General features: G+C 69.1%; 40 protein-coding genes, 2 tRNA genes and 1 pseudogene. 29 read left to right on the top strand and 14 right to left on the bottom strand.

The annotated features are described in order from the left end of the window. Positions 1 to 393: 393 nt before the first annotated feature. Positions 394 to 1,518: an aromatic ring-hydroxylating dioxygenase subunit alpha gene (locus tag HCC78_RS22705; protein ID WP_172331075.1), complete on the bottom strand. Its 1,125-nt coding sequence runs from the start codon at positions 1,516 to 1,518 to the stop codon at positions 394 to 396. Positions 1,519 to 1,676: 158 nt separating this feature from the next. Here HCC78_RS22705 and HCC78_RS22710 point away from each other — a divergent pair, with 158 nt between their 5' ends. The 4 genes from HCC78_RS22710 to HCC78_RS22725 all read left to right on the top strand — a co-directional run bounded on the left by HCC78_RS22710 (position 1,677) and on the right by HCC78_RS22725 (position 4,927). Then, a complete protein-coding gene (locus tag HCC78_RS22710) occupies positions 1,677 to 2,828 on the top strand; it encodes a peptidoglycan-binding protein (RefSeq protein WP_172331076.1) in 1,152 nt (383 codons plus the stop codon). A 2-nt stretch (positions 2,829 to 2,830) separates the two neighbouring features. Then, positions 2,831 to 3,043 carry a hypothetical protein gene (locus HCC78_RS22715; RefSeq protein WP_172331077.1) on the top strand — a complete coding sequence of 71 codons (213 nt, stop codon included), beginning with the start codon at positions 2,831 to 2,833 and terminating at the stop codon, positions 3,041 to 3,043. A 60-nt stretch (positions 3,044 to 3,103) separates the two neighbouring features. Next, positions 3,104 to 4,465: a 30S ribosomal protein S12 methylthiotransferase RimO gene (gene rimO, locus HCC78_RS22720; RefSeq protein ID WP_172331078.1), complete on the top strand. Its 1,362-nt coding sequence runs from the start codon at positions 3,104 to 3,106 to the stop codon at positions 4,463 to 4,465. A 156-nt stretch (positions 4,466 to 4,621) separates the two neighbouring features. After that, on the top strand, positions 4,622 to 4,927 hold the full coding sequence (locus tag HCC78_RS22725) for a hypothetical protein (RefSeq protein ID WP_172331079.1): 306 nt from the start codon (positions 4,622 to 4,624) through the stop codon (positions 4,925 to 4,927). On the opposite strand, the gene HCC78_RS22730 is transcribed toward HCC78_RS22725, so the two are convergent. After that, positions 4,881 to 5,624 (bottom strand): M48 family metallopeptidase, encoded by a 744-nt coding sequence (locus HCC78_RS22730; RefSeq protein WP_172331080.1) that lies wholly within the window; start codon positions 5,622 to 5,624, stop codon positions 4,881 to 4,883. The genes HCC78_RS22725 and HCC78_RS22730 overlap by 47 nt on opposite strands. 108 nt (positions 5,625 to 5,732) lie before the next feature. On the opposite strand from HCC78_RS22730, the gene HCC78_RS22735 reads away from it, so the two are divergent. Together HCC78_RS22735 and HCC78_RS22740 are read left to right on the top strand one after the other, a co-directional pair. Next, positions 5,733 to 6,128: a thiol-disulfide oxidoreductase DCC family protein gene (locus HCC78_RS22735; protein WP_172331081.1), complete on the top strand. Its 396-nt coding sequence runs from the start codon at positions 5,733 to 5,735 to the stop codon at positions 6,126 to 6,128. Positions 6,129 to 6,157: 29 nt separating this feature from the next. Continuing rightward, entirely contained in the window at positions 6,158 to 6,397 is a 240-nt protein-coding gene (locus HCC78_RS22740; protein WP_172331082.1) for a hypothetical protein, read from the top strand. 2 nt (positions 6,398 to 6,399) lie between these two features. On the opposite strand, the gene HCC78_RS22745 is transcribed toward HCC78_RS22740, so the two are convergent. After that, positions 6,400 to 6,630: a DUF167 domain-containing protein gene (locus HCC78_RS22745; protein WP_172331083.1), complete on the bottom strand. Its 231-nt coding sequence runs from the start codon at positions 6,628 to 6,630 to the stop codon at positions 6,400 to 6,402. Between the two features lie 103 nt (positions 6,631 to 6,733). Between HCC78_RS22745 and HCC78_RS22750 the strand changes: the two genes are divergently transcribed. From HCC78_RS22750 to HCC78_RS22760, 3 genes are all read left to right on the top strand, one after another. After that, positions 6,734 to 7,312 (top strand): nitroreductase, encoded by a 579-nt coding sequence (locus HCC78_RS22750; protein ID WP_371743912.1) that lies wholly within the window; start codon positions 6,734 to 6,736, stop codon positions 7,310 to 7,312. Continuing rightward, entirely contained in the window at positions 7,309 to 7,995 is a 687-nt protein-coding gene (locus tag HCC78_RS22755) for an EI24 domain-containing protein (RefSeq protein ID WP_172331084.1), read from the top strand. Before HCC78_RS22750 ends, HCC78_RS22755 begins: the two co-directional genes overlap by 4 nt. 93 nt (positions 7,996 to 8,088) lie before the next feature. Beyond that, complete coding sequence (locus tag HCC78_RS22760; RefSeq protein WP_172331085.1) at positions 8,089 to 9,078, top strand: glutathione S-transferase family protein; 990 nt, start codon at positions 8,089 to 8,091, stop codon at positions 9,076 to 9,078. Here HCC78_RS22760 and HCC78_RS22765 read toward each other — a convergent pair. From HCC78_RS22765 to gph, 3 genes are all read right to left on the bottom strand, one after another. Beyond that, positions 9,038 to 11,158, bottom strand: a complete 2,121-nt coding sequence (locus tag HCC78_RS22765) for a TRAP transporter fused permease subunit (protein ID WP_172331086.1) — start codon at positions 11,156 to 11,158, stop codon at positions 9,038 to 9,040. The two genes, HCC78_RS22760 and HCC78_RS22765, sit on opposite strands and share 41 nt — an antisense overlap. Positions 11,159 to 11,216: 58 nt before the next feature. After that, positions 11,217 to 12,221: a TAXI family TRAP transporter solute-binding subunit gene (locus tag HCC78_RS22770; protein WP_172331087.1), complete on the bottom strand. Its 1,005-nt coding sequence runs from the start codon at positions 12,219 to 12,221 to the stop codon at positions 11,217 to 11,219. A gap of 103 nt (positions 12,222 to 12,324) precedes the next feature. Beyond that, a complete protein-coding gene (gph, locus tag HCC78_RS22775) occupies positions 12,325 to 12,996 on the bottom strand; it encodes a phosphoglycolate phosphatase (protein ID WP_172331088.1) in 672 nt (223 codons plus the stop codon). A 144-nt stretch (positions 12,997 to 13,140) separates the two neighbouring features. On the opposite strand from gph, the gene HCC78_RS22780 reads away from it, so the two are divergent. The 4 genes from HCC78_RS22780 (at position 13,141) to upp (ending at position 17,980) form a co-directional block, all read left to right on the top strand. After that, positions 13,141 to 14,529, top strand: a complete 1,389-nt coding sequence (locus HCC78_RS22780; protein ID WP_172331089.1) for an FAD-linked oxidase C-terminal domain-containing protein — start codon at positions 13,141 to 13,143, stop codon at positions 14,527 to 14,529. A 319-nt stretch (positions 14,530 to 14,848) separates the two neighbouring features. Beyond that, entirely contained in the window at positions 14,849 to 16,096 is a 1,248-nt protein-coding gene (locus tag HCC78_RS22785) for a GTP cyclohydrolase II (protein ID WP_172331090.1), read from the top strand. After that, a complete protein-coding gene (locus HCC78_RS22790) occupies positions 16,083 to 17,315 on the top strand; it encodes a DUF1688 family protein (RefSeq protein WP_216671264.1) in 1,233 nt (410 codons plus the stop codon). The genes HCC78_RS22785 and HCC78_RS22790 overlap by 14 nt, the downstream gene beginning before the upstream one ends. A gap of 32 nt (positions 17,316 to 17,347) precedes the next feature. Further along, positions 17,348 to 17,980 (top strand): uracil phosphoribosyltransferase, encoded by a 633-nt coding sequence (gene upp / locus HCC78_RS22795; RefSeq protein WP_172331091.1) that lies wholly within the window; start codon positions 17,348 to 17,350, stop codon positions 17,978 to 17,980. 57 nt (positions 17,981 to 18,037) lie between these two features. On the opposite strand, the gene HCC78_RS22800 is transcribed toward upp, so the two are convergent. Beyond that, positions 18,038 to 18,322 carry a hypothetical protein gene (locus tag HCC78_RS22800; RefSeq protein ID WP_172331092.1) on the bottom strand — a complete coding sequence of 95 codons (285 nt, stop codon included), beginning with the start codon at positions 18,320 to 18,322 and terminating at the stop codon, positions 18,038 to 18,040. Positions 18,323 to 18,429: 107 nt separating this feature from the next. On the opposite strand from HCC78_RS22800, the gene recF reads away from it, so the two are divergent. The 4 genes from recF to gyrB all read left to right on the top strand — a co-directional run bounded on the left by recF (position 18,430) and on the right by gyrB (position 23,087). Beyond that, a complete protein-coding gene (recF, locus tag HCC78_RS22805; protein WP_172331093.1) occupies positions 18,430 to 19,536 on the top strand; it encodes a DNA replication/repair protein RecF in 1,107 nt (368 codons plus the stop codon). After that, positions 19,533 to 19,958, top strand: a complete 426-nt coding sequence (locus HCC78_RS22810) for a VOC family protein (protein WP_172331094.1) — start codon at positions 19,533 to 19,535, stop codon at positions 19,956 to 19,958. The genes recF and HCC78_RS22810 overlap by 4 nt, the downstream gene beginning before the upstream one ends. After that, a complete protein-coding gene (locus HCC78_RS22815) occupies positions 19,955 to 20,575 on the top strand; it encodes a LysE family translocator (RefSeq protein ID WP_172331095.1) in 621 nt (206 codons plus the stop codon). The genes HCC78_RS22810 and HCC78_RS22815 overlap by 4 nt, the downstream gene beginning before the upstream one ends. A gap of 94 nt (positions 20,576 to 20,669) precedes the next feature. Continuing rightward, a complete protein-coding gene (gene gyrB / locus HCC78_RS22820) occupies positions 20,670 to 23,087 on the top strand; it encodes a DNA topoisomerase (ATP-hydrolyzing) subunit B (RefSeq protein ID WP_172331096.1) in 2,418 nt (805 codons plus the stop codon). Between the two features lie 696 nt (positions 23,088 to 23,783). Here the strand turns inward: gyrB and HCC78_RS22825 are convergent. Then, positions 23,784 to 25,868 (bottom strand): PAS domain-containing methyl-accepting chemotaxis protein, encoded by a 2,085-nt coding sequence (locus tag HCC78_RS22825; RefSeq protein WP_172331097.1) that lies wholly within the window; start codon positions 25,866 to 25,868, stop codon positions 23,784 to 23,786. Between the two features lie 150 nt (positions 25,869 to 26,018). Here HCC78_RS22825 and HCC78_RS22830 point away from each other — a divergent pair, with 150 nt between their 5' ends. The 3 genes from HCC78_RS22830 to HCC78_RS22840 all read left to right on the top strand — a co-directional run bounded on the left by HCC78_RS22830 (position 26,019) and on the right by HCC78_RS22840 (position 27,471). Continuing rightward, on the top strand, positions 26,019 to 27,179 hold the full coding sequence (locus tag HCC78_RS22830) for an MFS transporter (RefSeq protein WP_172331098.1): 1,161 nt from the start codon (positions 26,019 to 26,021) through the stop codon (positions 27,177 to 27,179). Between the two features lie 122 nt (positions 27,180 to 27,301). Next, positions 27,302 to 27,376: transfer RNA gene (locus HCC78_RS22835), tRNA-Gly, on the top strand. A 20-nt stretch (positions 27,377 to 27,396) separates the two neighbouring features. Next, a tRNA-Gly gene (locus tag HCC78_RS22840) sits at positions 27,397 to 27,471 on the top strand. Positions 27,472 to 27,529: 58 nt separating this feature from the next. Here the strand turns inward: HCC78_RS22840 and HCC78_RS22845 are convergent. Further along, positions 27,530 to 28,123, bottom strand: coding sequence for a TetR/AcrR family transcriptional regulator (locus tag HCC78_RS22845; RefSeq protein ID WP_172331099.1), 594 nt, complete (start codon positions 28,121 to 28,123; stop codon positions 27,530 to 27,532). A 141-nt stretch (positions 28,124 to 28,264) separates the two neighbouring features. Here HCC78_RS22845 and HCC78_RS22850 point away from each other — a divergent pair, with 141 nt between their 5' ends. From HCC78_RS22850 to trpA, 4 genes are all read left to right on the top strand, one after another. Next, positions 28,265 to 29,407, top strand: coding sequence for an efflux RND transporter periplasmic adaptor subunit (locus HCC78_RS22850; protein WP_172331100.1), 1,143 nt, complete (start codon positions 28,265 to 28,267; stop codon positions 29,405 to 29,407). A 3-nt stretch (positions 29,408 to 29,410) separates the two neighbouring features. After that, positions 29,411 to 32,524, top strand: coding sequence for an efflux RND transporter permease subunit (locus HCC78_RS22855; RefSeq protein ID WP_172331101.1), 3,114 nt, complete (start codon positions 29,411 to 29,413; stop codon positions 32,522 to 32,524). A 54-nt stretch (positions 32,525 to 32,578) separates the two neighbouring features. Further along, positions 32,579 to 33,547, top strand: coding sequence for a siroheme synthase (locus HCC78_RS22860; protein ID WP_172331102.1), 969 nt, complete (start codon positions 32,579 to 32,581; stop codon positions 33,545 to 33,547). 74 nt (positions 33,548 to 33,621) lie between these two features. Beyond that, complete coding sequence (gene trpA, locus HCC78_RS22865; RefSeq protein ID WP_172331103.1) at positions 33,622 to 34,413, top strand: tryptophan synthase subunit alpha; 792 nt, start codon at positions 33,622 to 33,624, stop codon at positions 34,411 to 34,413. 57 nt (positions 34,414 to 34,470) lie between these two features. Here trpA and HCC78_RS22870 read toward each other — a convergent pair whose 3' ends face one another. After that, positions 34,471 to 35,418, bottom strand: coding sequence for a zinc ABC transporter substrate-binding protein (locus tag HCC78_RS22870; RefSeq protein ID WP_371743913.1), 948 nt, complete (start codon positions 35,416 to 35,418; stop codon positions 34,471 to 34,473). 102 nt (positions 35,419 to 35,520) lie between these two features. On the opposite strand from HCC78_RS22870, the gene HCC78_RS22875 reads away from it, so the two are divergent. Genes HCC78_RS22875 through HCC78_RS22885 form a run of 3 tightly spaced genes read left to right on the top strand, consistent with a single transcriptional unit; the run spans position 35,521 to position 37,585 of the window. After that, positions 35,521 to 36,000, top strand: a complete 480-nt coding sequence (locus HCC78_RS22875; protein WP_172331105.1) for a Fur family transcriptional regulator — start codon at positions 35,521 to 35,523, stop codon at positions 35,998 to 36,000. Next, on the top strand, positions 35,997 to 36,761 hold the full coding sequence (locus tag HCC78_RS22880; protein WP_172331106.1) for a metal ABC transporter ATP-binding protein: 765 nt from the start codon (positions 35,997 to 35,999) through the stop codon (positions 36,759 to 36,761). The genes HCC78_RS22875 and HCC78_RS22880 overlap by 4 nt, the downstream gene beginning before the upstream one ends. Next, positions 36,758 to 37,585 carry a metal ABC transporter permease gene (locus HCC78_RS22885; protein WP_172331107.1) on the top strand — a complete coding sequence of 276 codons (828 nt, stop codon included), beginning with the start codon at positions 36,758 to 36,760 and terminating at the stop codon, positions 37,583 to 37,585. The genes HCC78_RS22880 and HCC78_RS22885 overlap by 4 nt, the downstream gene beginning before the upstream one ends. 93 nt (positions 37,586 to 37,678) lie before the next feature. On the opposite strand, the gene HCC78_RS22890 is transcribed toward HCC78_RS22885, so the two are convergent. Then, on the bottom strand, positions 37,679 to 37,990 hold the full coding sequence (locus HCC78_RS22890) for an antibiotic biosynthesis monooxygenase (RefSeq protein ID WP_172331108.1): 312 nt from the start codon (positions 37,988 to 37,990) through the stop codon (positions 37,679 to 37,681). A 72-nt stretch (positions 37,991 to 38,062) separates the two neighbouring features. Between HCC78_RS22890 and pth the strand changes: the two genes are divergently transcribed. Then, positions 38,063 to 38,761, top strand: a complete 699-nt coding sequence (gene pth, locus HCC78_RS22895; protein WP_172331109.1) for an aminoacyl-tRNA hydrolase — start codon at positions 38,063 to 38,065, stop codon at positions 38,759 to 38,761. Between the two features lie 4 nt (positions 38,762 to 38,765). On the opposite strand, the gene HCC78_RS22900 is transcribed toward pth, so the two are convergent. Genes HCC78_RS22900 through deoC form a run of 3 tightly spaced genes read right to left on the bottom strand, consistent with a single transcriptional unit; the run spans position 38,766 to position 42,335 of the window. Continuing rightward, entirely contained in the window at positions 38,766 to 41,087 is a 2,322-nt protein-coding gene (locus tag HCC78_RS22900) for an aldehyde dehydrogenase family protein (protein ID WP_172331110.1), read from the bottom strand. Continuing rightward, positions 41,084 to 41,338, bottom strand: a complete 255-nt coding sequence (locus HCC78_RS22905; RefSeq protein ID WP_172331111.1) for a DUF1272 domain-containing protein — start codon at positions 41,336 to 41,338, stop codon at positions 41,084 to 41,086. Before HCC78_RS22905 ends, HCC78_RS22900 begins: the two co-directional genes overlap by 4 nt. A gap of 4 nt (positions 41,339 to 41,342) precedes the next feature. Beyond that, positions 41,343 to 42,335 carry a deoxyribose-phosphate aldolase gene (deoC, locus tag HCC78_RS22910; RefSeq protein ID WP_172331112.1) on the bottom strand — a complete coding sequence of 331 codons (993 nt, stop codon included), beginning with the start codon at positions 42,333 to 42,335 and terminating at the stop codon, positions 41,343 to 41,345. Positions 42,336 to 42,495: 160 nt separating this feature from the next. Here deoC and HCC78_RS22915 point away from each other — a divergent pair. After that, a pseudogene (locus tag HCC78_RS22915) lies at positions 42,496 to 42,855 on the top strand (DUF2237 family protein); the annotation flags it as partial. Positions 42,856 to 42,938: the final 83 nt, after the last annotated feature.

Genomic DNA, 42,938 nt, shown 5'->3' on the forward strand with positions numbered 1-42,938 from the left:
ATCTCGCTTATCCTCCTGAACTTACGTCAGAAAGATAGGTGCCCCGAATGCGCGGCCTGCATCAAAATTGAGTCAGAGCCCCCTTTCAGAGCCGACTGACACGCATCGCGCAGCTCGAAGAGCGCGATGCCGGGGTCTTGGGCGATCAGCACCTCAAGGAAAGCCTGATGCGGGGCCAACCTTCCCCCGCCGCACGGCGGTCCCTGAGGAGCGGGTTCCGCCTGGCCCCTTTTCCTCACCTGACGCGCCCAACGCGCGCCCGTCGCAGGCGACACTTTCAGACGCAACCCCGGCGCGGGCCCGCTCAACCCTTCTTCAATCTGCTGCCGAAAACGCGTCCGGCGGGCAGATGGCAAAGGTGCCTGACGTGATTCAGGTTCAAGCCGAAACGCTCTAGCCGGGGATCCGCTCCGAGATCCAGCGGGCGAATTCGTAGTTCGGCCGCTCCAGATGGGACAGCGCGCCCGGGCGGGCGAACCGGCTCTGCAGCCCCTTCCAGACCCGCTCGGTGCAGCCGCGGTCCTCGTCGTTCACCTCGTCGAGCAGCGTCTTCAGCGCCGCGAAATGCGCCTCGGCCTCCGGATCGGCCATGAAATCCGGCGACAGCCCGCCGCCGAACAGGATCTTCACGTGGTCCGGCCCGTCGGGCATCAGCGACAGGTACCAGAAATAGCCGGGCGTCAGCGTGATCAGCAGCGACGGGTAGAGCGCCAGCAGCCAGGTCCGCCGCCGGTCATCGCCCTCGAGCACCGCGTTTGACGGGTGCGCCAGCGCCAGCGGCACGCGCCCGTCCTTCAGGATGTGGTGGTAGTTGAAGCCCGGGAACCCCTCGGGGCAGACCATTTCGGACAGTTTCGAGGCGCCGCCGATCGTGCCGGAATGGCACATCGGCAGGTGGTAGCTCTCCATGAAGTTCTCGGCGAGGATCTTCCAGTTGGTGTTCCAGCGGTGCTCCTCGCGGAAGGTCTCGGTGTAATTCTCCATGCCGAGATAGCCGACCAGCCCGTCGAGCCCGCCCAGAACCTCTTCCGGCGGCGGCAGGCCGGGGTCGAGCGCCAGCAGGATCCAGCCCTTCCATTCCTCTGCCCGGATTTCCGGCAGCCGCGTGTCCGACTTGCAGAAGCTGCCATTGCGCTCCATTGCGGGCGCGCCGCGCAGCGAACCGTCCAGATTGTAGGTCCAGGCGTGGTAGGGGCAGGTGATCGTCCGCACGTTGCCGCGGCCTTCCAGCAGCAGCGACATGCGGTGGCGGCAGACATTCGACATCGCCCGCAGCCGGCCGTCCCCGTCGCGCAGGACGATCAGCGGCTCGCCCGCGATCTCCAGCGTCAGGTAGTCGCCCTGCGCCGCCAGGGCATCGCCGCGTCCCGCGCAGATCCAGCTCTTGGCGAAGATCTCGGACTGCTCCCGCGCGAGGAAATCGGGCGAGGTATAGACTGACACCGGCATGGCTTCGGCCCGCTCGAAGGGCGTGGCGACGTTGCGGGCAAGCTCGGCGGCGGCGGGAATGCTGGTCATGCGGCGCTCCTTGGCAGACAGGGCAGCGATGCTGACCCTGCGTCCGGCTCACCGCAGCGGCAAGACGGTTTTTCCTCGGCAGCGCTTAGGAGTGTCCGAACTTGCCGCTAGGGAATTTCAGCCTTGATATTGCCGGCACTTGCGGCACACTCGGACCCATGAGCTACGCGACGTCACGCACGCGCCGGAAGCTGCAGCGCCACCGCGCCCTCCTGGGGCTCGTTCTCCCGCTGTTGCTCTGCATCCAGCCGGGACAGGCGCAGAGCGGCGCAGGCGCGTCCGGCGCACCGATCGATGCTGCCGCCCCCGTCCCCCGGCCCGTGGCCCCGCAGGCCCTGCCGGTGCGGCTGCAGGCCGAATTGCGGCGGCTCGGATGCTACGGCGGCAAGCTCGACGGGATCTGGGGGCCCAAGAGCCGCAAGGCGCTGGACGAGTTCCTGCGCCGCACCGGCGCGCCCGAAGCCGAGGGCGCGCTGACCGAAAGCCTCTACGAACAGCTGCAGGCCTCCGCCGCGCCTGCCTGCGGGCCCGATGCCCCGGCAACGCAGGCCTCCTCCGGCGGGACGCCGCAGATGTCCTGGCAGGGCGGCATCCCGCCGGGCACCGCCGCCACGATCCCCGAGCTCGGCATCCGCCTGCCGGAATGGTCGGCGCCCCGCTCGGTCAGCCCCTGCGCGCCCTACGGATCGGGCTGCGGCAGGCTGCTGCCCACCCGCTCCTTCCTCGGCCCGCACGAGACCCCGCCCGAGGGGTACGGCGGCTACGGCGTGCTGGCCTTCAAGTCGCTGGCGACGGAATTCGACATCGACCGGCTGCGGATGATCTGCCAGGCGTTCTTCGCCTCGCTGCCCGATGCCGGCAGCACACGGCTGCCGCCGTCGCGCCAGTTCCTGACGGTCTGGCCGGTCGAAAGCACCGAGGTCAGCCAGATGCTCAATGGCAGCCCGGACATGAGCATCGACGAGAAATGCACCCAGGGGTTGCTGCATTACGACCTGATCGGCAGCGCGCTGGCCATCGACGCCGCGCAGAGGGCCGGGTTCCGCGACAGCGGGATCGGCCCCTACCTGATCGCCTGGTCGCCCTCCGACACCTTCGGGCGCAACGACGTCATCGTGCTGCGGCTCGACCTGTCGCGCGTCACCACCTACGACCAGGCCCGCGCCATCATGGAGGACTGGAAGCACAAGGTCGAACAGGACCCCGCCACGCTGTCCGGAGGCTTCAAGCTGGAGCGGGTCCGCACCCTGCTGCGCCAATGGGCGGATTCCTACGGGCCGGGCTTCCTCGTCGCGATCGGATTGGAATAGCCATGGCAGGCCTGTTCAAGCTCGGCTTCGGCGGCGTCCTCGGGATAATCTGCGGGATCCTGCTGACCACCTGGGTCGGCCCGACCACCGCCGGGGGCCAGACCTTCCTGACGGTGGTCACCGCGCTGCTGGTCTGGCTGGTGGTGGCCGCGGTACAGAACATCGCCGCCCGCCTGCGCAAGCCCGGCGCCGGACCCGACGGCGGCGACAGCTAGGGCGGCGGCAGATGCGCAGCCGTCTTTCCTTGGCGCCCTGCGTCGGCTAGACGCAGCATCATGTCCCAGAATCCTCCGAATCTCCGCCCGGATCTCGCGCCGAAAGGCCGGTTCGACGAGCCCGCCCGCCCCGGCCAGCCGACCATCGGCATGGTCTCCCTCGGCTGCCCCAAGGCGCTGGTCGACAGCGAACGCATCCTGACGCGCCTGCGCGCCGAAGGCTACGCGATCTCGCCCGACTACCAGGGCGCGGAGGCGGTGATCGTCAACACCTGCGGCTTCCTCGACAGCGCCAAGGCGGAAAGCCTGGAAGCGATCGGCGAAGCGCTGCGCGAGAACGGCAAGGTAATCGTCACCGGCTGCCTCGGCGCGGAACCCGAATACATCACCGGCGTGCATCCCAAGGTGCTGGCCGTGACCGGGCCGCATCAGTACGAGCAGGTGCTGGACGCCGTGCACGGCGCGGTGCCGCCCGCGCCAGATCCCTTCATCGACCTGCTGCCCGCCAGCGGGGTCAGCCTGACGCCGCGGCATTACAGCTACCTGAAGATTTCCGAGGGCTGCAACCACAAGTGCAAGTTCTGCATCATTCCCGACATGCGGGGGCGGCTAGCGTCGCGGCCGCACAAGGCGGTGATGCGCGAGGCCGAGAAGCTGGTCGAGGCAGGCGTGCGCGAGCTGCTGGTGATCAGCCAGGACACCTCGGCCTACGGCACCGACTGGGCCGACCGGCCGTCCAAGGCGCCGATCCTCGATCTGGCGCGCGACCTGGGCACGCTCGGGGCATGGGTGCGGATGCATTACGTCTATCCCTATCCGCATGTCCGCGAGCTGGTGCCGATGATGGCCGAAGGCGGCATCCTGCCCTATCTGGACATCCCGTTCCAGCACGCCCACCCGGACACGCTGAAGCGCATGGCACGGCCCGCCGCGGCCTCGAAGACGCTCGAGGAAATTGCCGCCTGGCGCGCCGCCTGCCCCGACCTGGTTCTGCGCTCCACCTTCATCGTCGGCTATCCGGGCGAGACCGAGGACGAATTCCAGCACCTGCTGGACTGGATGGACGAGGCGCAGCTCGATCGCGTGGGCTGCTTCCAGTACGAGAACGTCAAGGGCGCCCGCGCCAACGACCTGCCGGACCACGTGCCGGACGAGGTCAAGCAGGAGCGCTGGGACCGCTTCATGGAGAAGGCGCAGGCGATCTCCGAGGCGAAGCTGGAGGCCAAGGTCGGCAAGGTCCTCCAGGTCATCGTCGACGAGGTGGACAGCGAGGCCGCGACCTGCCGCACCATGGCCGACGCGCCGGAGATCGACGGAAACCTGTTCATCGACGAGGGCTTCGAGGACCTGAAGCCCGGCGACATCGTCGCGGTCGAGGTGGACGAGGCCGGGGAATACGACCTCTGGGGCCGCCTCGCCTGATCCCGGCCCGGCCCGGCGCGCCCGGGTCGGGTATTCCGCAGTCTGTGCGAATTGGCACGGAATCCAGACTTTCCCCTAGGTAACGTTCCGCCCAGCATCGGCGCATGCGTGGGGCGTCCCGCCATGCCGGCCACAAGAGGGGGGGACCGGATGGACATGCTGGAACGTGCAGGAGCGGCGGAGCTTCTGGGGGTCGCGGGCTTCGCGCTCTACGCGCTGGCCTATGTCTGGATCAGCATCGGCCGGGTCACCGGCGACAGCCCCCTGTTCTACGCGCTCAACGGACTCGCCGCGCTGGCCGTGCTGGCCAGCCTGACGATGGATTTCAACCTCGGCTCGGTGATGATCCAGATCTTCTACCTGGCCGTCAGCCTCGCCGGGCTGTGGTCCCGGCTGAGGCAGCGGCGCGGCCGGCCTACTGCTGCCGCTCCAGCCGCGCCATCGTATCTTTCACCTCCTTGATCCGCTCGGCATTCGGCGGATGTGTGCCCAGGAACTGGTCGCCCGGGTCGCGGGCGCGGGTAAAATAGCCGATCCCCACCACCGGGTCGTAGCCCGCATAATAGGCGATCTGGGCGCCGAGGCTGTCGGCCTCCAGCTCGTAATCCTTGGAATAGGCGCGCGACCCGGCAAAGGCGCCGATCTGCTGCGCATTGGCGATCACCGCCGAATTCCCGCCCAGCGCCGCCGCGGCAAGACCGGCCGCGATGGCCGCCGCCTCGGTGCTGCTCTGCTGGCGCGGGATGTGGTCCTCGATGTGGTGCGCCGCCTCGTGCGAGATCACGAAGGCGATCTCGTCGGCATTCTTCAGGTCGTCGATCAGCGTCTGGTTCACCACCAGCATCGGCTGGCCGCTGTCCAGCAGCGTCTGGTAGGCGTTGGCGGGCTTCGAGGGATCGCGGTCCAGCACGATGCGGTAGTCGCAGTTGCGCGTGCCCGGCGTCGAGCGGCAGACCTGCTCGGCCACCGGCTCCACCCGGGCGACGATCGTGGCGAAATTCTTGGTGGCAGGCGCCGGGGCCGGTGTCCCCGATTCCGTCTTGGCCTGCGGCACCCGCGTGCTGCCGGACGACTGCGGCGCGACCGCGACGGTGCAGCCCTGGACGGCCACCACCGCGCCGAGCAGCATTGACAGGACCGCCGATCTTCCCAGGCTCATGCATGTCTCCTCAACCAGCCATCGCAATATCTAGCGGCGCGCCCGCGCCCAGACAAGCCGCGCTCCGCTCATGGTTGATCCATCGGCGGGAATGTCTAGTCTGGCGCCATGTCCGGGCATTCCGACCCCGCAACCGTGATCTACAACGGCGATTGCCCGGCCTGCGCCGCCGGGATCGGACTGCATGCCCGCGCCGCCCGCACCGGGGCCCTCCCCATCCGCTTCGAGGACCTCAATGCCTGCGACCTGGCCCGGCTGGGGCTGGACGAGGACCGCGCCGCGCGGCAGATCCACGTGCTGAAGGACGGCGTGCTGCTGGAGGGCGTGCCCGCGCTGGCCGCGCTCTGGTCCCAGCTGCCCGGCTGGCGCTGGCTCGGCCGGGCCGTGCTGCGGCCGGCGCTGCGGCAGGCGGCGGAGCTGCTCTATGGCCGCGTCATCGCGCCCACCGTCTACCGCCGCCACCTGCGCCGCAAGCGGCTGGCCAGCGGGACCGGCGCGCGCTAGCCTGAACGGGTCAAACCGGAGGCTTTCCCATGTTCACCATCGAGCACGATTTCGACGCCACCGTGGTCACCCTCGTCGACGAGGGCCAGACGCACCTGCAGGAAGACGTCATCGTCAGCGCGCTCGACGATTGCGTGACCATTTCCCAGTACGATCCGGTGCGCCGGCAGGAGAACCTGATCACGCTGTCCATGGCGCAGATCTCCGATCTGCGGGCCGCGCTCGACCTGCCCGAGGGCATGTACCGCATCGTCGAGAAGAAGAAATAGCCTCAGACCCGCTGGAAGGTCTTCTCGCGGCTCTTCTCGCCCCGGATCAGCTTCAGCGCGGTCTTGGGCAGGCCCAGATGCTTGGCCAGGGCCTTCTGGACCTCGGCATTGGCCCTGCCGTTCTCGGGCGCGACGGTGACATAGACATGCAGCCCCCCTTCCGCGCCTTCGGCGATCCGGGCGCGGGAGGCCTTGGGCGTGACCTTGACGGTGATCGTGTCGCCTGTCTCCATGGCTCCCTCCTGCCCTGCCGCACCTCGCCGCGCAAGCCCCGCCCGCCCTTGACCCCGGCGGGCAAAGCGCCGACCTAGTGCGCAAAGATCAAGGAGACCCGATGTGAATGCCGCACGCCCCGACGTTCTCGACTTCCTGCTGACCCGGCGTTCGCGCCCGTCGAAGACCCTGACCCTTCCGGTCCCGACCCCCGACGAGCTGGGTCCGATGCTGACCGCCGCGTCGCGCGTGCCGGACCACGGCGCGCTGGAGCCGTTCCGCTTCATCGTCCTCGAGCGGCCCGCGCTGGAGCGCATCTCCGGGCTGATCGAGGCCACCGGCGCGCGCATGGGCAAGACGCCCGAGGAGATCGCCAAGCAGAAGCTGGTCTATGACGCCGGGAATTTCGCCGTCGCGGTGATCTTCGTGCCGAAGGAAAGCCCGAAGATCCCGCTGGTCGAGCAGCAATACACCGCGGGCGCGGTCTGCCTCGGCCTGCTGAACGCGGCGCTGGCGATCGGCTGGGGGGCGAACTGGCTGTCGGGCTGGTCGAGCCATGACGCACAGTTCCGCAAGGAGGCCTATGACCTGGCCGAGGACGAGCGGATCGCCGGGATCGTGCATATCGGCACCGAGACCGCCACGCCGCCCGACCGCCATCGCCCGGACGTGAATGCCATCACCACATGGGTGAAGGCATGATCCGCGACATTTCCCGCGCGCTCGGCCAGATCGGCGATCCGCGCTTCCGCAAGGTGCTGTTCCTCGGCCTCGGCATCACCGTCGGGCTGCTGTTCCTGTTCTACGTCGCCACCGCCTGGATCGTCGCCTGGGCGGTGCCGGACACGGTGACCCTCCCCTGGATCGGCCAGATCGGCTGGATCAACGACATCGCCTCGGGCGCCTCGGTGCTGGGCGCGATGTTCCTGTCGAGCTTCCTGATGATGCCGGTCGCCTCGGCCTTCACCGGCATGTTCCTCGACCAGGTCGCGGATGCGGTGGAGCTGAAGCACTATCCCCACCTGCCCGATGTCCGCCCCACCCCGTTCCTGGACACGCTGGGCGACACGTTCAGCTTCCTCGGCGTGATGATCCTGGCCAACATCGCGGCCTTCATTCTATACCTGTTCTTCATCCCCTTCGCGCCGTTCATCTTCTGGGCGCTGAACGGCTTCCTCCTGGGCCGGGAATATTTCCAGCTGGTCGCGATGCGGCGGCTGGGGGCGGCCGGGGCGAAGCAGATGCGCAGGAAATACGCGGGCCAGATCTGGATCCTCGGCGGGCTGATGGCGATTCCGCTGACCGTGCCGCTGCTGAACCTGATCGTGCCGATCATCGGCGCGGCCGCCTTCACCCATTTCTACCACCGCCTGGCCAAGGACTGAGCAGCACGCACAGGCCCTGTGCACGGGCAGAGGTGGAACCATCGCGCAGAACCGCCATTTTCCACTCATGGGAGAATCGGAAAGGACAGCGCAATGGGACTGCTCGTGGACGGGGTCTGGAAGGACCAATGGTACGACACCGGAAAGACCGGCGGGAAGTTCGAACGCTCGGAAGCTCAGTTCCGCAACTGGATCACGCCCGACGGCGCGGCCGGCCCGTCCGGCAAGCCAGGCTTCGAGGCGGAGCCGGGCCGCTACCATCTCTATGTTGCCTATGCCTGCCCCTGGGCCCACCGCACGCTGATCTTCCGCGCGCTGAAGGGGCTGGAGGACATGATCTCCGTCTCCTACGTGAACTGGTTCATGGGCGACCACGGCTGGACCTTCGATGATCCGGGCGACGGCATCCCCGGGGACGGCCTCTTCGGCTTCGACTATGCCTACCAGATCTACCTTAAGGCCGACCCGCAGTATTCCGGCCGGGTGACCGTGCCGATCCTCTGGGACAAGAAGCGGAACACCATCGTCTCGAACGAGAGCGCCGAGATCATCCGGATGTTCAACTCCGCCTTCGACGGGGCGGGCGCGGCAAGGGGCGACTACTACCCCTCCTGCCTCGCCGAGCAGATCGACGCGCTGAACGCGCGCATCTACGACACGGTCAACAACGGCGTCTACAAATGCGGCTTCGCCACCACGCAGGAGGCCTATGACGCAGCGGTCGACCCGCTCTTCGAGACGCTCGACTGGCTGGAGGAGCGGCTGTCGACCCGCCGCTACCTGACGGGATCGAAGGTGACCGAGGCCGACTGGCGGCTGTTCACCACGCTGCTGCGCTTCGACCCCGTCTATCACGGCCATTTCAAATGCGACCGCCGCCGGATCGCCGACTACCCCAACCTATGGGGCTACACGCGCGAGCTCTACCAGTGGCCGGGCATCGCGGAGACGGTCAACATGGACCACACGCGGCGGCACTACTACATCAGCCACGAGACGGTGAACCCGCACCGCATCCTCTCGACCGGCCCCGAGATCGACTTCAATGCGCCCCATGGCCGGGAGCAGGTGAAGGCGGCGTGAGCCCGCCCCGCCGCGTCCAGACCGTCAGGGCGACCACCCCGGCCGCCCCGGCAGCATGCCACAGGATCGGCAGCGGCCAGAGGCAGAGCAGCCCCAGCGCCCCGGAGACGATCCTGAGCGGCCAGCGGATCGGGCTTTCCAGCCCGCCCTGCAGGAAGCCGACCAGCCCGTAGAGGCCGAAGACCGCGAAGACCGCCACCCGGACCATCTCGCCCCAGTCGCCGGACAGCAGCGGCGTGTAGGCGAAGAGCACCGGCACGATATAGAGCCCCTTGGCCAGCTTCCAGCTGGCGAAGCCCGTGCCCATCGCGGGCGCCTTGGCGATGGCCGCGGCGGTGAAGGCCGCCAGCGCCACCGGCGGGGTGACGTTGCTGTCCTGGCTGAGCCAGAAGATGATCATGTGCGCCGAGAGAAGTCCGGCCAGGGCCACCTCGGGCGGCACCACCATGTCGCGCAGGGGGGCTGCGATCTCCAGCGGCAGCGAATGCACCAGATCGGCCGCCTCGGCGCGGGTGAGGCCTTGGGCGAGCTGCATCATCGCCTCGGGATTGGCGAGCATCAGGATCGGCTTGGCCGCCTCGGGCAGCGCGCCGCTGGCGATGGCGTCGATCACGAAGCGGTCGGAGATCATTCCGGCCAGTGCCGGCGCCGAGAGCGTCGCCAGCACGATATAGGCCGCCGTCACCGGCAGCCCCATGCCGAGCACGAGGCTCGCCAGCCCGATCAGGATGATGGCGACGATGATGTTGCCGCCCGCCCAGCCCGCGATCATCAGGCTGAAGGTATTGCCGACGCCTGCAGTGGTGATGACGTTGACCACCAGCCCGACCGAACACAGCAGCACGGCGGTCATCACCATGCCGCGGGTGCCCTGGACCAGCGCCTCCCACACGGCCTTCGGACCCATCGGCGTGCGGGTGAGCCAGCTCGAGGCGACCACCGCGATGATGCCGAAGACGGCGGCGTAGGTTGGCGTGAAGCCCGCGACCAGCATGCCGATCAGCAGCGCAATCGGGATCACGAAGCTGGCGCCGCCCTGGCGGAAGGCCGAGCCCAGCGTCTGTCCGTCCGAGGGCAGCGGCGGCAGGTTCAGGCGCCGCGCCTCCACCCGGATGAACAGCGCGACCGACAGGAAATAGAGCAGTGCCGGCAGCGCGGCGACTGCCACGATGTGCTCGTAGGGGATCTGGGTGAAGCTTGCCATCACGAAGGCTCCCGCCCCCATGATCGGCGGCATCAGCTGCCCACCGGTGGAGGCCGCGGCCTCCACGCCGCCCGCGAATTTCGGCTCGAAGCCCGCGCGCTTCATCAGCGGAATCGTGATCACGCCGGTAGAGGCGGTGTTGGCGATGGCGGACCCGCTGATCGTGCCGGTCAGGCCGGAGGCAATCACCGCGACGATGCCCGGACCGCCGGTCATCTTGCCCGCCACCGCGCGGGCGAGGTTGATGACGAATTCGCCCGCCCCCGAGCGTATCAGGAAGGCGCCGAACAGGATGAAGAGGAAGACATAGGTCGAGGAAATCCGCGCGATCGAGCCGAACATCGCGTCATCGCCGAAGACCGACCTGAAGGCGACGGTTTCCAGGCTGAGCCCGGGAAAGGAGAAGACCCCGCCTATCCACTGCCCCCAGGCCAGCACGTAGCTGAGCGAGAGCACGATCAGGGTCGGGATGATCAGGCCGGTGAGCCGCCGGGTCAGCTCCACCGCCGCGTAGACGCAGATCGCGATGGACAGCCAGTCGAGCAGCTCCAGCTTGACGCCGCGGGCATAGATCGCGTCCTCGGCCAGGACGAGATGCACCGCCGCCGCTGCCGTCGCGAGGCCGAAGAGGAAATCGACGATCCGCCAGAACCGCGGCTTGCCCAGCGGCGCCACCGCGGGCTTCAGCACCGCGGCAAGGAAGGCGAAGCCCGCGAAGTGATAGGCGTTGCGCGCGAATTCGGAGATGACCGGATCGAAGGCCACGTAGATATGGCCCAGGGCGATCAGGACGCAGAGGATGGACAGCGCCGCCTCGACCGGCGCGGAGAACCGCCGCCAGCTCGGATCGGGGCCGCCCGCTTCGGGATCGGACATGGGACTGCTTCCGGCTAGGGCTGGGGACGGCCCGCCCTTGCCGGACGGGCCGCCGGGATCACTTGGCGATCAGGCGGTCGGGAATGTTCACGCCGACTTCCTGGTAGTATTTCGCCGCGCCCGGATGCAGCGGCAGCGGCAGGCCCGCGATCGCCTGTTCCAGCGCCATCGCCTTGGTCGCCGGGTGGATCGCCTGCAGGAAGGGCAGGTTCTCGTAGATCGCCTTGGTGATGAGATAGACGTTTTCCTCGGGCAGCTCGGCCGTGGTCGCCAGGAAGTTCGGCTGCGCGATGGTGGTCACGTCATGGTCGAGCCCGGGATAGGTGCCCGCCTTAACGGTGAAGGGCGTCCACAGCTCCTTGCCGCCATCGGCCGCCTTCAGCTCGTCCGGGGTGAATTCCAGCAGCGTGACCTTGTCGCCCATCGAGGCGAAGAGCTGGCTGATCGCGCCGGTCGGGACGCCGGCCGGGGTGCTGATCCCCTTGACCTGGCCGTTCTGCAGCGCCTCGGCCGCCGGGCCGTAGCCACCGTAGACCAGATTGTACTCGCTGTCGATGTCGACGCCGAGACCGGCCAGCAGCGTGCGGTTCGAGCCGATCGTGCCCGAGTTCTGCGCGCCCAGCGCGACGGACTCGCCCTTGAGCGCCGCGAAATCCGCCATCGTGCCTGTTGCGGCGACGTCGGAGGCGACGACGAACTGCTCCACGTTCTGCCACAGCATCGACACCGAGCGCAGGTTCGCCTGCGGGCCGATTTCCTCCATGGGGCCGGTGCCCGAGGCGGCGTAATAGCCGTAGAGGCCCTGCAGGATGGCGAATTCCGCCTCGCCCTCGCGCAGCAGCCGCACGTTCTCGGCGGAGCCGGCCGAGCTGATCGCCGACATGCCGATCTTCTCGGCCGGCTCCAGCTTCACCTTGATCAGCGTCGAAAGCGCCACCCCCACCGGATAGTAGGTGCCGCCCGTGGAGGCCGTGGCAAGGATGTAGCTGGCCTCCTCCGCGGCTGCGGGGACAGCGGCAAAGGCCGCGGCGGCCGCGAAAGCGGCGCTGCGCAGAAACGTCATGGTTGATCTCCCTCTCCCGGCCCTCTCCTCAGGGGCCCTTGCAGGGGAGCCTAGAGCGCAAGTCGGCAGGGCTCAACGGTTAATCCCGCGCCCTGCCCCAGGGTCAGACCAGCCGGGTCGACGAGACCAGCGGTTCCACCAGCGCGGGCAGGCTGTCGAAGCGGTCGAACATCACCTGGTGCGGGATCTGGAAGACCGGCGACTTGCGGTAGCCTTCCGTGAACAGGATGAAGGGCAGGTCCGCGCGCCCGGCTGTCTCGCTGTCGACCTCGCTGTCGCCGACGAAGACGGTGGCGGAGGCCTTCAGCGCATCCATCGCCGAGAGCACCCCGGTCGGGTCGGGCTTCTTCTCGGGGAAGCTGTCGCCGCCGATCACCACCGGGAAGAAGTGCGACAGGCCGAGATCGGAAAGGATCTCGCGCGCCGGAACCTCGGGCTTGTTGGTCACGACGCCCAGCCCGTAGCCCATGGTCTGGAACCGCGCCAGCGCGTCTGCCACCCCCGGATAGGGCCGGGTCAGGTCGGTGGAATGGGCGTTGTAATGCGCCATGAAGGCCTCGGTCAGGCGCGGATGGTCCGCCATGTTCAGGCCGGTCACGCCGATGATGCGCTCCACCAGCTTCGGCACGCCGTTGCCGATGAAGCTGCGGATGATCTCGAAGGCAAGCGCTTCGCGGCCCTCGTCCGCAAGCATCCGGTTGGCGGCGGCATGGAGGTCGGGCGCGCTGTCGATGAGGGTTCCGTCGAGATCGAACAGGACGGCGGCACTGGTCATGGGACTCTCCCTTTGCGTTGGGGTGCAAATGGCGCTTCCGCGCGCCCGGCGCAAGGTGAGGACCGGTCGCAGGCGGCGGGGCACTGGCAGAAAGTCAGGCTTTCCCGTATGTCCGCGCGGGTGACGGCAGGAAAGGATCTGGCCATGTTCATGACTCGCAACGAAGACGGCATCACCGCGGCCGTCGGGGCCCTGCAGGCGCTTCTGGGCAAGCGGCTGGCGACCGGGCTGTCCCACCGCGAGCAGCATGGCCACACCACCACCTGGCTGGAGAACCAGATCCCCGATGCGGTCGCCTTCGCGCAGAGCACCGCGGAAGTTCAAGAGATCGTGAGGATCTGCGCCGCGCACCGTGTCCCGGTCATCCCCTTCGGCACCGGCACCTCCCTGGAAGGCCATGTCAACGCGCCGATGGGCGGCATCTCGGTCGATGTCTCGGGCATGGACAAGGTTCTGTCGCTGCGCCCGGAGGACATGGATGTCACCGTCCAGCCCGGCGTCACCCGCGAACAGCTCAACACCGAGCTGCGCGCCACCGGCCTGTTCTTCCCGGTGGACCCGGGCGCGAATGCCTCGCTCGGCGGCATGGCCTCGACGCGTGCCTCCGGCACCACGGCCGTGCGCTACGGCACGATGCGCGACCGGGTGCTGTCGCTGGAGGCGGTGCTGCCCTCGGGCGAGGTCGTCCGCACCGCGTCGCGGGCGCGGAAATCTTCGGCCGGCTACGACCTGACCCGGCTGATGGTCGGCGCCGAAGGCACGCTGGGCATCATCACCGAGCTGACCCTGCGCCTCGCGCCGCAGCCCGAGGCCGTCTCGGGCGCGATTGCCAGCTTCCCCGGCATCGATGCCGCCTGCCAGACCGCGCAGGAAGTGATCCAGCTCGCCCTGCCGGTCGCGCGGATGGAGTTCCTCGACGAGGCTGCGGTGGGCTACGTCAACCGCAGCCACGATGTCGGCCTGCCCGACGCGCCGCTGCTGCTGCTGGAATTCCACGGCTCACCGGGCAGCCTGGCCGAGCAGACCGAGGCCTTCGCCGAGCTTGCCCGCGACAACGGCGCGACCGAAGTCGCCTGGAGCACCGACCCCGAGGAGCGCAGCCGCCTATGGCGCGCCCGCCACGATTTCTACCTGGCCGCCCTGGGGCTCTTCCCCGGGCGCGTCGGCTTCTCGACGGATGTCTGCGTGCCGGTCTCGCATCTCGCCGAATGCGTGACGGCATCGCGGGCCAGGCTGGACGAGCTGGGGCTGATCGGCACCAATATCGGCCATGTCGGCGACGGCAACTTCCACACGCTGGTCTTCGTCGATCCGCAGGATCCGGAGAACCGCGCCCGCGCCGAGGAGTATGTCGGCTGGCTCAACGACCTTGCCATCGCCCATGACGGCACCTGCACCGGCGAGCACGGCATCGGCCAGGGCAAGATGAAGTACCTCGGCAAGGAACTGGGCGACGGCGCGCTCGCCATGATGCGCGCGGTCAAGCAGGGGATCGACCCGCTGAACATCATGAACCCGGGCAAGATCTTCTGAACGGTGCACGGCAGGCAGGCGAGCCCATTTTTTGACCACATGGTAAAATTTTTCCGGAAGCGCCGCCGCGGCGCCCCCGGCACCCCGCCGGCCATGGCCATGTCGGGCGGAAAGATGGCGCCATATTGTTGAAAACCATAGGTTAACGTCGTCCCTCCGGCCCCGGGACCGCACCGGCCACGGCATCCCGGAGCCCCGGAACGGGCGGCATTTCCGGCCGCAGGCGCAGCTTGGCACAGGCTGCGCACATGCGCCGTCCTTGACCGGGGGCCGGTGCAGGGTCTTACATCGGGGTCTGAATTTCGTATTGGAGTGCCCAATGTCCGATCCCAGGCATATCACGCTGACGTCCCACCCGCCGACGGGGACGCGCAAGCCGCCGGAAATCCATTGGGGCGCCCCGGGCGCGCAGGCGCGCGGCCCGGTGATCGGCGGCATGTCCGGCGGACAGCGCAACGTGATCGGCACCCATTCCGGCGCCTACGGCGTCTACCGCGCGCTGGCCATCGCCACCGGCCAGCTGAAATCGGTGCACCGCCCCGACCTCACCCATACCCGGCCCTCGGTCGATATAGGCCCCTTCCCGCAATGGGAGGGCGAGGACCGGATCGTCTCGATGGACCCCTACGGCCATATCGTGGCGGATGCCTTCGGCGCCGAGATCGCGGCCGGCCGGCCGATCCAGCCGACCATCGCCATCACCAAGGCGCGGATTATGCTGCCCGAGTTCAAGGAGGCGATCGCCTCCGGACGGCTGGTGCCCGACGGTGAGATACTGACCAGGACCGGCGAAGCCAGCGTCACCAAGATCGCCATCGAGCCGGTCTGGTACCTGCCCGGCCTCGCGCGCCGCCTGAAGGTGACCGAAGTCAGCCTGCGCCGCGCGCTCTTCGAATACACGGGGGGCATGTTCCCCGAACTGGTGACGCGCTCGGACCTGAAGGTCTTCCTGCCGCCGATCGGCTCGATCACGCTCTACATCTTCGGCGAGCCTTCGGCGATGTGGGACCCGAAGAAGCGGCTGGCCTGCCGGGTGCATGACGAGTGCAACGGCTCGGACGTGTTCGGATCGGACATCTGCACCTGCCGCCCCTACCTGACCCACGGCATCGAGGAATGCGTGAAGGAGGCCCAGGAGGGCGGCGCCGGGCTGATCGTCTACAACCGCAAGGAAGGCCGCGCGCTCGGCGAGGTGACCAAGTTCCTCGTCTACAACGCCCGCAAGCGCAACCCCGACGGCGACACCGCCGCCGCCTATTTCGAGAAGACCGAATGCGTCGCGGGCGTGCAGGACATGCGGTTCCAGAGCCTGATGCCCGACGTGTTCCACTGGCTCGGCATCAGCCATATCGACCGTTTCGTGTCGATGTCGGACATGAAGTACGACGCGCTGGCCGAGGCCGGCATCACCGTGGGCGAGCGCATCCCGATCCCCGACGAGCTGATCCCGGGTGACGCACAGGTGGAGATGGACGCCAAGAAGGCCGCCGGTTACTACACGGACGACACGGTTTCCAAACCGTCGGATCTGACATTGACCAAGGGGCGCGGGCTTGACGACTACTGACCTTGCCGAAGCGGATGCTGCGAAGGCAGCGGACTGGCTGATGGGTGCGGAGGCGATCCGCGTGCAATGCGGGGCGCTCTACGAGCTGGGGCTGGCCGGCAAGCTGAAGCACTTCACGCTGCATCCGGACAAGCTGGAGAAGGCCGCCGACGAAGTGGTGGCGACGATCCGCGAGACCTATCCCGATCTCGCGGTGCCGCCGCATTCGCGCTGGCGGCATTTCGTGCTCGACCGGCGCGACCGCTGGGAAGAGCATGCCGCCAAGCTCGGCGTCTCCGCGCAGGAGCGGGCCCGGCTGGAATGCGAGCTGGCGATCGTTTCGGTGCTGCTCGATGCCGGGGCGGGTCCGCTCTGGACCTACAAGGACCCCGACAGCGGCGCGGAATTCGCCCGCTCCGAAGGGCTGGCGCTGGCCTCGCTCGACATGTTCATGGCGGGCGCCTTCAGCGGCGGCAAGGGGCCGGGCACCGATGCCGCGGCGCTGGCCGCCTTCTCGGCGGAGGCGCTGGCCGGGGGCTTCCAGGTGACCGAGGACAACCCGCTGGAAGGCCTCGAGGGCCGCGCCTCGCTGATCGCCGCGCTCGGCAAGGCAGTGGCGGCGCAGCCCGCCGTCTTCGGCGACGCACCGCGGCTGGGCCACATTGCCGACCACCTGGCGGGGCTCGCGGGCGAGGACGGGCTTGAGGCGGAGACCATCCTCGGGGTGATCCTGGAGACGCTCTCGCCGATCTGGGGGGAGGACCGGCCGAAGCTCGACGGCATCTCGCTGGGCGATTGCTGGGCGCATCCGCAGGCCCCCGCCCCGGGGCTGGTGCCGTTCCACAAGCTCAGCCAGTGGCTGAGCTATTCGCTGATCGAGCCGATGCAGCGCGCAGGCGTTCCGGTCACCGGGCTCGACCGGCTGACCGGCCTGGCGGAGTACCGCAACGGCGGGCTGTTCCTCGATGCCGGCGTGATCGCGCTGCGCCATCCCAAGGAGGCCGCCGTGCCGCATGCGCCCGAGAGCCCGCTGATCGTCGAATGGCGCGCGCTGACCGTCGTGCTGCTCGACAAGGTGGCCGATCTGGTGCGCAAGCGGCTGAAGCTCTCGGCGGAGGAGCTGCCGCTGGCCGCCGTCCTGGAGGGCGGCACCTGGGCCACCGGCCGCCGCCTGGCCCGCCAGAAGCGCCCGGGCGGCACGCCGCCCATCGCCATCCTGTCCACCGGCACCGTATTCTGAGATCGTTGAAGACCCCCCGAAAGGCCATCCGCATGACCGATCATGTCACCGTCGTCGACCACCCGCTGGTGCAGCACAAGCTGACCCAGATGCGGATGAAGGAGACCCCGACCGCCGATTTCCGCCGCAACCTGCGCGAGATCGCCCATCTGCTGGCCTACGAGGTCATGCGCGACCTGCCGCTGGAAAAGACCGCCATCGAGACCCCGATGGAGCCGATGATGGCGCCGCAGATCGAGGGCAAGAAGCTGGTGCTGGTCTCGATCCTGCGCGCGGGCAACGGCCTGCTCGAAGGCGTGCTCGATCTGGTGCCGCAGGCCCGCGTCGGCCATATCGGCCTCTACCGCGATCCCGAGACGCTGGTGGCGGTCGAGTACTACCTGAAAGTGCCCTCCGACATCGAGGACCGGCCGGTCATTGTCGTCGACCCGATGCTGGCCACCGCGAACTCGGCCTCCGCGGCCCTGACGCGGCTGAAGGAAGTCGGCGCGAAGAACATGAAGTTCCTCTGCCTTCTGGCCGCGCCGGAAGGGATCGAGACCCTGACCCGCGATCATCCGGACGTGCCGATCTACACCGCCGCAATCGACGAGCGGCTGGACGACCACGGCTATATCCGTCCCGGCCTGGGCGATGCCGGCGACCGGATGTTCGGCACGAAATAAGGGGCGGATGCCCCCTCACCCCGGCCCTCTCCCCGCGGGGGAGAGGGAGGGCGCGGGTCACAGGCGGCGGAGCTTCAGCCGGCCGAGACCGGCGAATTCCATGCTCAGGCCGGGACCGCCCGGGCCGAAGCGCAGCGTTCGGCCGATCTTGGCCGCCATGCGGGTGGTCTCTTCGTCGCGGCGCATGGTGACGCCCTCGTCCATGTTGTCGAGGATGTCCTCGACCCGCTGGTCGCGCGGCACCGGATCGGCCCGGCGCGCCGCGGCGGCGGCCAGCCCGGCGATCAGCGCATAGCGGAAGATCGTCCAGAAGATCGGGGAAAGCGGCAGGGCCAAGGGCATGTGTCGGTCTCCAATGTTTCCCTTGAGATAGGCATGCCGCGCCGCCATTTCCATATCCGCCCGCGTCAGGGTTTCCCTTGGGCGGAGAAACGCGCTAGGCCCCGCCCATGCCCCTTCGCGTGACCTCGCTGACCCTCTCGCATTTCCGTTCCCACCGCCGCGCGCGCCTGGCGCATGACGGGCGGCCGGTCGCGCTGTTCGGGCCGAACGGGGCGGGCAAGACCAACCTGATCGAGGCGGTCTCGCTGCTCTCGCCCGGCCGCGGGCTGCGCCGCGCCACAGCGGAGGAGCTGATCCGGCGGCCCGAAGCCCTGGGCTGGAAGATCCGCGCCGAGGTCGAAAGCCCGTCGGGGACGCACGAGATCGAGACCTGGGCGGAACCCGGGCAGAGCCGGCAGGTCCGGATCGACGGCAAGGCGGCGACGCAGACCGCCCTGGGACGGATCGTGCGGCTGGTCTGGCTGATCCCGGCGATGGACCGGCTCTGGATCGAGGCGGCGGAGGGGCGGCGGCGCTTCCTCGACCGGATGGTGCTGAGCTTCGAGCCCGGCCATGCCGAGGCGGTGCTGGCCTACGAGAAGGCGATGCGCGACCGCAACCGGCTGCTGAAGGACGAGATCCGCGACCCGCACTGGCACGAGGCGCTGGAGGCGCAGATGGCCGAGGCCGGCGCCGCGATCATCGCCGCGCGCGCCGCGGTCGTGGCGCGGCTGGAGGCGGCCCAGGCGGAAGGCGACGCCACCTTCCCCAAGGCCGCGCTGGCCATCGCCGATCCGGAGGACGCGCCCTGCCCGGCCGCTGCCGCCGAGCTGCGCCTTGCCCTGCGCGACAGCCGCCCGCGCGACCTGCGCGCCGGGCGGACGCTGGTCGGGCCGCACCGCGCCGACCTGCAGGCGGTCTATGCCGCCAAGGGGGTTGCCGCCGCGCAGAGCTCGACCGGCGAGCAGAAGGCGCTGCTGCTGTCGCTGATCCTCGCCAATGCCCGCGCGCTGGCGGCGGAAACCGGGGCGCCGCCGCTCTTGATGCTCGACGAGGTCTCGGCGCATCTGGACAAGGGCCGCCGCGCGGCGCTTTATGCGGAACTGCAGCTGCTCGGCGCGCAGGCCTGGATGACCGGCACCGGAGCGGAGCTGTTCGACCCGGGCGAGATCGACGCCCAGCGGTTCGAGGTGAAGGAAGTGGACGGAACCAGCTTGGTGGAGGCCTTGCCATGACCCCGCAACGCGTGACGCTGATCACTCTCGGGGTCGATGACCTCGGCCGCGCCAAGGCCTTCTACGCCGCGCTTGGCTGGGTGCCCGCGCAGGAGCAGGAAGGCGTCGCCTTCTACCAGATGAACGGCGCGGCCCTGGGGTTGTTCGGCCGGTCGGACCTGGCCGCGGACCAGGGGCGCCCCGGAGCGGAGCTGGGCACCGGCGCGATGACGCTGGCACAGAACTTCGCCACCGAAGCCGAGGTGGATGCCGCCTATGCGCTGGCGCTGGAGGCGGGCGCGACGGCGCTGAAAGCCCCCGAGAAGGTATTCTGGGGCGGCTATTCGGGCTATTACGCCGATCCCGACGGGCATGTCTGGGAACTGGCGATGAACCCGTTCTGGCCGCTGGGCGACGACGGATCGCTGACCCTGCCCGCATGACCGTCTCCATCGCCGATCTGGCGCTCTATGCCGGGGCGCTTTTCATCCTGTTCATGACGCCCGGCCCGGTCTGGGTGGCGCTCTTGGCGCGCGCCCTGTCGGGCGGCTTCGCCTCGGCCTGGCCCCTGGCCCTGGGCGTCGTCATGGGCGACGTGCTCTGGCCGCTGCTGGCGATCCTCGGCGTCTCCTGGATCGTCTCCGCCTATGGCGACTTCATGTCGGTGCTGCGCTGGGTGGCGGCGGTGATCTTCTGGATCATGGGGGTCGGCCTGATCCGCCATGCCGGGCGCCGCATCGGACAGGACAGCCGCCTGACCCGGCCCGGCATGTGGGCGGGCTTCGCCGCGGGCGTGGCGGTGATCCTCGGCAACCCGAAGGCGATCCTGTTCTACATGGGCGTGCTGCCTGGCTTCTTCGACCTGACCGCCGTGACGCCGTGGGACATCGCGGCGATCACCGCGCTTTCGGCGGCGGTGCCGCTGGTCGGCAACCTGATCCTCGCCGCCTTCGTCCACCGCATGCGCGCGCTCCTGAGTTCGGGCACCGCCCTGACCCGGATGAACCGCATCGCCGGCGGGCTGCTGATCCTCGTCGGCTGCGTGATTCCCTTCACCTGAAAGGCCACAGGCCCACAGGAAAAAATGCCCCGGATGCGTGACATTTGCGCGCCCGCTTCGTATAAGATGGCAGGATTGAGAAGGACCCGCGTGAATGGCTGAAGACGTGCAGACCCCCTCCGAATACGGTGCGGAATCGATCAAGGTTCTCAAGGGGTTGGAAGCCGTGCGGAAACGGCCCGGGATGTATATCGGTGATACCGATGACGGCTCGGGCCTGCATCACATGGTCTATGAGGTGGTCGATAACGGCATCGACGAGGCACTGGCCGGCCATGCCGACCGCGTGACGGTGACGATCCATGCCGACAACAGCGTGTCGGTGCGCGACAACGGCCGCGGCATCCCGGTGGACATCCACCAGGAAGAGGGCGTTTCCGCCGCCGAGGTGATCATGACCCAGCTCCATGCGGGCGGGAAATTCGACCAGAACAGCTACAAGGTTTCGGGCGGCCTGCACGGCGTCGGCGTCTCGGTGGTCAACGCGCTCAGCGACTGGCTGGAGCTGCGGATCTGGCGCGACGGCAAGGAGCACTACGCCAAGTTCGCGATCGGCGAGACGGTCGAACACCTGCGCGTGGTGGGCGACGCCCCCGGCGAGAAGGGGACCGAGGTCCGCTTCCTGGCCTCGACCTCGACCTTCTCCAACCTGGACTACAGCTTCAAGACGCTGGAGAACCGCCTGCGCGAGCTGGCCTTCCTGAATTCCGGCGTCCGCATCGTGCTGCGCGACGAACGCCCGGCCGAGCCGCTGGAAAGCGAGCTGCATTACGAAGGCGGCGTTCAGGAATTCGTCCGCTATCTCGACCGCTCGAAATCGCCGCTGATCGCCGAACCGATCTTCATCACCGGCGAGCGCGACGGCATCACCGTCGAGGTGGCGATGTGGTGGAATGACGGCTATCACGAGGCCGTCCTGCCCTTCACCAACAACATCCCGCAGCGCGACGGCGGCACCCACATGGCGGGCTTCCGCGGCGCGCTGACCCGGACGCTGAACCTCTACGCGAACAGCTCGGGCCTGGCGAAGAAGGAGAAGGTCACCTTCTCCGGCGACGATGCGCGCGAGGGCCTGACCTGCGTTCTGTCGGTGAAGGTGCCGGACCCGAAATTCTCCAGCCAGACCAAGGACAAGCTGGTCAGCTCCGAAGTCCGCCCCGCGGTCGAGGGGCTGATGAACGAGCGCCTGACCCAATGGTTCGACGAGCACCCGGCAGAGGCGCGCACCATCGTCGGCAAGATCGTCGAGGCGGCGCTGGCGCGCGAGGCGGCCCGCCGGGCGCGCGAGCTGACCCGCAAGAAGTCGGCGCTGGACGTGGCCTCGCTGCCCGGCAAGCTCGCCGACTGCCAGGCGCGCGACCCGCATGCGCGCGAAATTTTCCTGGTCGAGGGCGACTCCGCCGGCGGCTCGGCCAAGCAGGGCCGCGCCCGGGCCAACCAGGCAGTTCTGCCCCTGCGCGGCAAGATCCTGAACGTGGAGCGCGCGCGCTTCGACCGGATGCTGGGCAGCCAGGAAATCGGCACGCTGATCACCGCGCTCGGCACCGGCATCGGCCGCGACGAGTTCGACATCGACAAGCTGCGCTACCACAAGATCATCATCATGACGGACGCGGATGTCGACGGCGCGCATATCCGCACGCTGCTCCTGACCTTCTTTTTCCGGCAGATGCCCGAGATCATCGACGGCGGCTATCTCTACATCGCCCAGCCGCCGCTCTACAAAGTGGCCCGCGGCAAGTCCGAGGTCTACCTGAAGGACCAGGCCGCGCTCGACGACTACCTGATCGAGCAGGGCATCGACGGCGCCGCGCTGCGCCTCGGCTCCGGCGAGGAAATCACCGGTGCGGATCTGGCCCGCGTGGTCGAGGAGGCCCGCCAGGTGCGCCGCATCCTGCAGGCCTTCCCGACGCATTACCCGGCCCATATCCTCGAGCAGGCGGCCATCGCCGGCGCCTTCCTGCCAGGCATGGCCGATGGCGACCTGCAGGCGCTGGCCGACTCGGTCGCGGCCCGGCTCGACCTGATCGCGCTGGAATACGAGAAGGGCTGGCAGGGCCGTCCGACCCAGGATCACGGCATCCGCCTGGCGCGGCTGCTGCGCGGGGTCGAGGAGGTCCGGACCCTCGACGGTCCGGTGCTGCGCTCGGGCGAAGCCCGGCGGCTCGGCAGCTTCACCGGAGCGCTGCAGGAGAACTACGCGACGGCCGCGACGCTGCTGCGCCGCGACAAGGGCATCCCGATCCACGGGCCGCTTGACTTGCTGAATGCCATCCTCGCCGAAGGCGAGCGCGGCCTGACGCTGCAGCGCTACAAGGGCCTGGGCGAAATGAACCCCGACCAGCTCTGGGAAACCACGCTCGATCCCGAGGCGCGGACGCTGCTGCAGGTGCGTGTCGAAGACCTGGCCGAGGCGGACGATCTCTTCACCAAGCTGATGGGCGACGTGGTCGAGCCGCGCCGGGAATTCATCCAGTCGAACGCGCTGAGCGTCGAGAACCTCGACTTCTGATACGCCGATGCCCGGGCCGGAGTCCTCTCTCCGGGTCCGGGCATCAGCGCGGGCCATCCCGCTTCGCTTTTCGGCCCAAGCGGCCTGAGGCGGTACCTTTGGGGCATTCTCTTCGCCCTCCGTGGGAGGTTCGCTCCCACCCCGGAGCAATCTCTGCGACGGCAGCCCCACACAGGCGAACTTGTACTGACGTTCCGAAAGACGGCTGCGCAGACCATGTGTCGGCTGCCAACTTCGGGACCGGCCAGCAGGCAAGGCGGCGACGAGTTCGCTGTCGAGCCAAGGTCGCCGGAGCACGTTTGGCAAACGGGCCGTGGCATGCCCCGAGACTTTCCGGGCAAACTATTGCCATGAGCGTGTTTCCGGCCTGCACGGTGGTTTTCAAACATTTGAGACGGCGGCCTCCATACATGCAGGCAGGTCGCACCTGCGTCCCGGCCCCGATGTTCCGGGTAGAGTCTCCGGCACCAGGAGGTTATGCCGAAGCAGGGACTGGCGCTGTCCAAAAGGGGTGCTGCCCACCGCCGTGGTTGCCAACCCGGCAATCCGCCGGATGGCGATATCAGCTCGGCAGACCGCCACCTACTTTCCATGCAGCGCGCGGCGCATCCGCATCCAAGCTTCGCCGATGTCGCTCCCGTCGCTCCGGTTCGGAAGCCCCTTCCCTCGCAAGCGCCGGACCGCGCGCCCTGCCGTTCAGCCCGCCATTCTCCGGGACGGAGCCGCGCCGAAGCCGCTTTCGGCGGAGGAGGACGTCTTGAAGTAGTGCGCTTCCTGCTGCATCGTCTCCACCTTGGTGCCGAGGCTGTGAACCGCAGCATTGGTTTCCTCGGCCATCGCCGCATTCTGCTGGGTGACGCGATCCAGATCCGCGATGGCGCGGTTCATCTCGTTCAGCCCGCCGGCCTGCTCCTCCGCCGCGGAGGCGATCGCCAGGCTGAGGTCCAGGATTTCGCTCACCCTGCCGTCGATCTCGCGCAGGGCCGTTCCGGCCTGGCCGACCAGCTCCACGCCCTGCCGGACCTGCAGGCCGGATTCCGAGATCAGCTGCGCGATTTCCTGCGCGGCGTCCGAGGAGCGCTGTGCCAGCGCCCGCACTTCGGAGGCCACGACCGCGAAGCCGCGGCCTGCCTCGCCGGCCCGCGCGGCCTCGATCCCGGCATTCAGCGCCAGCAGGTTGGTCTGGAAGGAAATGTCATCGATCACATTGGTGATCTTGGAGATCTTCTCCGACGAATTCGCGATCCTTTCCATCGCCTCCATCGCGTCCTGGACAACAGCCGCCGATCGCTGCGTGTCGTCCTTGGCCAGCCGCGCCCGGTCGCGGGCTTCCTGGCTCTGCTGCGAGGTGCCGTGGACCGAGTTGTTGAGCTCTTCCAGCGCCGCCGCGCTTTGCTCCAGCGTTGCCGCCTGGCGCTCGGTCCGGCGCGAGAGATCGTCGCTGGCGCCGCGGATCGCGGCCGTATCCGCCACAAGTTCCAGCGACTGGCCCAGGACATCGGCGATGACCAGATCGATCTTGCCGATCGCCCCGTTGAATTTTTCGCGGATCTCGTCGAGGTTTCCCAGGTTCCGCTCGATCCGCGTCTGAAGGTCGCCTTCGGCGAGCCGCGCCAGCGCGTCGCCGGTCTCGCGCAGCGTGACCTGGAAGTTGGTCGTGTCGACCGCGTATTTGACGACCTTGACGATGTTCCCCTCGGCGTCGGGAATCGGGTTGTAGCTGGCCTCGATGAAGACCTCGCGCCCGCCCTCGCCGATGCGACGGTACCGCCCGCTCATGCCCTCGCCGCTGCGCAGCTTGTCCCAGAACTCCTTGTATTCGGAACTGTTTGCATAGGTCGGCTCGACGAACATCGAGTGGTGCTTGCCGCGGATCTGGTCCAGCCCGTAGCCCATCACGTTGCAGAACTTATCGTTGGCCGCGAGGATGCGGCCCTGGCTGTCGAATTCGATCACCGCCTGGACCCGCTGGATCGCGTCCAGCTGGGCAGAGACCTCCGCCTCGCGGTTCTTGGCCCGGGTGATGTCGAACGCGTATTTGACCACCTTGAACGGGCGGCCCTCGGGATCGACCAGCGTCTCGTAGGTCGCCTCGAGCCAGAGCGTGTGGCCGGCCTTGTCGACCCGGCGGACTTGGCCGCTTTCCGAGGCGCCGGCCCCCAGCCGCTTCCAGAAGGCCTTGTATTCCGGCTTCTCCGCTTCGCCCGGCGGCATGAAGATGCGGTGATGCTTGCCGCGGATTTCCTCCAGGCCGTAGCCGGTGGCATCGAGGAAATGCCGGTTGGCATTGGCGATGGTGCCGTCGAGCTCGAACTCGATCACCGCCATGGTGCGGGAAATCGCGTCCACCTTGCTGCGGTTGTCGCGGCGGCGCAGGTGGAATTCGGTGATGTCCTGGGCGATGAAGACGATCTCGTCGACGTTTCCTTCGGCGTCGAGCAGGGGCGCATAGGTCTTTTTCAGCCATATCTCGTCGCCGGATTTCGCCCGCAGCGGACCGATGAAGGTCAGCGCCTTGCCGCGGCGCAGATCGTCCCATTGCGCCTGGGTCTTCGGGCTCTCGCGGTCCTTGCCGCGCATCAGGAAGCCGAAATTCTGTCCCAGCGCCTCCTCCGCGGAATATCCGGTGACATCCCTGAAATTCGCGTTGATGAAATGGATCACCCCATCCGGATCCATGCGCGCGATCATGAACATGTCGCACATCGCGTCCACGACCCGTTTCGCCTTGGCCTCCGTCTCCGGAGCTGCACGCCTTTTCCCGAATAGTCCGAACATCATCCGCAAACCTGGCCAGAACATTCCCGGTCCCTTCATCACACGCAGAGTCATAACATTCGGTTCCCAGGAGCCGCCCCCTGCGAAGCCGCGTGACCGGCGCCTCCGGCTGGTGCAGAAGGGAGGCGGAATCGGGATTGAGGGAGACACGGGATGGCTGAGATCCGCACGCCCTGGCGGGGCGTGACCGCTGCTTTCGCGCTGAACGGGCTGCTGCTGGGCAGCTGGGCGGCAAGGGTGCCTGCCATCCGCGACCGTCACGGTCTGGGCGAGGCCGAGCTGGGGCTGGCGCTGCTCTGCCTCGGGCTGGGCGCGCTGGCCTCCTTTGCCGCCGCGGGACGGCTGTCGGACCGGGTGGGCGCCGTCCGGGTCACCCGCGGCCTGGCGCTGGCCTATCTGGCCGCGCTGCCGCTGCTGGCCCTGGCCCCCGGACCCGTCACGCTCGGCCTGGCCCTGTTCTTCTTCGGGATGGCCCACGGGGCGATGGACGTGTCGATGAACAGCTGGGCGGCGGAGGTCGAGCGCGGGCTCGGCCGCCCGGTGATGTCGGGCTTCCACGCGATGTGGAGCTTCGGCGCGGGTGCGGGCGCCGCGGCGGGATTCGCGGCGACGGCGCTCGGCCTGCCGGTTGCGGCGCATTTCGCCCTGGCCTCGCTGGCCGGGCTCCTGCTGCTCGGCCCGTTCCTGACCGTGCCCTGGACCTCGGAGATCCGCCGGGGCGGCGGCACCGCCCCGGTCTTCGCCCTGCCTCGCGGCGCACTGCTGCCGGTCGGGCTGATCGCGCTCGCCTCGGGCCTGGGCGAAGGCGCCATGGCCGACTGGAGCGCGGTCTTCCTGCGGGAATCGGCGGGCGCGGGCGACTCGCTGGCCACGCTCGGCTATGCCGCCTTTTCGGGCGCGATGGTGGCGATGCGGCTCTGCACCGACCGGCTGGTGGCGCGGCTGGGCGCGGCCGCGGTGGCACGGGCGGGCGGGCTCGCGGCGGCCTGCGGCATCGTCCTGGCGACGGGACCGGCGGCCTGGCCCGCGGCGCTGGCCGGATTCGCGCTGCTTGGGCTGGGATTCGCCCCGCTCTATCCGCTGGCCTTCAGCCGCGCTGCCGCCGATCCCGATGTCCCGCCCGGCCAGGCCATCGCCGCGGTGGCGACCCTGGGCTACGGCTCCATCCTGATTGGCCCGCCGCTGATCGGATTCGCCGCCGAACTGCTGTCGCTGCGCACTGCCTTCCTCCTCATTGCCGCCGCCGCGCTGATGGCCGCCGCGCTGGCGCCGGTCCTCTCCCGCCCTGCCGCCGTGCCCGCGGAGGCTGCATGACGGGCACCCGAGGAGCGTCCGCAGCAACCTTCCCCCACGTTCTCCGCGGGAAGGAAAAAAAACGGAATTTTCCGCTTGCAGCCGTCAGCGCCACTGGATAGAAGCCCCTCACTTCTTAGGACGCGGGTGTAGCTCAGGGGTAGAGCACAACCTTGCCAAGGTTGGGGTCGAGGGTTCGAATCCCTTCGCCCGCTCCAAAGAAGCGATGTCGCCGGATGCGGGTGTAGCTCAGGGGTAGAGCACAACCTTGCCAAGGTTGGGGTCGAGGGTTCGAATCCCTTCGCCCGCTCCAGCGACAATCCTCTCCCAGGAAAATCTCCCGAAGACCGCGGCGCAGCACCGCAGATCCTTCAGGGCGCGCCGGGCAGAAGCCGTTCCACCGCGTTGCGCAGGATCGGTTCCAGCGCCACCGGCATGCAATCCTCCCCGAACTTTCCGTCGAGCTTCAGGAAGGCGATTCCGTGGACCATCGTCCAGAGCGGGAGCCCTGCCGCGAAGACCTCTTCATCCACCTCGGCACGGCCCATCCGGGCCGCCACATGGCATAGGAGATGCATGTGGCAGGCCTCGCCCGCATCGCAGGTCCCGTCGGATTTCTGCTGCAATTCCGCGAACATCAGCCGGAACACCGCCGGGTCCCCGACCGCGAAGTCGATATAGGCCAGGCCGATCCGCAGAATCGCCTCGACGGAGCCCAGCTCCAGCCCCCCGGTCACCAGGCGGAACCGCTCCGCCAGCCGCTCCAGCCCGTCGCGGGCGACCGCATCGAGCATCTCCTCGCGGTCCCTGAAATGCCGGTAGGGCGCTGCCGTGGACACGCCCGCCTGGCGCGCCGCCTGCGCGACCGAAAACTGCGCCGCGCCCTTCTCCGACACCAGCGCGCGCGACGCCTCGACCAGCACCCGCTTCAGGTCGCCGTGGTGATAGGGTTTGCGCTCCGCCATGCCGCTCCGACTCTTTTTTGCCGCAGAACAAAGTAAACTGTTCCGTTCAGATTGATGTTAGGGTATCTAACATCATGTAAGTGGCTCTAACATGGAATCGCGGACCGGTAAAGCGGGACGCGGCAGCCGGAGACCGTGACGATGCAGCCGACCCCCGACCGCCCTTCGCTCTTGCGCCGCCTCGGCATCCTCGCAGGCACCTGCGCCGTTGCCGCGCTGTCGGTCGGCGCCGTGATCGCCGCCTCCAACGTGATCGCCGCCGGAACGGTGCGCATCGAGGCCGGCGCGGAGGAGCCGCCGCTGGCGGTCGGGACCGTCCGCGTGCAGATGCAGGACAGGTACCGGGTGCCGCAGGATTTCATCGGCCGGATCGAGCCGAGCCAGGACAGCCGGCTGGGCTTCGAGATCGGCGGCACGGTGACCCGGATCGCAGTCGACGAGGGCGACGAGGTGGCCGAGGGGCAGGTCCTGGCCACGCTCGACACCCGCATGGTCATCGCCCAGATTGCCGAGGCCCGCGCCGCGCGCGACGCGCTTTCGGCGCAGCTGGAACTCGCCCGGCTCACGTGGGAGCGGCAGAAAGCGCTGGCCGACCGCAGCTTCGCCAGCCAGCAGAATGCCGACGAGGCACGGCTGGCCGTGACGGAGCTGGAAGCGCGGATCGCCCAGACCGAAGCGAGCCTCTCCCAGATCGAGGTGCAGCGCGACAAGAGCACCCTGCGCGCGCCCTTCGCCGGGCGGGTCGCGGCGCGCCATGTCGATCTGGGGGCCCAGGTCTCGGCCACCGCGCCGGTGGTCGACCTGCAGGAAACCGGCCGGCCGCAGGTGCGCATCGGGCTGCTGCCCGAAATCGCCGCCGGCCTGAAACCGGGCGACAGCTTCGCCGTGGCCGCCGCCGGGCAGGAGATGACCGCGCGCTTTGCCAGCCGGCAGGCGGAAATCGACCCGGCCACCCGCACCCTGCCGGTGCTCTTCGACCTCGAAGGCGCCGAAAGCCTGCCATATGGCGCGGTGCTGCGGCTGGTGCTGGAGCGCACCATTGCCGAACGCGGCGCCTGGCTGCCGCTGTCCGCGCTGTCAGAAGGGCCGCGCGGGCTCTGGACGGTGCTGGTGGTGGACCGCTCGGACAGCCCGGCGCGGGTCGCGCGCGAGGCCGTGGAGGTGATCCATGCCGACGGCGCCCGCGCCTATGTCCGCGGCGCGCTGCAGGACGGGATGGAGGTGATCTCCGGCGGCACCCACAGGATCGCGCCCGGCCAGGCCGTGGCCCCGGCCGAGAGCTGAGCCATGGAGACGGCAACCTTCCGCAACCCCCGCCTCGTCGCGCTGATCCTGCTGGTCGTCATCTCCGCCGGGCTTTCGGCGTTGCTGTCGCTCGGGCGGCAGGAGGACCCGACCATCACCAATATCAATGCCGTGGTCACGACGCTCTATCCTGGCGCCGATCCGGCACGGGTGGAGGCGCTGGTCACCCAGAAGCTGGAGGACGAACTGCGCGAGATCGCCGAGATCGACACGCTGACCTCGACCTCCTCTACCGGCGTCTCGGTCATCCAGATCGAGCTGGCCGAGACCGTGGACCCGGCCATCATCGAGTCGGTCTGGACGGATGTGCGCGACGCGATGGACGACGCGTCCCGCAGCTTCCCGGACGGCGCGGGCGAGCCCGTCTTCGACGACACCTACGGCGCCTTCGCCGCCATCGCCGCGCTGGTTCCCGCCCGCGGCGGCGTCACCCCGGCGATCCAGGGCCGCTATGCCGAGGAGCTGGCCGACCTGATGCGCGCCGTGCCCGGCACCAAGAATGTCGAGGTCTTCGGCGAACCCGAGGAAGAGGTGCTGGTCCAGCTCGATCCCGAGGAAACTGCCGCGCTCGGCCTGACGGCGGCGGATGTTTCCGCCGCGATCCGCGCCGCAGATGCCAAGGTCCGCTCGGGGCGGCTGCAGTCCGACGGGTCCGACCTGCTGCTGGAGGTCGGAGGCGAGATCCGCGCGCTCGACCGGCTGCGCCAGGTGGTGGTGGCCGAGGACGGCGCGGGCCATGTCACCCGGCTGGGCGAGATCGCCGCCGTCACCCGCGGGCCGAAGACCCCGGGGACGGATTACGCGCTGTCCGACGGCAAGCCCGCCATCCTGGTCGCCGCGCGGCTGGAGGACGGACTGCAGGTCGATGTCTGGATGCACCGGCTGAAGGAAGACCTCGCCGCCTTCGATGCCGCCCTGCCGCAGTCGCTGCGGGCCGAGCTGATCTTCGACCAGTCGCGCTATACCGCCGAACGGCTGGCCGAGGTGGCGAAGAACATGGGGATGGGGGTCGCGCTGGTGGTGCTGGTGCTGCTGGTCACGCTTGGTTTCCGCGCCGCGCTGATCGTCGGACTGGTCCTGCCGGTCGTCAGCCTCGCCACGCTGGCCTCGATGAACATGATCGGCCTGCCGCTGCACCAGATGTCGGTCACCGGGCTGATCGTGGCGCTGGGGCTTCTGGTCGACGCCGCCATTGTCATGACCGACGAGGTGCGCCAGAGGCTCGCCCATGGCATGGGCCGCGAGCGCGCCGTCGGCGACGCGGTCCGCCGCCTCGCCATGCCGCTGCTGGCCTCGACCGTCACCACGGCGCTCAGCTTCGCGCCGATGATCCTGCTGCCCGGGCCTGCGGGCGATTTCGTCGGCGCCATCGCCATCTCCGTCGTCTTCATGCTGGGCTGGTCGCTGGTCATCGCCCTGACCGTCACCCCCGCCATCGCAGGCTGGGTCCTGCCCGAGGGCGAGAGCGGCCACGGCATTTCCGGCGGCTGGCTGGGACGGCGCTTCCACGGCACGATCCTGTGGAGCGTGAAGAACCCGGTGCGCTCGGTGATGCTGGCGCTGATCCTGCCGGTCACCGGCTTCGTCTCGCTCGGCGGGCTGACGGCGCAGTTCTTCCCCGGCACCGACCGCGACCAGTTCCATGTCGAGGTGGAGCTGCCCAAGGGCACCGCCATCCCGCGCACCCGCGCCACGGTGGACCGCATGGATGCGATGCTGCGCGCCGAGACCGGCATAACCCATGTCGCCTGGACCATCGGCGAGAGCGCCCCGGCCTTCTACTACAACGTCATCGGCTTCCGCGAGAACGCCCCCGGCTTCGCCCAGGCATTGGTGACGACCGAGTCCCCCGCCGCCACCGCGCGCCTGCTGGTGCCGCTGCAGGACAAGCTGAACCGTGCCTTCCCCGAGGCCCGCATCCTGGTCCGCGGCCTCGTCCAGGGCCCGCCCGTCGCCGCGCCGGTGGAGCTGCGGCTGACCGGCCCCGACATCGCCACGCTGCGCGAGCTGGGCGAAGAGGTCCGCGCGACGCTGCTCGGGCTCGACGCGGTGACCATCGTGCGCAGCTCGCTGGAAGGCGGCGCGCCGAAGGCCGCCATCGACATCGACGAGGCGGCGGCCAACCTGGCCGGGCTGACGCTCGGCGATGTCGCGGCGCAGCTGCAGGCCGGGCTGGAAGGCGTCACCGGCGGCTCGCTGATCGAAGGGTCGGAGGAACTGCCCGTGCGCGTGCGATTGGGCGACGGCATCCGCGGCGATCTCGACCGCATCGCCAACCTGCCCATCCTGCCGCCTGCCGCGCGCGAGACCGCCGCCGGGGGCGCCTTTCCCGGCCTGCCGCTCTCCGCCGTGGCCGAGATCCGCCTGGAGCCCGCCAAGCCCGAGATCACCCGCCGCAACGGCGAGCGCTCGAACACGATCCAGGCCTTCGTGCAGCCGCAGGCCCTGCCCGAGGAGGTACTGGCCGAGGCGCTGTCGCGGCTCGATCTCGCCCTGCCCCCCGGCTACCGGCTGGAGGTCGGCGGCGACTCGGATGCCCGCAACGACGTTGTGACGAACCTGATGGCGCCGCTCGGGCTGATCGTGACGCTGTCGATCGCCACCGTGGTGCTGACCTTCTCCTCCTTCCGCCTGACCGCGGTGACCTTCGTCGTCGCGATCCTCTCGGCCGGGCTCAGCTTCCTGTCGCTGGCAGTGTTCAACTACCCGTTCGGGATCACCGCGATCATCGGCGTGATCGGCTCGATCGGCGTCTCGATCAATGCCGCACTGATCATCATGTCGGGGCTGCAGGCCCATCCGGTCGCCCGCACCGGAGATCCGGAGGCGATGGCAGAGGTCGTCATGGACAGCTCGCGCCACATCATCTCGACCACAGTCACCACCTTCGGCGGCTTCCTGCCGCTGATCCTCGGCGGCGGAGGGTTCTGGCCGCCCTTCGCCATGTCGATTGCCGGAGGCGTGCTGCTGTCGACCGTGGTCAGCTTCTACTTCACCCCGCAGATGTTCGCGCTGGTCTATCCGCCGCGCGGACGGCGCGAGAGCCGCAGGGAGCTGCGCGGAATGCCGGGCGGGCTGAAGCTCGCCGCCGAATGAGTTCCGCTTTTCCCGCGCCCGCGCTATGTCGAAGGCAAACGCGCGGGAGACCACATGCAGACCTTTCCGATGTTCCTCCAGGTCGGGGGACGCACCGTCCTGATCCTCGGCGGCGGCGAACAGGCCGCCCAGAAATGCCGGCTGCTGCTGAAGACGGCCGCGAGGATCACCGTGCAGGCGCCGGAGATCGAGGAGGAGCTGCAGGGGCTCGTGGCCGAAGGGCGCATCGCCCATGATCCCTCGCCGCCCACGGCAGAGGCCTGCGGCCGCGCGGCGATCACCTTCATCGGCACCGGCTGCCCGGGCTGCGACGCGGCGCTGCACGGGCTGGCCAAGGCCGGCGGCGCGCTGGTGAACGTGGTCGACCAGCCGTCGCTCTGCGATGCCTACACGCCTTCGATCGTCGACCGCGATCCGCTGGTCGTGGCCATCGGCTCGGAAGGGGCGGCCCCCGTGCTGGCGCGGCAGATCAAGACCCGCGTCGAAGAGATGCTGGAGCCCCGCCTCGGCGATCTGGTGGCGCTGTCCGGACGGCTGCGCGCCTCGGTCGCCCAGCATGTCCCGAAGGAGAAGCGGCGCGAGTTCTGGCGCTGGGTCTTCACCGGCGCGCCGCGGCAGCGCCATGCCGCCGGGGCCGAGCGCGAGGCCGTCCGGCTGATCAAGGACGCCATCGCCGCGGGCGGGCCTCCGAAACGCCGCGAGGCGGGACTGCTGAGCCTGATCCCGACCACCTCCGACCGCAACCACCTGACGCTTCAGGCGGTCCAGCGGCTGCAGGAGGCCGACCTGATCCTCTATGCCGAAGCCATCGGCACCGCGCCGCTGGAGCTTGCCCGCCGCGACGCCGACCGCATGGCGCTGGACGGGCCGCTCGCCCCTGCCGATCCCGGCGCCCTGGTCGCCGAAGCGCTGAAAGACGGCGCGCGGGTGGCGGTGCTGGTCACGGGCAGCAGCGACACCGCCGCGCTCGAAGCTGCAGCAGGGGGCGCATCGGTGGAACGCCTGGCCGGAGTCGCATCCTGACCCTGCGGCCCGCAGCCCCTTGCCACTTCCGCAGCGATGCGCCAAACCGCAGCCAGGCACGACGGGAGACCAGCATGACACGGATCGACGACACCTTTGCGCGGCTCAAGACCGAAGGAAAGAAAGCCTTCGTCGGCTATGTCATGGCGGGCGATCCCGATTTCGACAGCTCGCTGGAGCTGGTCAGGGGCCTGCCCTCCGCGGGCGTCGACATCATCGAGCTGGGCCTGCCCTTCACCGACCCGATGGCCGACGGCCCGACGATCCAGCTGGCGGGCCAGCGCGCGCTCGACGGCGGCATGACGCTCTTGAAGACGCTGGAGCTGGCGCGCCGCTTCCGCGAGACCGACCAGACCACGCCGATCGTGCTGATGGGCTACTACAACCCGATCTATTCGCGCGGCGTCGACCGCTTCCTCGATGACGCGAAGGACGCGGGCATTGACGGTCTGATCGTCGTCGACCTGCCGCCCGAGGAAGACGTGGAACTCTGCATTCCCGCGCAGGCGGCCGGGCTGAACTTCATCCGGCTGGCCACGCCGACCACCGATGACAAGCGCCTGCCGAAGGTGCTGCAGAACACCTCGGGCTTCGTCTACTACGTCTCGGTCACCGGCATCACCGGCGCGGCCGCCGCGGTGGCGGGCGATGTCGGCCCCGAGGTCGCGCGGATCAAGGCCAAGACCGACCTGCCGGTAATCGTCGGCTTCGGCATCCGCAGCCCCGAGACCGCGCGCGAGATCGCCTCGGTCGCGGACGGCGCGGTCGTCGGCTCGGCCATCGTCAAGCAATGCGAGGAAAAGCGCCCCGTCGCGGAGATCCTGGCCTTCGTCAAATCGCTCTCCGACGGCGCGCACAGCGCCTGAGCAAGCGGACGCCGCCGCCCCCGGAGGGACGGCGGCTGGCTGGACCGGCACGGACGCTCAGCCGAGGCAGCCCACCATGTTGGCGGCGAGCTCCTCCAGCAGTTCCGGGTAGAAGTCCGGGCCCGGCGCCAGATCCGAGCCCAGCGGGTCGAGCCTGCCGGTCTTCACCTCGGTCCCCTCGGTCACCGTCGCGATCAGCCGCGGATTGAACTGCGGCTCGGCGAAGACGCAGACCGCCCCGGTCTCCGCGATCAGGTCGCGCACTTCGGCCAGGCGCGCAGGTCCCGGATCTGCCGCATCCCCCAGCGACAGCGCGCCTGCCGCCTCGATCCCCATGGCCGCCTCGAAATAGTGGTAGGCGTCGTGGAACACGACGTAGGGACGGTCGGCAACCGTCGACAGCACGCCCCCGGCCGCAGCCGCGGCGGCCGCGATTTCCAGCTTCCCGGCCGCGGCATTCGCCTCGTAGGCACCGGCATTCTCCGGATCGAGCCGGCCGAGCTCCGCCGAGATCGCGTCGAGCCAGAGCATCGCATTCTCCGGGTCCAGCCATGCATGAGGGTCGAAACCGTGATGGCCATGGGCCTCTTGCCCGTGCGCATCCTCGTGGCCGTGCTCTTCGCCGTGCTCCTCCCCGCCGCCGTCGTGGTGATGCGGCTCGAAGCGGACCCCTTCGCGGAAGTCCAGCAGATGCGTGCCCGGCACGGCCAGCAGCTCCAGCACGCCGGCACCGCGCGCAAGGCTGCCGATCGGACGCTCCAGCCACGGGGTCAGCGCCTCGCCGGTCCAGACTACCAGATCGGCCTGCTCCAGCGACGCCGCCTCGGAGGGGCGCAGCGCGTAGCCATGCGGCGAGGCGCCGGGCGGGACCACCAGCGCAGGCGCGCCAAGCCCCTGCATCACCCGCGCCACCAGGCCGTGGACCGGCGGGATGTCCGTTGCCACCGAAGGCACCCCGGCCGCGGCCATGCCCGCCCCGCCGAGAAGCAGGCCGGCCGCGATCATCGTCATTCTCATCCGCATGATGTTACCTTATAACAGTTCAGGTCCCCTTGCTAAGGCGTATCGTATAACATATCAACCCCGAAACGCGCGGAGGTGCCTCCCATGGCCGAGACCAGCTTCACCCCCCATGATCACGGCGCCTGCATCGAGCACGGCGTCGACGCCGCCATGCGCCAATGCCGCGAGGCCGGGCTGAAGCTGACCCCGGTGCGCAAGCGCGTGCTGGAACTCCTGCTCGAAGAGCACCGCGCCATGGGCGCCTACGAAATCCTCGACCGGCTGCGCGAGGAGGGGCTGGGCTCGCAGCCCCCCGTTGCCTACCGCGCGCTGGATTTCCTGACCGCCAACGGCTTCGCCCACCGGATCGAGCGGCTCAATGCCTTCATCGCCTGCACCCATGCCGGCGACGACCACGCCCCTGCCTTCCTGATCTGCCGGATCTGCAACCGCGTCGCCGAGACCGACAGCAGCCTGCCGCGCGCCGCGCTGGCCGAGGCGGCGCTGCCGCTGGGCTTCACCGTGGAGCGTGCCGCCATCGAGGCCGAAGGGCTCTGTCCCGCCTGCCAGGAGGCCGCGGAATGACGCTGGTCTCGATCGCCGGGCTCGATGTCGCTCTCGACGGCCGCCCGGTGCTGACCGGGGTCGATTTCCAGATTTCCGGCGGCGAGATCGTGACGCTGGTCGGGCCGAACGGCTCGGGCAAGACGACGCTGATGCGCTCGGTGATCGGCGCGGTGAAGCCCGCCGCCGGAAAGATCTGGCGCAAGCCGGGACTGCGCATCGGCTATGTCCCGCAGAAGCTGCATGTCGATCCGACCCTGCCGCTGACCGTCGGCCGCTTCCTGTCGCTGCCGGTGCGCTTCAGCCGGTTCGAGACCCGTGCCGCGCTGGAACAGGCCGGAGCGGGGCTGCTCTTCGACCGGCAGATGTCCGAACTGTCCGGCGGACAGTTCCAGCGCGTTCTGCTGGCGCGCGCCCTGCTGGCGAAGCCGGAACTGCTGATCCTCGACGAGGCGACGCAGGGGCTCGACCAGCCCGGCTCCGCCGCGTTCTATCGCCAGATCGAGACGATCCGCGACGAGACCGGCTGCGCCGTGCTGATGGTCAGCCACGAGCTGCACGTGGTGATGGCCGCCTCGGACAGGGTGGTCTGCCTGAACGGCCATGTCTGCTGCCACGGCACGCCGGAGCATGTCTCCTCCGCCCCGGAGTACCGCGCGCTCTTCGGCTCGGGCACGCAGGGCGCGCTGGCGCTCTACCGCCACGACCACGATCACAGCCATGAAAGCGCCTGCGGCCACGATCACGCACGCGACAACAGCCATGGAACCGCCGCCGAATGAGCCTTCTCGACAGTTTCCTGATCCGCGCCGCCCTGGCCGGACTCGGCGTGGCGCTGGCCGCGGCGCCGCTCGGCTGCTTCGTGGTCTGGCGGCGCATGGCCTATTTCGGCGACGCCACCGCCCATGCGGCAATCCTCGGCGTGGCGCTGTCGCTGGCCTTCCAGCTGCCGATCCTCGGCGGGGTGCTGATCTGCTGCCTGGCGATGGCGGCGGCGGTCACCGCGCTGTCCGGGCGCGGCCATGGCAGCGACACGATCCTCGGCGTCGCGGCGCATTCGGCCCTGGCCTTCGGGCTGGTCGCCGTGTCGATGATCCCCGGCGCCCGGGTCGACCTCTCGGCCTATCTCTTCGGCGACATCCTCGCCGTCGGCCGCGGCGACCTCGCCGTGATCTGGGGTGGCGGCGCGGTCGTCCTGGTCCTGCTGTGGTGGCGCTGGTCGGCGCTGCTGACCACGACGCTGAACGGCGACCTGGCGCGGGCCAGCGGCATCGACCCCGAGCGCGAGCAGCGCATCCTGACCTTTGCCCTGGCGCTGGTCGTGGCGGTGGCCATCAAGGTGGTGGGCGTCCTGCTGATCGCCGCCCTGCTGCTGATCCCCGCCGCCGCAGCGCGGCCCTTCGCCAGGACGCCCGAGCGCATGGCCCTGCTGGCGGCCGCGATCGGCGGCGGCGCCAGCCTGCTGGGGCTGCGCCTGTCCTGGATGGCAGACACGCCGGCCGGGCCGACCATCGTCGCCACCGCGGCGGCGCTCTTCGCCCTCTCGGCCAGCGCCGCCGGGCTGCACCGGAGCCGCAGGGCCGCCAAGGGCGTTTCCGGCGGCTGATCCGGCGCCGCCTGCAAGCCGCCCGGCCCGCAACGCAGCCGAACGGGACCCTCCCTCTCCCCGCCGGGGAGAGGGGAGAGGGGCGGCCGCAGCTCAGCCCACCGACTGGATCGACTCGAAGACTTCCAGCTCGGGCGGTCCCAGATAGATGTCGGCGCTGGAGCGCGCACCGGAATGCGCCTTGCGGAAGGCATCGGATTTCGTCCAGGCGACGAATGCCTCCTCGCTCTCCCACATCGTGTGCGAGGCATAGAGCCGGTAGCCTTCCTTCTCGCTCCCCTTCATCAGGTGGAACCCGGCAAAGCCCGGCACCTCCTTCAGGTGGCTGTCGCGGCTCTTCCAGACCGTCTCGAAGGCCTCCTCCTGTCCGAGCTTCACCTTGAAGCGGTTCATGGTCAGATACATTGCCTGTCTCCTTCTGGCCTTCCGTCCCGTATCAGGGCATTACGTCCCAGAACGTCAAGCAGGAGCAATGCCATGCGTCTCTTCGTCGGTCTCGGCAATCCCGGCGCGAAATACGCCCGGAACCGCCACAATATCGGCTTCATGGTGCTCGACCGGATCGCCTCCGATCACGGTGCAGCGCCCTGGCGGTCGAAATTCCAGGCCGAGGTGACAGAGGCCGTGCTGGGCGGCGAGAAGACCATCCTGCTGAAGCCCCAGACCTTCATGAATCTCTCCGGCCAGTCCGTCGGCGAGGCCGCGCGCTTCTACAAGATCCCGCCTTCCCACATCGTGGTGTTCCATGACGAGCTGGATCTCGCCCCCGGCAAGGTGCGCACCAAGACCGGCGGCGGCCATGCCGGGCATAACGGGCTGCGCTCGATCCACCAGCATATCGGCGCCGATTACGACCGCGTGCGGCTGGGGATCGGCCATCCGGGCCACAAGGACCGGGTTTCCGGCTATGTCCTGTCGGACTTCGCCAAGGCCGAGGAAGAATGGCTCGACAACGTGGTCCGCGGCTGTTCGGACGGCGCGCCGGGGCTGGCCAAGGGCTACGGGGCGAAATTCATGAATGCCGTTGCCCTGCGCACCGCACCGCCGCGCTCGGGCGGCGGCGGCAAGCCCGGAAAGAAGGCGCCGAAGACCGAGGCCCCCGCCAAGCCGGAGCCGGACGCGGCGCCCGAGGACGCCCGCTCCCCGCTGCAGCGGCTGGCCGACAAGTTCAAGTGACCGCTCAGGCGCCGTAGGGCAGCCAGACCGTCTTCACCTCGGTCGCGGCGGCAAGGAAGTCCCCTGCATTGGACCGGGTCCAATCAAGCCCCTTCGGCACCCATGTCCGCTTGAGGTTTCCGGCCGCGCCGGTCTCGATCGCGGCGGAGAGGTCCTGGCCGGCAAAGCTCCAGACCGTCTCGACATCCGCGTGCTGCGCCAGCACCGGCATCAGCGCGGCCGGATCGCCGGTGATCATGTTGACCGCGCCGCCGGGCACGTCCGAAGTGTCGAGGATCTGGCAGAATTCCGTCGCGATCAGCGGATAGGCATGGGACGCCACCGCGACGCAAGCATTGCCCGTCGCCAGCGCCGGGACGATGCAGGAGACCAGCCCCAGCAACGTCGGCGCATCGGGCAGCGCCATGCCGATCACGCCGGCAGGCTGGTTCAGCGCCACCGCCATCACCTTGCCCGGCACCGGCTTGACCGCGCCGTCCTGCTTGTCCGCCCAGGCAGCCCAGGTGAACAGCCGCTCCAGCGACGCCTCGACCTCGCCCGCCGCCGCGCCGAGCGGCGCCCCGGTCTGCTCCGCCAGCCGCGCGGCAAATTCCGGACCGCGGGCCGAGAGGTTCTCGGCAAGGAAATAGAGCACCTGTGCGCGCAGAGCCCCGCCTGCCGCGGCCCAGCCGGGCTGCGCCGCGCGGGCCGCCTCGACCGCGTTGCGGATATCCTTGCGGCTGCCGATCCCGGCATGGCCGAGCAGCCGCCCGTCCGTGGCCCAGACAGCGCGGCTCTGCCCGCCATCCGGGCGCGACTGCTTGCCGCCGATCCAGAACTTCGCGGTGCGGTCCAGCTCGGGCGCCTGCGGTTCCGCAGGGGCGGCGACCGGCGCGGCCACAGCCAGCGGCGGCGCGCCGGCGGCAGGTTTCGTGTAGGCGCGCAGCCCTTCCCAGCCGCCTTCGCGGCCGAAGCCGCTTTCCTTCACCCCGCCGAACCCGGCAGAGGCATCGAACATGTTGGCGCCGTTGACCCAGACCACGCCGGCGGCCAGCTTCGCCGCCATGTCGAGCGCGACATTCACGTTCTCGGTCCAGACCGAGGCCGCCAGCCCGTAGCGGGTGGCATTCGCGACCTGCACCGCCTCCCCGGGGGTGCGGAAGGTGGTGGAGACGAGGACGGGGCCGAATATCTCTTCCTGCATCAGCGGATCGGCGGGCTCCAGTCCGGTGACCAGCACCGGCGCCATGAAGGCCTCGCCCTCGGGCAGCGGACAGGGCGCGGCGTAGACCTCGCCGCCGGTCTCCGCGACCATCGCCGCCACCCGCGCACGGTGCGCCGGATCCGCCATCGCGCCAAGGTCGATGCATTTGTCGAGCGGATCGCCGACCCTGAGCGTCGCCATCCGCTTGCGCAGCCTGGCATGGAAGGCATCGGCAATGCCCTCCTGCACGATCAGGCGGGAACCGGCGCAGCAGACCTGCCCGCCGTTGAACCAGATGGAATCGACCAGCCCCTCGATGGCGCTGTCGAGATCGGCATCCCCGCAGACGATGAAGGGCGACTTGCCGCCGAGCTCCAAGGTCAGCGCCTTGCCCTGCCCCGCCGTGGCCCCGCGGATCGCGCGGCCGACCTCGGTCGAGCCGGTGAAGGCGACCTTGTCGATGCCGGGATGCGCCGCCAGCGCCGCGCCGGTCGTGCCGTCGCCGGTGACGATCGCCAGGACGCCCTCCGGCAGCCCCGCCTCGGCGGCAAGCTCGGCGAAGAACAGCGCCGTCAGCGGCGTCCATTCGGCAGGCTTCAGCACAACGGCGTTGCCCATGGCAAGCGCCGGCGCGACCTTCCACGCGACCATCAGCAGCGGGAAGTTCCACGGGATGATCTGGCCGCAGACGCCCAGCGGCGCGCGGTCCGGCAGCTCCTCGGCCATCAGCTGCGCCATGCCCGCATGGTAGTAGAAATGCCGCGCGGCCAGCGGCAGGTCGGCATCGCGGGATTCGCGGATCGGCTTGCCGGTATCGAGCGTCTCCAGAACCGCGAGCGTGCGGGCATGCTTCTGCAGGAGGCGGGCCATCGCGTAGAGGATGCGCGCCCGCTGGTGCCCGGGCGTCGCCGCCCAAGCGGGGAAGGCCGCACGCGCCGCGGCGACGGCGGCATCGACATCCGCCGCGCTGCCCTGCGCCACCTCGGCCAGAAGCGCGCCGGTCGCCGGGTTGCGGGTCTCGAAGATCTCTGCACCTTCGGCCGCGAACCGGCGGCCATGGCGGTCGAGCCAGGCCAGCGCCTCGGCGGTGCTCTCGGGCGCGGGCCCGTACTCCATGCTCTCGAAAATCTCCCTGACGGTCATGCCGCGTCGCCCTGTCCGCAGCCTTCGGGCGCATGATGGCGCGTGGTCGAGGCCGGGTTCTTGGCCAGCATGTGCGCGGGCCGGATCGGGCGCGGCGCGAAATTGCCGCCGCAATTGGGGCAGACGCCCTTCAGGTGATCTTCGACGCAATCGGCGCAGAAGGTGCATTCATAGGTGCAGATCCGCGCGTCCGTGCTTTCGGGCGGCAGATCGCGGTCGCAGCATTCGCAGTTCGGCTTCAGTTCCAGCATGTTGCTACCCCAATGCATGGCGCCAGGAGGCGGAATAGGCGCCGGTGACATGATGTTCGAGCTGCCGCTCGATATCGCCCAGGAGCGAGGATGCGCCGAAGCGGAAGAGGTCCGGGCGCAGCCAGTCGTCGCCCAGTTCCTCCTTCATCAGCGCCATGTAGGTCAGCGCGTCCTTGGCCTTGGAAATCCCGCCCGCGGGCTTGTAGCCGACCTTGTGGCCGGTGGTCCCGCGGTAGGCGCGGATCGCGCGGACCATGACCAGGCTGACCGGCAGCGTGGCGTTCACGCTTTCCTTTCCGGTCGAGGTCTTGATGAAGTCGGCGCCCGCCATCATCGCAACCAAGGAGGCACGCGCCACGTTCTGCAGCGTGCCGAGCTCGCCGGTCGCCAGGATCGCCTTCATGTGCGCCGCGCCGCAGGCGGCGCGCATGGCGCGGGTCTCATCGTAAAGCGCCTGCCAGTTGCCGGTCAGCACGTGGCGGCGGGAGATGACGATGTCGATCTCCTCCGCCCCGGCCGCAACCGACGCCTCGATCTCCTTCAGCCGCAGCGCGAAGGGCGAGAGCCCGGCAGGAAAGCCGGTGGAGACGGCGGCGACCGGGATGCCGGAGCCCTTCAGCGCCTCTACCGCGGGGGCGATCATCTCGTGATAGACGCAGACCGCGCCGGTGGTGATCGCGGGCAGGCCGAGCGCCTCGAGCAGGTCGGCGCGCACCGGCTGGCGCGCCTTGGCGCAGAGGCGGCGGACCCGGCCGGGCGTGTCGTCGCCCGACAGCGTCGTCAGGTCGATCAGCGTCACCGCGCGGGCCAGCCAGGCGGCCTGGTGCACGCCCTTGAGCGAACGGCGGGCGGGCATCTGCGCGGCACGGCGGGCGATGGCGGAACTGTTGGCGCGGGCCGAAGCGACCCAGTCGAGATCGAGCGGCATCCCGGGGTTCCGGGCATGGCCCGGCTGCGGCAGCACGGCGGTCCCGGTCGGCTTTTCGTGGGCGGTCATGAGGCTCTCTCCGGATCGGACGGTCCCTGCCGGAGCCTTGCATGCGCGCGCCCCTTGGGCAAGCCGACCGCCGCGGCAGCGGGCGAATTCTGCCGCCGCGGGGGGTGCACGGCCGCGCCGCGCCGCGCTATCATCGCCGGACGCAATGGGAGTCGCTGACATGAAGATGGACCCGTCTGAAAACGTGCTCGGCGGCAAGCTGGTGCCCTGCTCGATGAACCCGGTGACCGGGTTTTTCCGCAACGGCTGCTGCGATACCAATGCGCAGGATGCGGGCAGCCACACGGTCTGCGTCGTGATGACCGCGGAATTTCTCGCCTATTCCAAATATTTCGGCAACGACCTCTCGACGCCCCGCCCGGAATTCGGCTTTCCTGGATTGAAGCCGGGCGACCAATGGTGCCTCTGCGCGTCGCGCTTCGCCCAGGCCCATGACGAGGGCGTTGCACCCAAGGTCCGGCTCGAGTGCACCCATCGCCGCGCGCTGGAAGTGGTGCCGCTGGAAATCCTCAGACTACACGACTCCCTGTCTTGGACGCCTTGGCATGACAAGCTTGCGGAAGCTTGGCGGGGTTTCGGCGTGCGACCGGAGCAATCGCCTCG

The organism is Mangrovicoccus sp. HB161399, from assembly GCF_013184745.1.
Classification (GTDB): Bacteria; Pseudomonadota; Alphaproteobacteria; order Rhodobacterales; family Rhodobacteraceae; genus Mangrovicoccus.

Excerpts from the sequence above, each read along its gene's own strand:
- HCC78_RS22705 (WP_172331075.1), bottom strand. The coding sequence starts at position 1,518 with ATGACCAGCATTCCCGCCGCCGCCGAGCTTGCCCGCAACGTCGCCACG.
- HCC78_RS22710 (WP_172331076.1), top strand. The coding sequence starts at position 1,677 with ATGAGCTACGCGACGTCACGCACGCGCCGGAAGCTGCAGCGCCACCGC.
- HCC78_RS22715 (WP_172331077.1), top strand. The coding sequence starts at position 2,831 with ATGGCAGGCCTGTTCAAGCTCGGCTTCGGCGGCGTCCTCGGGATAATC.
- rimO (WP_172331078.1), top strand. The coding sequence starts at position 3,104 with ATGTCCCAGAATCCTCCGAATCTCCGCCCGGATCTCGCGCCGAAAGGC.
- HCC78_RS22725 (WP_172331079.1), top strand. The coding sequence starts at position 4,622 with ATGCTGGAACGTGCAGGAGCGGCGGAGCTTCTGGGGGTCGCGGGCTTC.
- HCC78_RS22730 (WP_172331080.1), bottom strand. The coding sequence starts at position 5,624 with ATGAGCCTGGGAAGATCGGCGGTCCTGTCAATGCTGCTCGGCGCGGTG.
- HCC78_RS22735 (WP_172331081.1), top strand. The coding sequence starts at position 5,733 with ATGTCCGGGCATTCCGACCCCGCAACCGTGATCTACAACGGCGATTGC.
- HCC78_RS22740 (WP_172331082.1), top strand. The coding sequence starts at position 6,158 with ATGTTCACCATCGAGCACGATTTCGACGCCACCGTGGTCACCCTCGTC.
- HCC78_RS22745 (WP_172331083.1), bottom strand. The coding sequence starts at position 6,630 with ATGGAGACAGGCGACACGATCACCGTCAAGGTCACGCCCAAGGCCTCC.
- HCC78_RS22755 (WP_172331084.1), top strand. The coding sequence starts at position 7,309 with ATGATCCGCGACATTTCCCGCGCGCTCGGCCAGATCGGCGATCCGCGC.
- HCC78_RS22760 (WP_172331085.1), top strand. The coding sequence starts at position 8,089 with ATGGGACTGCTCGTGGACGGGGTCTGGAAGGACCAATGGTACGACACC.
- HCC78_RS22765 (WP_172331086.1), bottom strand. The coding sequence starts at position 11,158 with ATGTCCGATCCCGAAGCGGGCGGCCCCGATCCGAGCTGGCGGCGGTTC.
- HCC78_RS22770 (WP_172331087.1), bottom strand. The coding sequence starts at position 12,221 with ATGACGTTTCTGCGCAGCGCCGCTTTCGCGGCCGCCGCGGCCTTTGCC.
- gph (WP_172331088.1), bottom strand. The coding sequence starts at position 12,996 with ATGACCAGTGCCGCCGTCCTGTTCGATCTCGACGGAACCCTCATCGAC.
- HCC78_RS22780 (WP_172331089.1), top strand. The coding sequence starts at position 13,141 with ATGTTCATGACTCGCAACGAAGACGGCATCACCGCGGCCGTCGGGGCC.
- HCC78_RS22785 (WP_172331090.1), top strand. The coding sequence starts at position 14,849 with ATGTCCGATCCCAGGCATATCACGCTGACGTCCCACCCGCCGACGGGG.
- upp (WP_172331091.1), top strand. The coding sequence starts at position 17,348 with ATGACCGATCATGTCACCGTCGTCGACCACCCGCTGGTGCAGCACAAG.
- HCC78_RS22800 (WP_172331092.1), bottom strand. The coding sequence starts at position 18,322 with ATGCCCTTGGCCCTGCCGCTTTCCCCGATCTTCTGGACGATCTTCCGC.
- recF (WP_172331093.1), top strand. The coding sequence starts at position 18,430 with ATGCCCCTTCGCGTGACCTCGCTGACCCTCTCGCATTTCCGTTCCCAC.
- HCC78_RS22810 (WP_172331094.1), top strand. The coding sequence starts at position 19,533 with ATGACCCCGCAACGCGTGACGCTGATCACTCTCGGGGTCGATGACCTC.
- HCC78_RS22815 (WP_172331095.1), top strand. The coding sequence starts at position 19,955 with ATGACCGTCTCCATCGCCGATCTGGCGCTCTATGCCGGGGCGCTTTTC.
- gyrB (WP_172331096.1), top strand. The coding sequence starts at position 20,670 with ATGGCTGAAGACGTGCAGACCCCCTCCGAATACGGTGCGGAATCGATC.
- HCC78_RS22825 (WP_172331097.1), bottom strand. The coding sequence starts at position 25,868 with ATGATGTTCGGACTATTCGGGAAAAGGCGTGCAGCTCCGGAGACGGAG.
- HCC78_RS22830 (WP_172331098.1), top strand. The coding sequence starts at position 26,019 with ATGGCTGAGATCCGCACGCCCTGGCGGGGCGTGACCGCTGCTTTCGCG.
- HCC78_RS22845 (WP_172331099.1), bottom strand. The coding sequence starts at position 28,123 with ATGGCGGAGCGCAAACCCTATCACCACGGCGACCTGAAGCGGGTGCTG.
- HCC78_RS22850 (WP_172331100.1), top strand. The coding sequence starts at position 28,265 with ATGCAGCCGACCCCCGACCGCCCTTCGCTCTTGCGCCGCCTCGGCATC.
- HCC78_RS22855 (WP_172331101.1), top strand. The coding sequence starts at position 29,411 with ATGGAGACGGCAACCTTCCGCAACCCCCGCCTCGTCGCGCTGATCCTG.
- HCC78_RS22860 (WP_172331102.1), top strand. The coding sequence starts at position 32,579 with ATGCAGACCTTTCCGATGTTCCTCCAGGTCGGGGGACGCACCGTCCTG.
- trpA (WP_172331103.1), top strand. The coding sequence starts at position 33,622 with ATGACACGGATCGACGACACCTTTGCGCGGCTCAAGACCGAAGGAAAG.
- HCC78_RS22870 (WP_371743913.1), bottom strand. The coding sequence starts at position 35,418 with ATGATCGCGGCCGGCCTGCTTCTCGGCGGGGCGGGCATGGCCGCGGCC.
- HCC78_RS22875 (WP_172331105.1), top strand. The coding sequence starts at position 35,521 with ATGGCCGAGACCAGCTTCACCCCCCATGATCACGGCGCCTGCATCGAG.
- HCC78_RS22880 (WP_172331106.1), top strand. The coding sequence starts at position 35,997 with ATGACGCTGGTCTCGATCGCCGGGCTCGATGTCGCTCTCGACGGCCGC.
- HCC78_RS22885 (WP_172331107.1), top strand. The coding sequence starts at position 36,758 with ATGAGCCTTCTCGACAGTTTCCTGATCCGCGCCGCCCTGGCCGGACTC.
- HCC78_RS22890 (WP_172331108.1), bottom strand. The coding sequence starts at position 37,990 with ATGTATCTGACCATGAACCGCTTCAAGGTGAAGCTCGGACAGGAGGAG.
- pth (WP_172331109.1), top strand. The coding sequence starts at position 38,063 with ATGCGTCTCTTCGTCGGTCTCGGCAATCCCGGCGCGAAATACGCCCGG.
- HCC78_RS22900 (WP_172331110.1), bottom strand. The coding sequence starts at position 41,087 with ATGACCGTCAGGGAGATTTTCGAGAGCATGGAGTACGGGCCCGCGCCC.
- HCC78_RS22905 (WP_172331111.1), bottom strand. The coding sequence starts at position 41,338 with ATGCTGGAACTGAAGCCGAACTGCGAATGCTGCGACCGCGATCTGCCG.
- deoC (WP_172331112.1), bottom strand. The coding sequence starts at position 42,335 with ATGACCGCCCACGAAAAGCCGACCGGGACCGCCGTGCTGCCGCAGCCG.